The sequence below is a fragment of the Lelliottia sp. genome (genome assembly GCF_045627565.1).
In the GTDB taxonomy this organism is placed as follows: Bacteria; Pseudomonadota; Gammaproteobacteria; order Enterobacterales; family Enterobacteriaceae; genus Enterobacter.
In genome coordinates, this window is the sequence record NZ_JAZQNX010000008.1 from 344,404 (window position 1) to 402,074 (window position 57,671).

45 protein-coding genes (2 of these 45 only partly in view) are annotated in these 57,671 nt (G+C 52.5%); 30 read left to right on the forward strand and 15 right to left on the reverse strand.

Annotation, left to right across the window (positions count from 1 at the left end; translation table 11 throughout):
• From dmsA to ACKI5T_RS06435, 4 genes are all read left to right on the forward strand, one after another.
• Window positions 1-737 carry the 3' end of a dimethylsulfoxide reductase subunit A gene (gene dmsA / locus ACKI5T_RS06420; protein WP_407436442.1) on the forward strand. The gene continues 1,708 nt to the left of window position 1, outside the view, so the window shows 737 of its 2,445 coding nt (coding positions 1,709-2,445); the start codon falls outside the window, past its left edge; its stop codon occupies window positions 735-737.
• 10 nt (window positions 738-747) lie between these two features.
• A complete protein-coding gene (locus ACKI5T_RS06425) occupies window positions 748-1,365 on the forward strand; it encodes a DMSO/selenate family reductase complex B subunit (RefSeq protein WP_407436444.1) in 618 nt (205 codons plus the stop codon).
• A 1-nt stretch (window position 1,366) separates the two neighbouring features.
• Entirely contained in the window at window positions 1,367-2,230 is an 864-nt protein-coding gene (locus tag ACKI5T_RS06430) for a dimethyl sulfoxide reductase anchor subunit family protein (protein ID WP_407436446.1), read from the forward strand.
• 274 nt (window positions 2,231-2,504) lie between these two features.
• Complete coding sequence (locus tag ACKI5T_RS06435; RefSeq protein WP_407436448.1) at window positions 2,505-3,653, forward strand: MFS transporter; 1,149 nt, start codon at window positions 2,505-2,507, stop codon at window positions 3,651-3,653.
• A gap of 36 nt (window positions 3,654-3,689) precedes the next feature.
• Here the strand turns inward: ACKI5T_RS06435 and pflA are convergent, their stop codons facing one another.
• The 4 genes from pflA to ycaO all read right to left on the reverse strand — a co-directional run bounded on the left by pflA (window position 3,690) and on the right by ycaO (window position 9,990).
• Window positions 3,690-4,430: a pyruvate formate lyase 1-activating protein gene (gene pflA / locus ACKI5T_RS06440; protein WP_012016819.1), complete on the reverse strand. Its 741-nt coding sequence runs from the start codon at window positions 4,428-4,430 to the stop codon at window positions 3,690-3,692.
• A gap of 203 nt (window positions 4,431-4,633) precedes the next feature.
• The gene (gene pflB, locus ACKI5T_RS06445) at window positions 4,634-6,916 is read right to left on the reverse strand and encodes a formate C-acetyltransferase (protein WP_407436451.1); all 2,283 of its coding nucleotides are present in this window, start codon (window positions 6,914-6,916) and stop codon (window positions 4,634-4,636) included.
• Between the two features lie 50 nt (window positions 6,917-6,966).
• Window positions 6,967-7,824 carry a formate transporter FocA gene (gene focA, locus ACKI5T_RS06450; protein WP_407436453.1) on the reverse strand — a complete coding sequence of 286 codons (858 nt, stop codon included), beginning with the start codon at window positions 7,822-7,824 and terminating at the stop codon, window positions 6,967-6,969.
• A gap of 405 nt (window positions 7,825-8,229) precedes the next feature.
• Window positions 8,230-9,990: a 30S ribosomal protein S12 methylthiotransferase accessory factor YcaO gene (gene ycaO, locus ACKI5T_RS06455; RefSeq protein ID WP_407436455.1), complete on the reverse strand. Its 1,761-nt coding sequence runs from the start codon at window positions 9,988-9,990 to the stop codon at window positions 8,230-8,232.
• 139 nt (window positions 9,991-10,129) lie between these two features.
• On the opposite strand from ycaO, the gene ACKI5T_RS06460 reads away from it, so the two are divergent.
• The 13 genes from ACKI5T_RS06460 (at window position 10,130) to ACKI5T_RS06520 (ending at window position 25,050) form a co-directional block, all read left to right on the forward strand.
• Window positions 10,130-10,822: a DUF421 domain-containing protein gene (locus ACKI5T_RS06460; protein WP_407436457.1), complete on the forward strand. Its 693-nt coding sequence runs from the start codon at window positions 10,130-10,132 to the stop codon at window positions 10,820-10,822.
• A 162-nt stretch (window positions 10,823-10,984) separates the two neighbouring features.
• Complete coding sequence (gene serC / locus ACKI5T_RS06465) at window positions 10,985-12,073, forward strand: 3-phosphoserine/phosphohydroxythreonine transaminase (RefSeq protein WP_407436459.1); 1,089 nt, start codon at window positions 10,985-10,987, stop codon at window positions 12,071-12,073.
• A gap of 68 nt (window positions 12,074-12,141) precedes the next feature.
• A complete protein-coding gene (gene aroA / locus ACKI5T_RS06470; protein WP_407436461.1) occupies window positions 12,142-13,425 on the forward strand; it encodes a 3-phosphoshikimate 1-carboxyvinyltransferase in 1,284 nt (427 codons plus the stop codon).
• Window positions 13,426-13,609: 184 nt separating this feature from the next.
• Window positions 13,610-14,293: a (d)CMP kinase gene (cmk, locus tag ACKI5T_RS06475; protein WP_407436463.1), complete on the forward strand. Its 684-nt coding sequence runs from the start codon at window positions 13,610-13,612 to the stop codon at window positions 14,291-14,293.
• Between the two features lie 110 nt (window positions 14,294-14,403).
• Window positions 14,404-16,077, forward strand: a complete 1,674-nt coding sequence (rpsA, locus tag ACKI5T_RS06480) for a 30S ribosomal protein S1 (RefSeq protein ID WP_012016827.1) — start codon at window positions 14,404-14,406, stop codon at window positions 16,075-16,077.
• A 170-nt stretch (window positions 16,078-16,247) separates the two neighbouring features.
• A complete protein-coding gene (ihfB, locus tag ACKI5T_RS06485; RefSeq protein WP_012016828.1) occupies window positions 16,248-16,535 on the forward strand; it encodes an integration host factor subunit beta in 288 nt (95 codons plus the stop codon).
• A 210-nt stretch (window positions 16,536-16,745) separates the two neighbouring features.
• Window positions 16,746-19,010 (forward strand): ComEC family protein, encoded by a 2,265-nt coding sequence (locus ACKI5T_RS06490; RefSeq protein ID WP_407436466.1) that lies wholly within the window; start codon window positions 16,746-16,748, stop codon window positions 19,008-19,010.
• A gap of 36 nt (window positions 19,011-19,046) precedes the next feature.
• Complete coding sequence (gene msbA / locus ACKI5T_RS06495; protein WP_407436468.1) at window positions 19,047-20,795, forward strand: lipid A ABC transporter ATP-binding protein/permease MsbA; 1,749 nt, start codon at window positions 19,047-19,049, stop codon at window positions 20,793-20,795.
• Complete coding sequence (gene lpxK, locus ACKI5T_RS06500; RefSeq protein WP_407436470.1) at window positions 20,792-21,769, forward strand: tetraacyldisaccharide 4'-kinase; 978 nt, start codon at window positions 20,792-20,794, stop codon at window positions 21,767-21,769. Before msbA ends, lpxK begins: the two co-directional genes overlap by 4 nt.
• A gap of 42 nt (window positions 21,770-21,811) precedes the next feature.
• Entirely contained in the window at window positions 21,812-23,041 is a 1,230-nt protein-coding gene (locus tag ACKI5T_RS06505; protein WP_407436472.1) for a winged helix-turn-helix domain-containing protein, read from the forward strand.
• Between the two features lie 45 nt (window positions 23,042-23,086).
• Complete coding sequence (gene ycaR, locus ACKI5T_RS06510; protein ID WP_059178447.1) at window positions 23,087-23,269, forward strand: protein YcaR; 183 nt, start codon at window positions 23,087-23,089, stop codon at window positions 23,267-23,269.
• Window positions 23,266-24,012, forward strand: a complete 747-nt coding sequence (kdsB, locus tag ACKI5T_RS06515) for a 3-deoxy-manno-octulosonate cytidylyltransferase (RefSeq protein ID WP_407436474.1) — start codon at window positions 23,266-23,268, stop codon at window positions 24,010-24,012. Before ycaR ends, kdsB begins: the two co-directional genes overlap by 4 nt.
• Before the next feature lie 144 nt (window positions 24,013-24,156).
• Window positions 24,157-25,050, forward strand: a complete 894-nt coding sequence (locus ACKI5T_RS06520; RefSeq protein ID WP_407436476.1) for a YcbJ family phosphotransferase — start codon at window positions 24,157-24,159, stop codon at window positions 25,048-25,050.
• Here the strand turns inward: ACKI5T_RS06520 and elyC are convergent.
• Window positions 25,027-25,806 carry an envelope biogenesis factor ElyC gene (gene elyC, locus ACKI5T_RS06525; protein ID WP_407436478.1) on the reverse strand — a complete coding sequence of 260 codons (780 nt, stop codon included), beginning with the start codon at window positions 25,804-25,806 and terminating at the stop codon, window positions 25,027-25,029. The two genes, ACKI5T_RS06520 and elyC, sit on opposite strands and share 24 nt — an antisense overlap.
• Window positions 25,807-25,930: 124 nt before the next feature.
• Between elyC and cmoM the strand changes: the two genes are divergently transcribed.
• From cmoM to ACKI5T_RS06560, 7 genes are all read left to right on the forward strand, one after another.
• Window positions 25,931-26,707, forward strand: a complete 777-nt coding sequence (cmoM, locus tag ACKI5T_RS06530) for a tRNA uridine 5-oxyacetic acid(34) methyltransferase CmoM (protein WP_407436480.1) — start codon at window positions 25,931-25,933, stop codon at window positions 26,705-26,707.
• A gap of 28 nt (window positions 26,708-26,735) precedes the next feature.
• A complete protein-coding gene (mukF, locus tag ACKI5T_RS06535) occupies window positions 26,736-28,058 on the forward strand; it encodes a chromosome partition protein MukF (RefSeq protein ID WP_407436482.1) in 1,323 nt (440 codons plus the stop codon).
• On the forward strand, window positions 28,039-28,743 hold the full coding sequence (mukE, locus tag ACKI5T_RS06540; protein WP_012016839.1) for a chromosome partition protein MukE: 705 nt from the start codon (window positions 28,039-28,041) through the stop codon (window positions 28,741-28,743). The genes mukF and mukE overlap by 20 nt, the downstream gene beginning before the upstream one ends.
• Window positions 28,743-33,191 (forward strand): chromosome partition protein MukB, encoded by a 4,449-nt coding sequence (mukB, locus tag ACKI5T_RS06545; protein WP_407436484.1) that lies wholly within the window; start codon window positions 28,743-28,745, stop codon window positions 33,189-33,191. Before mukE ends, mukB begins: the two co-directional genes overlap by 1 nt.
• A gap of 180 nt (window positions 33,192-33,371) precedes the next feature.
• A complete protein-coding gene (gene ldtD / locus ACKI5T_RS06550; protein WP_407436486.1) occupies window positions 33,372-35,195 on the forward strand; it encodes a L,D-transpeptidase in 1,824 nt (607 codons plus the stop codon).
• A gap of 175 nt (window positions 35,196-35,370) precedes the next feature.
• Window positions 35,371-35,922 (forward strand): YcbK family protein, encoded by a 552-nt coding sequence (locus ACKI5T_RS06555; protein ID WP_131487618.1) that lies wholly within the window; start codon window positions 35,371-35,373, stop codon window positions 35,920-35,922.
• 15 nt (window positions 35,923-35,937) lie between these two features.
• Complete coding sequence (locus ACKI5T_RS06560; protein ID WP_407436488.1) at window positions 35,938-36,585, forward strand: MBL fold metallo-hydrolase; 648 nt, start codon at window positions 35,938-35,940, stop codon at window positions 36,583-36,585.
• A gap of 51 nt (window positions 36,586-36,636) precedes the next feature.
• On the opposite strand, the gene ACKI5T_RS06565 is transcribed toward ACKI5T_RS06560, so the two are convergent.
• From ACKI5T_RS06565 to pncB, 4 genes are all read right to left on the reverse strand, one after another.
• Window positions 36,637-37,827, reverse strand: coding sequence for an amino acid aminotransferase (locus ACKI5T_RS06565; protein ID WP_407436490.1), 1,191 nt, complete (start codon window positions 37,825-37,827; stop codon window positions 36,637-36,639).
• A gap of 188 nt (window positions 37,828-38,015) precedes the next feature.
• Window positions 38,016-39,107 (reverse strand): porin, encoded by a 1,092-nt coding sequence (locus tag ACKI5T_RS06570; protein WP_317179561.1) that lies wholly within the window; start codon window positions 39,105-39,107, stop codon window positions 38,016-38,018.
• A gap of 606 nt (window positions 39,108-39,713) precedes the next feature.
• Window positions 39,714-41,114 (reverse strand): asparagine--tRNA ligase, encoded by a 1,401-nt coding sequence (asnS, locus tag ACKI5T_RS06575; protein ID WP_012016846.1) that lies wholly within the window; start codon window positions 41,112-41,114, stop codon window positions 39,714-39,716.
• 274 nt (window positions 41,115-41,388) lie between these two features.
• Window positions 41,389-42,591 carry a nicotinate phosphoribosyltransferase gene (pncB, locus tag ACKI5T_RS06580; protein ID WP_407436493.1) on the reverse strand — a complete coding sequence of 401 codons (1,203 nt, stop codon included), beginning with the start codon at window positions 42,589-42,591 and terminating at the stop codon, window positions 41,389-41,391.
• 264 nt (window positions 42,592-42,855) lie between these two features.
• Here pncB and pepN point away from each other — a divergent pair, with 264 nt between their 5' ends.
• Window positions 42,856-45,468 carry an aminopeptidase N gene (gene pepN, locus ACKI5T_RS06585; RefSeq protein ID WP_407436495.1) on the forward strand — a complete coding sequence of 871 codons (2,613 nt, stop codon included), beginning with the start codon at window positions 42,856-42,858 and terminating at the stop codon, window positions 45,466-45,468.
• An 89-nt stretch (window positions 45,469-45,557) separates the two neighbouring features.
• Here pepN and ssuB read toward each other — a convergent pair whose 3' ends face one another.
• From ssuB to ssuE, 5 genes are read right to left on the reverse strand one after another with little or no spacing between them, the layout of a single operon-like run.
• Window positions 45,558-46,328 carry an aliphatic sulfonates ABC transporter ATP-binding protein gene (gene ssuB, locus ACKI5T_RS06590; RefSeq protein WP_407436497.1) on the reverse strand — a complete coding sequence of 257 codons (771 nt, stop codon included), beginning with the start codon at window positions 46,326-46,328 and terminating at the stop codon, window positions 45,558-45,560.
• On the reverse strand, window positions 46,325-47,116 hold the full coding sequence (ssuC, locus tag ACKI5T_RS06595) for an aliphatic sulfonate ABC transporter permease SsuC (protein ID WP_407436499.1): 792 nt from the start codon (window positions 47,114-47,116) through the stop codon (window positions 46,325-46,327). The genes ssuB and ssuC overlap by 4 nt, the downstream gene beginning before the upstream one ends.
• Window positions 47,117-47,126: 10 nt before the next feature.
• Window positions 47,127-48,272 (reverse strand): FMNH2-dependent alkanesulfonate monooxygenase, encoded by a 1,146-nt coding sequence (ssuD, locus tag ACKI5T_RS06600; protein WP_407436501.1) that lies wholly within the window; start codon window positions 48,270-48,272, stop codon window positions 47,127-47,129.
• Window positions 48,269-49,231 carry a sulfonate ABC transporter substrate-binding protein gene (locus ACKI5T_RS06605; RefSeq protein ID WP_407436502.1) on the reverse strand — a complete coding sequence of 321 codons (963 nt, stop codon included), beginning with the start codon at window positions 49,229-49,231 and terminating at the stop codon, window positions 48,269-48,271. Before ACKI5T_RS06605 ends, ssuD begins: the two co-directional genes overlap by 4 nt.
• Entirely contained in the window at window positions 49,224-49,799 is a 576-nt protein-coding gene (ssuE, locus tag ACKI5T_RS06610) for an NADPH-dependent FMN reductase (RefSeq protein ID WP_407436504.1), read from the reverse strand. Before ssuE ends, ACKI5T_RS06605 begins: the two co-directional genes overlap by 8 nt.
• A gap of 247 nt (window positions 49,800-50,046) precedes the next feature.
• On the opposite strand from ssuE, the gene pyrD reads away from it, so the two are divergent.
• Both pyrD and zapC read left to right on the forward strand, forming a co-directional pair.
• On the forward strand, window positions 50,047-51,057 hold the full coding sequence (gene pyrD / locus ACKI5T_RS06615; RefSeq protein WP_202712710.1) for a quinone-dependent dihydroorotate dehydrogenase: 1,011 nt from the start codon (window positions 50,047-50,049) through the stop codon (window positions 51,055-51,057).
• A gap of 165 nt (window positions 51,058-51,222) precedes the next feature.
• Entirely contained in the window at window positions 51,223-51,765 is a 543-nt protein-coding gene (gene zapC, locus ACKI5T_RS06620; RefSeq protein ID WP_407436506.1) for a cell division protein ZapC, read from the forward strand.
• Here zapC and ACKI5T_RS06625 read toward each other — a convergent pair.
• Window positions 51,762-52,877, reverse strand: a complete 1,116-nt coding sequence (locus ACKI5T_RS06625) for a YcbX family protein (protein WP_407436508.1) — start codon at window positions 52,875-52,877, stop codon at window positions 51,762-51,764. The genes zapC and ACKI5T_RS06625 overlap by 4 nt on opposite strands.
• Before the next feature lie 178 nt (window positions 52,878-53,055).
• On the opposite strand from ACKI5T_RS06625, the gene rlmKL reads away from it, so the two are divergent.
• The 3 genes in view from rlmKL to pqiA are tightly spaced (at most 13 nt apart) and all read left to right on the forward strand, a layout consistent with a single transcriptional unit that may run on beyond the window.
• Window positions 53,056-55,164, forward strand: coding sequence for a bifunctional 23S rRNA (guanine(2069)-N(7))-methyltransferase RlmK/23S rRNA (guanine(2445)-N(2))-methyltransferase RlmL (gene rlmKL / locus ACKI5T_RS06630; RefSeq protein ID WP_012016857.1), 2,109 nt, complete (start codon window positions 53,056-53,058; stop codon window positions 55,162-55,164).
• Between the two features lie 12 nt (window positions 55,165-55,176).
• Window positions 55,177-57,084 carry an ABC transporter ATP-binding protein gene (locus ACKI5T_RS06635; RefSeq protein ID WP_407436511.1) on the forward strand — a complete coding sequence of 636 codons (1,908 nt, stop codon included), beginning with the start codon at window positions 55,177-55,179 and terminating at the stop codon, window positions 57,082-57,084.
• Window positions 57,085-57,097: 13 nt separating this feature from the next.
• Window positions 57,098-57,671, forward strand: the 5' end (the start) of a protein-coding gene (pqiA, locus tag ACKI5T_RS06640; RefSeq protein WP_407436513.1) for a membrane integrity-associated transporter subunit PqiA. The gene runs 680 nt beyond the window's last position; only the first 574 of its 1,254 coding nucleotides appear in the window; its start codon is at window positions 57,098-57,100; the stop codon falls past the right edge of the window.

The window sequence follows — 57,671 nt, forward strand, 5'->3', positions numbered from 1 at the left end:
CCACCGAGCTGGCGAAACGTCTGGGCGTTGAGCAGCAGTTCACAGAAGGTCGCACGCAGGAAGGTTGGATGCGTTATCTGCACGAGCAGTCTCGCAAAGCGGTTCCTGAACTGCCGGATTTCGACACATTCCGTAAGCAAGGCATGTTTAAGCAGCGCGATCCCGAAGGGCATCATGTGGCCTACAAGGAATTCCGTCAGGATCCCCAGGCGAATCCACTGACCACACCATCGGGAAAAATCGAAATTTATTCCGAAGCGCTGGCGAAAATCGCGTCCAGCTGGGAGTTGCCTGAAGGCGATGTCATCGATCCACTCCCGATCTACACCCCGGGTTTCGAAAACTATAACGACCCTCTCACGGCAAAATATCCGCTACAGCTGACCGGGTTCCATTATAAAGCGCGCGTTCACTCTACCTACGGCAATGTGGACGTGCTGAAAGCATCCTGTCGCCAGGAGATGTGGATTAACCCGCTGGATGCCCGTAAGCGCGGTATTACAAACGGCGACCGTATCCGAATTTTCAACGATCGCGGAGAGGTCCATATTGAAGCGAAAGTAACGCCGCGCATGATGCCTGGTGTGGTCGCGCTTGGGGAAGGGGCCTGGTATAGCCCTGATGCAAATCGTATCGACCAGGCAGGCAGCATTAACGTGCTGACTACGCAGCGCCCGTCGCCACTGGCGAAAGGCAATCCGTCCCACACGAACCTCGTTCAGGTTGAAAAGGTGTAAGGAGTAACCGATGACCACCCAATATGGATTTTTTATTGATTCTAGTCGGTGCACCGGTTGTAAAACCTGCGAACTGGCTTGTAAAGATTACAAAGACTTAACCCCGGATGTTAGCTTCCGACGTATTTACGAATACGCGGGTGGAGATTGGCAGGAGGACAACGGCGTCTGGAATCAGAACGTGTTTGCCTACTATCTGTCGATTGCCTGTAACCACTGCGAAGATCCTGCGTGTACCAAAGTGTGCCCGAGTGGCGCGATGCACAAGCGTGATGACGGTTTTGTTGTCGTAGATGAAGATGTCTGCATCGGCTGTCGTTACTGCCACATGGCGTGCCCGTACGGTGCCCCGCAGTACAACGCTGCAAAAGGCCATATGACGAAATGCGATGGCTGTCATTCCCGAGTTGCAGACGGTAAAAAGCCAATCTGTGTGGATTCTTGCCCTCTGCGCGCACTGGACTTTGGCCCAATTGAAGAGCTGCGTCAGAAGCACGGCCAGCTTGCAGCGGTTGCTCCACTGCCGGGAGCGCATTTTACCAAGCCGAGTATCGTCATTAAACCGAATACCAATAGCCGTCCGACAGGTGATACCACCGGCTATCTGGCTAATCCGAAGGAGGTGTAAAATGGGAAGTGGATGGCATGAGTGGCCGCTGATGATTTTCACCGTCTTTGGCCAATGCGTCGCAGGCGGGTTTATCGTCCTCGCGGTAGCCTTACTCAAAGGTGATTTACGGGCTGACCAGCAGCAGCGCCTGGTCATGAGTATGTTTGGCCTGTGGGTGCTGATGGGGATTGGTTTTATTGCCTCGACGCTTCACCTTGGATCCCCGATGCGTGCGTTTAACTCGCTAAACCGTATCGGCGCATCGTCACTCAGTAACGAAATTGCCAGCGGCGCAATCTTCTTTGCGGTGGGGGGCCTGGGCTGGCTGCTGGCTGCGCTCAAAAGACTGCCTTCTGGTTTACGCAGCCTGTGGCTGATAGTCACTATGGTGCTGGGTGTATTATTTGTATGGATGATGGTGCGCGTTTATAACACGATCGATACCGTACCGACCTGGTACAGCATCTGGACGCCGCTCAGTTTCTTCCTGACGATGCTGATGGGTGGGCCACTACTGGGCTTCTTACTTCTGCGTGTGGCCGGAATTGAAGGCTGGGCGATGCGCCTGTTGCCTGCGGTGTCATTGTTAGCGTTGGTCGCCAGCGCGGTCGTTGCGTTGATGCAAGGTGCTGAGCTGGCCACTATCCATAGCTCTATCCAGCAAGCTTTTTCGTTGGTGCCGGATTATGGCTCGCTGATGGCCTGGCGCATTGTGCTGCTGGCCGCTGCGCTGACCTGCTGGGTACTTCCGCAGATCAAGGGACATCAGCCCGCGTTACCTTTACTGTCCTTCGCATTTGTATTAGTGCTGGCTGGAGAATTGATCGGTCGTGGCGTGTTCTACGGTCTGCATATGACGGTGGGCGTAGCCATCGCGAACTAACGTATTTTTTGGTTATATCGAGCCGGGGCGAATGCTCCGGCTTTTTTATTATCTATCATGAAAGTTTTCAACTGACCTTCGTGACTTATTTACCGCTTAGATGAATGAAAACAGTTAGATAATTAATACGTATGTCCTTAGGCGCTTAAGGAGGATGAATTTTTTAAATCGACAGAGAACAAATCGTGCGAGGCCGCTAAGCCTATGGATTGACTTTGTTTTTACTGGTGGCATGATGCGCTCGAAATCTTTACTTCCTCACGGTTTTTAATCCATGTCCACCTATTCCCGGCCAGTGCTGCTGTTGCTCTGTGGCCTGCTTTTGTTGACCCTGGCGATTGCGGTTTTAAATACGCTCGTCCCGCTTTGGCTCGCCCATGAAAACTTACCGACCTGGCAAGTGGGCATGGTGAGTTCGTCCTATTTTACCGGCAACCTGCTCGGTACATTGCTGACGGGTAAATTAATTAAGCGCTTCGGCTTTAATCGTAGCTATTACCTGGCCTCACTGATTTTTGCTGCCGGATGCGTGGGGTTGGGCCTGATGGTCGGGTTCTGGAGCTGGATGACATGGCGGTTCATTGCGGGCGTGGGCTGCGCAATGATCTGGGTGGTCGTGGAAAGTGCGTTGATGTGCAGCGGTACATCGCGGAACCGTGGGCGTCTGCTGGCAGCGTATATGATGGTCTATTACGTCGGTACCGTGCTGGGCCAGCTAATGATCAGCAAACTGCCAACCGATTTGATGAGCGTTTTGCCATGGGTCACTGGCATGGTACTGGCCGCTATTCTGCCGTTGTTATTTACCCGTATTGTGAATCAAGGCAGCGAACACCACGAGGCCACGCAGGTCTGGTCAATGCTGAGGCTTCGCCATGCACGTCTTGGTGTCAATGGCTGCATTATCTCCGGTATCGTGCTGGGTTCGCTGTATGGCTTGATGCCGCTGTATCTGAATCATCAGGGCGTGAGCGACTCCGGAATTGGATTCTGGATGGCGGTGATGGTGAGTGCGGGTATCGTCGGTCAATGGCCGATTGGTAAACTGGCGGATCGCTACGGTCGCTTGCTGGTGCTGCGTGTTCAAGTATTCGTGGTGATTTTGGGTTGTCTTGCGATGCTGGGAAATGCAGCAATGGCACCTGCCTTGTTTATTCTCGGTGCGGCGGGCTTTACGCTCTATCCTGTTGCCATGGCCTGGGCGTGTGAAAAGGTGGAGCACCATCAGCTGGTGGCGATGAATCAGGCGTTACTGCTGAGTTACACCATTGGCAGTCTGCTGGGACCTACGTTCACCGCCATGCTGATGCAGAATTATTCCGATAATTTGCTGTTTATCATGATTGCCAGCGTGGCGTTTATTTATCTTCTGATGCTGCTGCGCAAAGCCGGTGAGCATCCAACGCCAGTCGCGCATGCGTGATAAAAAAAGCCCGGTGCGATTGCCCGGGCTTTTTTATTAATACATTACCTTGTGACCGTATTGCTCAAGAATACCTTTCACCCGCTCCATGGTCTCTTTCTTCGGCGGCTTAACGCCATCAAGCTTGTATTCTTCGCCCATCGCCACCCATTTGTGCTTGCCCAGCTCATGGTACGGCAGCAGTTCGATTTTCTCGACGTTACCCATATCGCGGGTGAATTCACCCAGGCGATGAGCAGAATCATCATCATCTGACCAGCCTGGCACGACGACATAACGAATCCAGGTTTTGATTCCTTTGCCTGCGATGTATTTGGCAAATTCCAACGTACGGTGATTTGAGACGCCGACCAGATTCTGGTGGATTTCGTCGTTCATTTGCTTCAGATCGAGCATCACCAGGTCGGTCACTTCGAGTAACTCATCAATGACCGGATCGTAGCGACGCACAAAACCATTGGTATCCAGACAGGTATGAATACCTTCTTTCCGACAGGCGCGGAACCAGTCACGGACGAATTCTGCCTGGAGAATGGCTTCTCCACCGGATGCGGTGACGCCACCGCCAGAGGCATTCATAAAGTGGCGATAGGTCACCACCTCTTTCATTAGCTCTTCAACGGTGATTTCCTTGCCGCCATGCGTGTCCCATGTATCGCGGTTATGGCAATACAGGCAACGCATCAGACAACCCTGGAAGAAGGTAATAAAGCGGATGCCTGGGCCATCAACAGTGCCACAGGATTCAAAGGAGTGAATACGACCAATAATTGACATTGCGGTGATATCTCCAGATTCGGCCCGTACAGGGCCTGTTTATATGCATAGCTCAGTTGGCTATGTCGAGTCTGTTTTGGCTGTTATCCATTCAGTATAGATACCGGGCAAAAGAGACTAACGTGGAGAGGGTGTTAAAAAGGCCCCACGGATGTGGAGCCTTTATTGTACGCTTTTTACGGCGTGGTTTCAGTCAATTCCAGTTAGATGGATTGAGTGAAGGTACGAGTGATAACGTCCTGCTGCTGTTCTTTAGTCAGCGAGTTAAAACGTACCGCGTAGCCAGATACACGGATGGTCAACTGCGGATATTTTTCCGGGTTTTCCATTGCATCAAGCAGCATTTCACGGTTCATCACGTTCACGTTCAGGTGTTGACCACCTTCGATGGATGATTCGTGATGGAAGTAACCGTCCATCAGGCCAGCCAGGTTGGTTTTACGCACTTCGTCGTCTTTACCCAGCGCATTTGGAACGATAGAGAAGGTATAAGAGATACCATCTTTCGCGTAGGCAAACGGCAGTTTAGCAACGGAAGTCAGAGAGGCAACAGCACCTTTCTGGTCACGGCCGTGCATTGGGTTAGCACCTGGGCCAAATGGCGCGCCAGCGCGACGACCGTCTGGGGTATTACCGGTTTTCTTACCGTACACAACGTTAGAGGTGATGGTCAGAACAGACTGAGTCGGGATAGCGTTACGGTAGGTAGTCAGTTTCTGAATTTTCTTCATGAAACGTTCAACCAGGTCAACTGCCATGTCATCAACACGCGAGTCGTTGTTACCAAACTGCGGGTATTCGCCTTCGATAGCGAAGTCGATAGCCAGACCGTCTTCATCACGAATGGGTTTAACTTTCGCATATTTGATAGCAGACAGGGAGTCAGCAGCAACAGACAGACCAGCGATACCGCATGCCATGGTGCGAACCACGTCACGGTCGTGCAGTGCCATCAGAGAGGCTTCGTAGCTGTATTTGTCATGCATGTAATGGATGATGTTCAGGGCGGTGACATACTGCTTAGCCAGCCAATCCATGAAGTGATCCATACGTTCCATGACTTCGTCGAAGTTCAGAACGTCACCTTTGATTGGTTCAGATTTAGGACCAACCTGGATTTTCAGTTTTTCATCAACGCCGCCGTTGATAGCGTACAGCATGGTTTTCGCGAGGTTAGCACGAGCACCGAAGAACTGCATTTGCTTACCAACAATCATTGGGCTTACACAACACGCGATAGCGTAGTCATCGTTGTTGAAGTCAGGACGCATCAGATCATCGTTCTCATACTGCAGAGAAGAGGTATCGATGGACACTTTAGCCGCGAATTTCTTGAAGTTCAGTGGCAGCTTTTCAGACCACAGAACAGTGATGTTTGGTTCCGGAGACGGGCCCATAGTGTACAGGGTGTTCAGGAAACGGAAGCTATTTTTGGTGACCAGAGTACGGCCATCAACACCCATACCAGCGATGGATTCAGTTGCCCAGATTGGGTCACCGGAGAACAGTTCATCATATTCAGGCGTACGCAGGAAGCGAACCATACGCAGTTTCATGACCAGGTGGTCAATCATTTCCTGAGCGTCTTGTTCGTTGATTTTGCCAGCTTTGATATCACGTTCGATGTAAGCATCCAGGAAGGTGGATACGCGACCGAAGGACATTGCTGCGCCGTTCTGAGACTTAACAGCAGCCAGGTAGCCGAAGTAAGTCCACTGAATTGCTTCCTGAGCATTGGTCGCAGGACCAGAGATATCACAGCCGTATTTCGCTGCCATCTCTTTGATCTGGCCCAGTGCGCGGTACTGTTCAGAGATCTCTTCGCGCAGACGGATAGTTGCTTCCAGGTTTACGCCGTTTTCCAGATCAGATTGCAGAGACAAGAATTGAGCGTATTTGTCTTTCATCAGGAAGTCGATGCCGTACAGCGCAACGCGACGGTAGTCACCGATGATACGACCACGGCCATAAGCATCTGGCAGACCAGTCAGAACGCCAGATTTGCGGCAGTTCAGGATGTCTTTGGTGTAAACATCAAACACGCCCTGGTTGTGAGTCTTGCGGTATTCGCTGAAGATTTTTTTCAGCATTGGGTCCAGCTCGCGATCGTACGCTTTGCATGAACTCTCAACCATTTTGATGCCACCGAACGGAATAATTGCACGTTTCAGTGGCGCTTCAGTCTGCAGACCAACGATTTTCTCAAGGGCTTTGTTGATATAGCCAGCATCGTGAGAAGTGATGGTAGAGGCAACGGAAGTATCGAAATCAACTGGCGCGTGAGTGCGGTTTTCCAGTTTAACGCCTTCCATTACGTTGTCCCAAAGCTTGGTGGTTGCGTCAGTTGCACCAGCCAGGAAGGATTCGTCACCTTCATACGGGGTATAGTTTTTCTGAATAAAGTCACGCACGTTGACTTCTTTCTGCCAGTCACCTTTCGCGAAACCTTCCCAGGCTGTGGCTAACTTTTCATTAAGTTCGGACATGTGATACCTACCTTCTTAAGTGGATTTTTTATTTACTGCCTGAGAAACCATCAATGATGATTGTCGCCACGCAGGTAAATGACCCAGTATGTCAACCCAACCAACAGACCCCCACCGATAATATTCCCAATGGTGACTGGGATCAGATTATCTGTGATGAAATTCATAATAGTCAGGTGAGAGAAACTTTCCGGGCTTGAACCAACAGCGGTCCAGAACTCCGGGCTCGCAAAGTTGCGGATGACGATCCCCATCGGGATCATAAACATGTTTGCGATGCTGTGTTCAAAGCCGCTGGCGACGAACATGGCGACGGGCAGAACCATAATCATGGCTTTGTCCATCAGGCTACGTCCGGAGTAGCTCATCCAGACAGCCAGGCACACCATCAGGTTTGCGAGGATACCCAGAGCGACGGCTTCAATGAATGTGTGATGCATTTTGTGGTCGGCGGTTTGAAGGACGTTAAGCCCCCAGCCACCGTTGGCGGCCATGTACTCGCCAGACAACCACATGAGCAGAACAAAGAGCAAACAGCCAATCAGGTTGCCAACGTAGACGTTGAGCCAGTTGCGCGCCAGTTGGCCCCAGGTGATTCTTCCGCTCGCTTTTGCCACAACGATAAGGACTGTTGAGGTAAAGAGATCAGCGCCACAGATGACGCACAGAATCAAACCCAGTGAGAAACAGATACCGCCAATTAATTTTGCAATACCGAAAGGCATCGCAGCAGTACCGGTGGTCGCAGTGATGTAGAAGACAAATGCGATGGAGATGAACATACCAGCGGTAATCGCCAGATAGAACGTCGTCATCGGGTGCTTTGTTGCTTTATAGACACCCGCTTCTTCGGCCACTTTGGCCATCGCTGCTGGGAGTATTAGATCAAAAGGGTTGTCAGCTTTCACACTAACTCTCTCTTTATTAAGTCGGCGACGAGATACTAACAAAGCATTATAGAAGAGAAATTGATATAGATCATATCTCGCCTGGCTTATAGGCCCGCAAAGCGTGTGGTTTTGCTACGATTGCGGCGTAAGTTTTTGATTATCCGTATAAAAATAAATTTTAAAAGTTATGAAAAGAGTTGAATTATTTCCTGAAGGCTCCCGATGGCAGTTAATTAAAATGGAGTAATTGCCCTAAAAAGTAACAGTAAAACGCAAGTAAACTTAATTATATTTACCTGTGATTAACGTTATTATTACAATTAAAATTCATTGCGAATAAATATAAAAAACGGGGCAATGAAATTGCCCCGTAATATAGCTCAGCGGATAAGATACGCCTACAGTCTATGGTGTTATGTGCGCTTATTTTGACCAGTAAGCGACTTTCGCACGCTGCAGTTTTTCATACGCTTTCAGCAGAGACTGATGTGCCGGGAACGCTTTGAGGTCGCTGTCGACAGGCTGAAGGCCATAGAATGGCGCTTCACCGCTCAGGGCGGCACTTGCAGCTTCAACGGCATCAGCACCATACATACGCACGAACGCGTTCAAATATTGCAGCGGCTGGCGATCTTCTTCCTGAGAGAGCAGCAACAAGGTTTGCAGGCAGCGGTAATAATTTGCACGCTCAGCGCTGAATACAGACTGGTTGTACTCAATGGTCCACTCGGTCCAGGCCAAAGCCTGATCCAGATCGCCACCGGCCAGCGCCAGCATTGCTTTCAGTTCGCCAATACGCAGCGTGTACCAGCCAGTGTCTTTACCGGTCGCCAGACCCAGCAACTCGCGCACGCGAGTCATATCATCGTGACCTTCATCGTCCATTTGGGCAATCAGGTTCAAATACTCTTCTTTTTCCCATTCACTGCCCGGCAAGGCGAGCAAGGTTTCGCGAAGATGGCTGCCCATTGCGTTATTTGCCAGCCACAAATCTTCTGCTGGATAAATATCAGACATGCCAGGAACCAGAATACGGCAGGCGTAAACGCTCAGGTGTTCGTAATCGGCGATGTACACTTCTTTATCTTCGGCTTTGAAGATGGCCATTAGCGTGGCGAACTCTTCTTCGGTTGTGCCGGAGAAATTCCAGTCCACAAACGGGTAGTCAGCGTCCTGTTTGAACATGTCCCAGGAGATCAAACCGCTGGAATCAATGAAGTGAGTTTCCAGATTAGTGTGTTCGCCCACTTCTTCATCATCAAAGGTCGGTGGCGTAAACACGTCCAGATCTTTCAGGCTGCGGCCTTGCAGCAGCTCGGTCACGGTACGTTCCAGCGCTACGCCAAAATCAGGGTGCGCGCCAAATGAGGCGAAACACGTCCCGTTAGCTGGGTTGAACAGCACCACGCAGATAACCGGGTATTTACCGCCCAGTGAACCGTCGTACGCAAAGATCGGGAAACCTTCGGCTTCCAGTTTAGCGATGGATTCCACCACGCCCGGATAGCGCGCCAGCACGTCGCTCGGGATTTCCGGCAGGCTGATGGATTCCGCAATAATGCGATTTTTGATATGGCGCTCAAACACTTCAGAAAGACCCTGAACGCGAGCTTCGTTGCGGGTGTTACCAGCAGACATACCGTTGGAAACATACAGGTTACCGACGATGTTCATCGGAATGTAGACGGTTTGTTCATCAGACTGACGGGTAAACGGCAGGGCGCAAATACCTCGCTCGTCATTACCGGATTGCAGATCGATCAGCATACCGGCGGTCAGTTCGTTGTCAGGATCGTAAAATGCACGCAGGCGCGTATCCAGAATGCCGTCTGGCAATTCATCGTCTTCCGTCAGCGGGAACCATTTTTCATTCGGGTAATGCACGAACGGGCCGTTTGCGATCGTGTCGCCCAGCCAGAAATCCGCAAAGAAATAGTTTGTGGACAGACGCTCAAAATACTCACCCAGCGCAGAAGCCAAAGCCGCTTTTTTGGTGGCACCTTTACCGTTGGTAAAGCACAGCGCGCAATCGGTATCACGAATATGAACAGACCAGACGTGCGGAACTGGGTTGAGCCAGGAGGCTTCTTCGATATTAAAGCCCAGGTCGGTCAGTTTTTGCTGGAAGCGAGCGATGGAATCTTCCAGAGCGGCGTCTTTGCCGGGGATGAATGTTTGAGTCATGGCTATCACTTTTATCGTACGGTAAGCGCGCAATGATACGGGTTTTGCGTGACTGGCGCTATCTTCGCGAAGGATACGGCGAAAATAAAAGGCTGGACTATGCTTACAGGCAGTAACTCACTGTTAAGGCATAGAAAAAATGAAAGCGTTTGATCTTCAACGGATGGCATTCGACAAAGTTCCGTTAGAGTTTTTAGGGGAAGTGGCTCTTCGCAGCCTCTATACCTTTATATTGGTTTTTTTGTTTCTCAAGATTACGGGCCGCCGCGGCGTACGGCAGATGTCGTTATTTGAAGTATTAATCATCCTTACCCTCGGCTCGGCGGCTGGGGACGTTGCCTTTTACGATGACGTACCGATGATCCCGGTGTTGATCGTTTTTGTCACGCTGGCGTTGCTGTATCGCCTGGTGATGTGGTTGATGTCGAAAAGTGAAAAACTTGAGGATTTACTGGAAGGTAAACCGGTGGTGATTGTGCAAGAGGGGCAGCTCGCCTGGGAGAAAGTCCGCAGCGCAAACATGACAGAATTTGAGTTTTTCATGGAGTTACGCCTCAACAGCGTGGAGCAGTTGGGGCAAGTACGACTGGCTATTATGGAAACCAACGGCCAGATCAGCGTGTATTACTACGATGACGACGAGGTGAAGCCGGGCCTGTGTATTTTGCCCGATGAATGCGTGAAGCGATTTATGGTCGTGCCAGAATCAGGCGAGTATGCCTGTATACGTTGTAGCCATGTTGTCACCATGCAGGCGGGGGAACATCAATTATGTCCCCGCTGTGCGCATCCAGAATGGACGAAGGTTAGCAGGGCTAAACGTATCACCTGACAGCCATTTTGTCGGTTTTGTGCCTATGTGATGGCAGAATGTTTTGTGTGACGGTGGATACATTTTCCGGGTCAGAAGTTTTAGACATTGCGGCGCGTGTCACTGAATGATAAAACCGATATCCACAGTTATAACTTAGTGCTTTTAGCGTGGTGAGGGTAAATGGCTCAGGTCTTCAATTTCAGTTCAGGTCCGGCAATGTTACCGGTAGATGTACTTAAACAAGCCCAGCAGGAGCTTTGCGACTGGCAGGGCCTTGGTACATCGGTGATGGAAATTAGCCACCGTGGTAAAGAATTTATCCACGTGGCGGAAGAGGCAGAAAAGGATTTTCGCGATCTGCTGAATATTCCCTCGAACTACAAAGTATTGTTCTGTCATGGCGGCGGTCGTGGTCAGTTTGCAGGAATTCCGTTAAATCTGTTGGGCGACAAAACGGTCGCAGATTATGTCGATGCCGGTTACTGGGCTGCCAGTGCGGTCAAAGAAGCGCATAAATACTGCACACCCAATGTGATCGATGCCAAAGTGACGGTTGATGGCTTGCGCGCAGTTAAACCCATGAGCGAGTGGCAGCTATCCGACAATGCCGCGTATCTGCACTACTGCCCGAATGAAACGATCGATGGTATCGCCATTCATGAAGAGCCAAACTTTGGCAATGATGTGGTGGTCACTGCGGATCTTTCTTCCACCATTCTCTCCGGTCCGCTGGACGTAAGCCGCTACGGCGTCATCTATGCGGGTGCGCAAAAAAACATTGGTCCGGCTGGCTTGACGTTGGTAATTGTGCGTGAAGATCTTTTAGGTAAAGCGCATAAGGCGTGTCCTTCCATTCTCGATTACACCGTGCTGAACGATAACGACTCGATGTTCAACACCCCGCCGACGTTCGCCTGGTATCTTTCTGGCCTTGTTTTTAAATGGCTCAAGAAAAACGGTGGCGTGGCGCAGATGGACAAGATCAATCAGCAAAAAGCCGAGCTGCTTTACAGCACAATTGATGGCAGTGACTTCTATCGTAACGATGTCGCGAAAGCCAACCGCTCGCGCATGAACGTGCCGTTCCAGCTTGCGGACAGCAATCTGGATAAAGTCTTCCTTGAAGAGTCTTTCGCCGCAGGTTTGCATGCGCTAAAAGGCCACCGCGTCGTGGGCGGCATGCGTGCTTCTATCTACAATGCGATGCCTCTTGAAGGCGTCAACGCGCTGACCGATTTTATGGTCGACTTCGAACGTCGCCACGGTTAATCGCGCTATGTTCACCCCGTAGCGTCGCTGCGGGGTTTTTTATTATGTCGAGTTGAGAGTTAAGCTTCATGGAATCCCTGACGTTACAACCTATCGCGCGAGTTGATGGCACCATTAATCTGCCTGGCTCAAAAAGTGTCTCGAACCGCGCGCTGCTGCTGGCCGCTTTGGCAAACGGCACCACTGTTCTTACTAACTTGCTGGATAGTGATGACGTTCGCCATATGCTCAATGCGCTGAAGGCGTTGGGTGTTCAGTTCACGCTGTCTGCCGATCGTACCCGCTGCGAAGTCGTGGGTAACGGCGGCGCGCTCAAATCGGCTACCGAACTGGAGTTGTTTTTAGGTAACGCGGGAACGGCGATGCGCCCGCTGGCAGCTGCGTTGTGTCTGGGAAGTAACGATATCGTGCTGACCGGTGAACCGCGCATGAAAGAGCGTCCGATTGGCCATCTGGTCGACGCGCTGCGTCAGGGCGGCGCGCAGATTGACTACCTTGAGCAGAAAAACTATCCGCCAGTACGTTTACGCGGTGGGTTTACCGGCGGCAATGTGGAAGTCGACGGCAGCGTATCCAGTCAATTCCTGACCGCGCTTTTAATGACTGCGCCTCTGGCCCCGCAGGATACGGTGATTAGCATCAAAGGCGATCTGGTGTCTAAACCTTATATCGATATCACATTGCATCTGATGAAAACGTTTGGCGTTGAGGTCGAAAACCAGGCGTATCAGCGCTTTGTGGTTCGCGGTGCGCAGCAATATCAATCTCCGGGCAATTATCTCGTTGAAGGCGATGCATCTTCAGCGTCCTATTTCCTGGCCGCAGGTGCGATTAAAGGCGGCACGGTTAAAGTTACGGGAATCGGGCGTAACAGCGTGCAGGGCGATATTCGCTTTGCCGATGTGCTGGAAAAAATGGGCGCGGTGGTGACCTGGGGCGATGATTTCATCTCCTGTACGCAAGGTGAGCTCAATGCGGTTGATATGGACATGAACCATATTCCGGATGCGGCAATGACCATTGCGACGGCGGCGCTGTTTGCCAAAGGAACAACAACGCTTCGAAATATTTACAACTGGCGCGTCAAAGAAACGGACCGTTTGTTTGCGATGGCGACTGAGCTGCGTAAAGTCGGGGCACAGGTAGAGGAGGGCGAAGATTATATTCGCATCACGCCTCCTGCAAAACTGCAGGTCGCAGAGATAGGCACCTACAACGATCACCGCATGGCGATGTGCTTCTCGCTGGTGGCGTTATCCGACACGCCAGTGACGATTCTCGATCCGAAATGCACCGCCAAAACCTTCCCGGATTATTTCGAACAGCTCGCACGCATCAGTACTCTTGCTTGATAAATCCCTGCCGCATCTTCGGATGCGGCAAAGACTTACGCTTCCTGACGGTGTTCCCGCCCATTTCTTCTACACTCTGCTTCATTAATTCCGTAATTTGCATGCAAAGATAACAGTTGCCTGCTTTGGCGCGTATAATGCGCGGCGTTCATGTTAACGGTATGCCTTAATGAAGGAGAAAAAGATGACGGCAGTTGCCCCGGTAATCACTATTGATGGGCCAAGTGGCGCAGGGAAAGGGACTCTGTGTAAAGCGATGGCAGAAGCATTGCAATGGCATCTTTTAGACTCGGGAGCAATCTATCGCGTACTGGCTTTAGCGGCGTTACATCACCATGTCGATGTAGCCTCTGAAGAAGCGCTGGTGCCTCTGGCTGCGCATCTGGACGTACGTTTTATCTCTACACATGGCAACCTTGAAGTCATTCTTGAAGGCGAAGACGTGAGCGGTGAAATCCGCACCCAGGAAGTGGCGAATGCGGCTTCACAGGTCGCTGCCTTCCCACGTGTTCGAGAGGCGCTGTTGCGTCGCCAGCGGGCATTCCGTGAAGCGCCGGGGCTCATTGCCGATGGCCGTGACATGGGCACAGTGGTCTTCCCCGATGCGCCTGTTAAAATTTTCCTGGACGCCTCATCGGAAGAACGCGCGCAACGCCGCATGCTTCAGTTGCAGGAAAAGGGGTTTAGTGTTAACTTTGATCGCCTTTTATCCGAGATAAAAGAGCGCGACGACCGCGATCGTAACCGCGCTGTAGCACCGCTTGTTCCGGCAGAAGATGCCTTAGTTCTGGATTCGACCAGTTTAACTATTGAGCAAGTGATTGAAAAAGCGTTACAATATGCGCGCCAGAAATTGGCACTCGCTTAACTGCGACAGAATTGGTAGTACCCCCGCTGCAATGGATTGACGGCGGGTATGTGAAACAACCCCATCCGGCACGGAGCCAGGTGGACGTTATATTAACCTGAAGATTAAACATGACTGAATCTTTTGCTCAACTATTTGAAGAATCCTTAAAAACAATCGAAACCCGTCCGGGTTCCATCGTTCGTGGTGTTGTTGTTGCTATCGACAAAGATATCGTACTGGTTGACGCCGGTCTGAAATCTGAGTCTGCCATTCCGGCAGAGCAGTTCAAAAACGCCCAGGGCGAGCTGGAAATCCAGGTGGGTGACGAAGTTGACGTTGCACTGGATGCAGTAGAAGACGGCTTCGGTGAAACTCTGCTGTCCCGTGAGAAAGCTAAACGTCACGAAGCTTGGATCACGCTGGAAAAAGCTTACGAAGAAGCTGAAACTGTCGTCGGTGTTATCAACGGCAAAGTTAAAGGTGGCTTCACTGTTGAGCTGAACGGTATTCGCGCGTTCCTGCCAGGTTCACTGGTAGACGTTCGTCCTGTTCGCGATACTCTGCACCTCGAAGGCAAAGAGCTCGAGTTCAAAGTCATCAAGCTGGACCAGAAGCGTAACAACGTTGTTGTTTCTCGTCGTGCAGTTATCGAATCCGAGAACAGCGCAGAGCGCGATCAGCTGCTGGAAAACCTGCAGGAAGGCATGGAAGTCAAAGGTATCGTTAAGAACCTCACTGACTACGGCGCATTCGTTGATCTGGGTGGCGTTGATGGCCTGTTGCACATCACCGACATGGCGTGGAAACGCGTTAAGCATCCAAGCGAAATCGTAAACGTTGGCGATGAAATCACTGTTAAAGTGCTGAAGTTCGACCGCGAGCGTACCCGTGTTTCCCTGGGTCTGAAACAGCTTGGCGAAGATCCATGGGTCGCTATCGCTAAACGTTACCCAGAAGGTACTAAACTGACTGGTCGCGTTACCAACCTGACTGACTATGGCTGCTTCGTTGAAATCGAAGAAGGCGTTGAAGGCCTGGTTCACGTTTCCGAAATGGATTGGACCAACAAAAACATCCACCCATCCAAAGTTGTTAACGTTGGTGATGTAGTGGAAGTTATGGTTCTGGATATCGACGAAGAACGTCGTCGTATCTCCCTGGGCCTGAAACAGTGCAAAAACAACCCATGGCAGCAGTTCGCGGAAACCCACAACAAGGGCGACCGTGTTGAAGGTAAAATCAAGTCTATCACTGACTTCGGTATCTTCATCGGCCTGGACGGCGGCATCGATGGCCTGGTTCACCTGTCTGACATCTCCTGGAACGCTACAGGCGAAGAAGCAGTTCGTGAATACAAAAAAGGCGACGAAATTGCAGCGGTTGTTCTGCAAGTTGACGCAGAACGTGAGCGTATCTCTCTGGGCGTTAAACAGCTCGCAGAAGATCCGTTCAACAACTGGGTTGCTGTGAACAAGAAAGGCGCAATCGTAAACGGTAAAGTGACTGCAGTTGACGCTAAAGGCGCAACCGTAGAGCTGGCTGACGGCGTTGAAGGTTACCTGCGCGCTTCTGAAGCTTCACGTGACCGCGTTGAAGATGCGACTCTGGTTCTGAACGTTGGCGACGATGTTGAAGCTAAGTTCACCGGTGTTGACCGTAAGAACCGTGCAATCAGCCTGTCTGTTCGTGCTAAAGACGAAGCTGATGAGAAAGATGCAATCGCAACTGTTAACAAACAGGAAGATGCTGGTTTCTCCAACAACGCAATGGCTGAAGCTTTCAAAGCAGCTAAAGGCGAGTAATATCAAGTTCTCTGCATCTTACTGAGATGTAACTCTGTTACATCTCGAAGGATGACGAGCAGACTTGACAGATTGCTGGATTCGTCCTGTAATCAATAACAAAGGGCGGCTACGGCCGCCCTTGTTTAATAAGCTGTTCAGCTAAATGGTTTGAAGGAACCGGAGGAATCATGACCAAGTCAGAATTGATTGAAAGACTTGCCAGCCAGCAATCGCACATTCCTGCAAAAGCAGTGGAAGATGCAGTTAAAGAGATGCTGGAGCATATGGCCTCGACTCTTGCACAGGGCGAGCGCATTGAAATCCGCGGTTTCGGTAGTTTCTCTCTGCACTATCGTGCACCACGAACCGGGCGTAACCCGAAGACTGGCGATAAAGTGGATCTGGAAGGCAAATATGTTCCGCACTTTAAACCTGGTAAAGAACTGCGCGATCGCGCCAATATTTACGGAAACTGAGTTTGCCTGCGGGCAAAACTGGGTTATCTAATGAAAGCACCTTCGGGTGCTTTTTTTATGGGTTTAGCTATAAACCTGAAGCCGCTTCGCAAGTACCCTTTGTCGTTACTGCAAACTGAAACAACCCCTTCTGCACTGCGCGTATTTTCTCCTTTTCCAGGCTGACTTTGCACTATTACCGTACCACACTGTCCTGAACAGGGAGGTGTTATGGGTATTCCAGCGATAAGTGCATGTCTGATAACAGCGATATTACCGCTGTTGTGGTTGCCTTCACTTCCCGATATTTGGACGACCTGGGTTTGTGTCGCCACTGGGACTTTACTGGGATTCCAGCGGTTGAGATGGCTACGCTATGTCGGTTTGTGGATGATTTTCTTTGCGTGGGGCGTGTTAGCCGCTCTTGAATCCGTTTGGCCTATGCAGCATTTAACGGCAGGGCCGCAGCAAGCTGAGGTGGTGATTACATGGACCGATGGCGCAACTACTCATCAAGGGCGAATCGTGAGCCTCAACGGAAAACCCTGGTTTTCAACAACAGGCGTCACTCTATACGGTAACTATTTACCGCAACCATCATGCGCGGGACAGCGGTGGGCCATGACGTTACGCCTTCGCACTGTTCACGGTGAACTCAATGATGGGGGATTCGATTCACAGCGCTATGCGCTAAGCATGCATCAGCCGCTGAGCGGGCGCTTCACCCATGCAGAAGCAGTAGATCTCACCTGCAGCTTACGGGCTCGCTATCTTTCTTCGCTCACTTCAGCTTTAGCGCCTTACTCATGGGGTTCAGTCATTCTCGGGCTCGGAATGGGGGAACGATTAGCGATCTCTCCTGAGATCAAAAACTTGATGCGGGAAACGGGTACGTTACACCTGATGGCGATTTCCGGTTTACACATTGCCTTTGCGGCATCAATCGTATGGCTTATCGTGCGAGGCATCCAGTTCTTCCTTCCGTGTCGCTGGGCGGGATGGCGCATGCCACTTCTGGCAGGCGTCTGTTTCGCTGCGTTCTATGCGTGGCTCACTGGTATGCAGCCGCCAGCGCTACGCACCGTCGTTTCGCTCATTGCACTGGCATCACTCCGTTTCAGCGGTCGTCAGTGGTCTCCGTGGCAGGTGTGGTTATCCTGTGTAGCGGCAATTCTTATTGTCGACCCTCTGGCGGTCCTTTCACAAAGCCTCGCGCTTTCCGCCTTTGCCGTCGTCGCGCTTATTTTTTGGTATCAGTGGCTGCCTTTGCCGGAAGGGGGCTATCCGCGGTGGATAAAACCCTTGATCACTCTGCTGCATTTGCAATTGGGGATGCTGTTTTTACTGTTACCGCTACAGGTCAGTATTTTTCACGGGATGAGCATTTCATCGTTAGTCGCCAATATTTTTGCCGTCCCGCTGGTGACGTTTATTTCAGTACCGCTGATCCTGGCGGGAATGCTGTTACACCTTTGTCCCTTACCTCTGTTCGAGGAGTGTGTTTGGCTGTTAGCGGATAAATCTCTGGCTGTTCTCTTCTGGCTGCTGAAAGGGCTACCGGATGGCTGGATAGATATTGATGAACGCTGGCTACCGGTCACGCTCTTGCCATGGCTCGCAATTATTGGCTGGCGATTTCGGGCCTGGGTATCGGCTCCTGCGATAAGTATTGTCAGCAGTGTGTTGCTCACGTATCTGTTGTGGCGCCCTGTGAAATCAGAAGGTTGGACGGTCCATATGCTGGATATTGGGCAGGGGCTGGCAATGGTCATCGAGCATAATGGCAGGGCCATTTTGTACGATACCGGGTTGGCCTGGCCGGGCGGAGACAGTGCGAAGCAGCACATTATTCCCTGGCTGCGCTGGCACCATCTGACACCTGAAGGGGTCATCATTAGCCATGAACATAGCGATCATATCGGTGGGTTGAATTCATTACGTGAGGTGTGGCCAATGATGTGGGTAAGAAGCCCGCTAGGTTGGGCCAATCATCAGCCCTGTTTCAAGGGGCAACACTGGCAGTGGCAAGGCTTGACCTTTACGGTTCACTGGCCGCCGAGAGAGTACCAGGCGTTAGGTAATAATCGTTCATGCGTGGTGAAAATCGATGATGGTAAGCACAGTGCATTGTTAACGGGCGATATTGAAGCAAAGGCCGAGTTAGCGATGCTTAGTCACCACTGGCAGTTTCTAGCGTCTACACTTATCCAGGTGCCACATCATGGCAGTAATACGTCTTCGTCTCAGGCGCTGGTACAGCGTGTTGGAGGGAAAATTGCGTTAGCCTCGGCGGCGCGTTACAACACCTGGCGATTTCCGTCTTTCAAAGTGGTTAAACGTTACAAACAGGAAGGCTACTCTTGGTTCGATACACCTCAGTATGGGCAAATCTCAGTTAGTTTTTCATCTCAGGGTTGGCAAATCCGCCGCTTACGAGATCAAATTTTACCGCGTTGGTATCATCAGTGGTTTGGCGTGCCCGTAGATAACGGGTAGAATATGCGGCTATTTCAACAAATGCTGGTTTTTTGAATGCATAACGACAAAGATCTCTCCACGTGGCAGACCTTCCGCCGACTCTGGCCGATGATTGCACCCTTTAAAACAGGTCTGATCGTGGCGGGTGTCGCATTAATCCTCAACGCAGCAAGCGATACCTTTATGCTATCGCTCCTTAAACCGTTACTGGACGACGGTTTTGGTAAAACGGATCGCTCAGTGTTGCTGTGGATGCCTCTGGTGGTTATCGGGCTGATGATCCTTCGCGGCGTGACCAGCTATGTCTCTAGCTACTGCATCTCGTGGGTATCGGGCAAAGTGGTGATGACCATGCGTCGTCGGCTGTTCAGCCACATGATGGGGATGCCCGTTGCTTTCTTCGATAAGCAATCTACCGGCACCTTACTGTCGCGTATCACTTATGATTCCGAGCAAGTGGCGTCGTCATCTTCAAGTGCGCTGATTACCGTCGTACGTGAAGGGGCCTCGATTATCGGCCTCTTCGTTTTGATGTTCTATTACAGCTGGCAGTTGTCGATCATCCTAATCGTCCTGGCACCCATTGTTTCAATCGCTATTCGCGTCGTATCAAAGCGTTTTCGTAGCATCAGTAAGAATATGCAGAATACGATGGGGCAGGTGACGACCAGTGCCGAACAAATGCTGAAAGGCCACAAAGAGGTATTAATCTTTGGTGGGCAGGATGTTGAAACTAAACGCTTTGACAAGGTCAGCAACAAAATGCGTTTACAGGGGATGAAGCTGGTTTCAGCCTCTTCAATCTCGGATCCGATCATTCAGCTGATTGCCTCTCTGGCTCTGGCATTTGTTCTTTATGCTGCCAGCTTCCCAAGCGTTATGGAGACATTAACTGCGGGCACGATAACTGTGGTGTTCTCATCGATGATTGCTCTGATGCGCCCGCTGAAATCATTGACCAACGTTAATGCCCAGTTCCAGCGCGGTATGGCGGCATGTCAGACGCTGTTCAGTATTCTGGACTCCGAACAAGAAAAAGACGAAGGCAAACGTGTTATCGAACGCGCTCACGGTGATGTGGAGTTCCGCAATGTGACCTTCACTTATCCTGGCCGCGAAGTCCCTGCCTTGCGCAATATCAACCTGAGCATTCCAGCAGGTAAAACAGTTGCGCTTGTCGGACGTTCAGGATCAGGTAAATCGACGATTGCCAGCCTGATGACCCGTTTCTATGATATCGATGAAGGTGAAATTCTGCTGGACGGTCATGACCTGAGAGAGTACACGCTTCAGTCGCTGCGTAATCAGGTGGCGCTGGTCTCTCAAAACGTCCATCTGTTCAACGATACGGTAGCCAATAACATCGCTTATGCACGTACGGAAGAGTACAGCCGTGAAGCAATCGAAAATGCGGCGCGTATGGCTTATGCGATGGACTTCATCAACAAGATGGATAACGGTCTCGACACCATTATCGGCGAGAACGGCGTGCTGCTTTCAGGCGGTCAGCGTCAGCGAATCGCGATAGCTCGCGCGTTGTTGCGCGACAGTCCGATTCTGATTCTGGATGAAGCAACCTCTGCGCTGGATACCGAGTCTGAGCGCGCGATTCAGTCGGCGCTGGATGAACTGCAGAAAAACCGCACATCGCTGGTGATTGCACACCGCTTGTCCACGATCGAGCAAGCGGATGAAATCGTCGTGGTGGAAGATGGCTTGATCGTCGAGCGTGGAAGCCATGCGGATCTTATCGAGCAACGCGGCGTCTATGCGCAGCTTCATAAAATGCAGTTTGGCGCATGATTGCACGCATCTGGTCCGGAGAATCACCTCTGTGGCTGCTGCTATTGCCGCTTTCCTGGCTGTATGGCCTGGTGAGCGGCATCATCCGTCTTTGCTACCGAATTGGCATTAAACGTTCGTGGCGTGCACCGGTACCCGTTGTTGTCGTCGGCAATCTCACGGCCGGGGGGAATGGTAAAACACCCGTGGTCATTTGGCTGGTGGAACAACTTTCTCAGCGGGGTATTCAAGCTGGCGTTGTGTCACGGGGCTATGGTGGAAAAGCGGAAAGTTATCCTCTGCTGCTGACATCCCAGACCACAACGGAACAAGCGGGCGACGAGCCTGTACTTATCTTTCAGCGAACCGGGGCTCCGGTTGCTGTTTCACCAAATCGGAGCGAAGCCGTTCAGGCGTTGCTGGCCGCAAACCCGGTTGACATCGTCATCACGGACGATGGCTTGCAGCATTATGCTCTCGCACGTGACAAAGAAATCGTGGTTATTGACGGCGTGCGTCGTTTCGGTAATGGCTGGTGGTTACCCGCGGGTCCGATGCGCGAACGAGCGTCGCGACTGCGCACGGTCGACGCTGTCATCGTCAACGGCGGTGAAGCGCTGCCAGGTGAAATTCCGATGCGATTAATCCCCAGTCAGGCCGTGAATCTACTGACCGGAGAAAGGCGGGAGGTTTCGCAACTGCCCGCCCTGGTGGCGATGGCAGGAATCGGCCATCCACCTCGTTTCTTTGCGACGCTGGAGCAATGTGGTGCCCATCTTGAAGCCAGGATTCCTCTTGCCGATCATCAGGCACTTAGCCTTGTGGATGTTGACCCGCTGGTGACCGTTAACCAAAACCTGATCATGACCGAGAAAGATGCAGTTAAATGCCGCGCTTTCGCAAAACCTAACTGGTGGTATCTTCCGGTGGATGCTGAACTCAGCGGTGAAAAGCCAGAACTCTTGCTCCAGGAACTGATGTCGCTGGTGCGTTAAGCACATACGGTTCTGGTAGCGCGATGACGAACAGGAAAACGCATGCCCTTACCGCACCTCTCGCTCCAGGCAGCCCGTAATCTGCACCTTGCCGCACAGGGCCTTTTAAAGAAGCCCCGTCGCCGTGCGCAACCCTCGGATATTCTCTCTACTGTTCAGCGTATGTCGCTGTTGCAAATCGATACGATCAACATTGTTGCTCGCAGCCCTTATCTCGTCCTTTTTAGTCGCCTGGGAGATTATCCTTCCCACTGGCTTGATGACGCGCTGAGTCGGGGAGAGCTCATGGAATATTGGGCTCATGAGGCATGTTTTCTGCCGCGAAGTGATTTTGGTCTGGTCCGCCACCGGATGCTGGCGCCAGAAAAAATGGGCTGGAAGTATCGTCAGGAGTGGATGCACGAAAATGCGGATGAGATCGAACAACTCATCGAGCACATTCACGAAAACGGCCCGGTCCGCTCAGCAGATTTTGAACATCCCCGCAAAGGCACAAGCGGTTGGTGGGAGTGGAAGCCGCATAAACGGCATCTCGAAGGGCTTTTTACGTCTGGAAAAGTCATGGTAGTTGAGCGGCGTAATTTCCAGCGAGTTTACGATCTCACTCATCGCGTGATGCCTCACTGGGATGATGCGCGCGATCTGCTCGATCAAACAGCGGCAGAGGCCATCATGCTGGACAATAGCGCCCGTAGTTTAGGCATTTACCGCATGCAGTGGCTGGCGGATTACTATCGCCTTCGTCAACCGGCCCTGAAATCGACGCTTGAACGCTGGCAAGAAAACCAGCGAGTGGTGCAGGTGGACGTAGAAACGTTGGGTGAAATGTGGCTACATGCGGATTTATTACCGCTCCTGCCTCTGGCTCTGGACGGGAAGTTGAGCGCGTCACACAGTACCGTATTATCACCGTTTGATCCTATCGTCTGGGACCGCAAGCGCGCCGAACAACTGTTTGGTTTTACGTATCGTCTTGAATGCTACACTCCCGCGCCAAAGCGTCAGTATGGCTACTTTGTTCTACCGCTGCTGCATAAAGGCCAACTGGTGGGGCGTATGGATGCCAAAATGCACCGAAAAACAGGCGTACTGGAAGTGATTGCGTTGTATCTGGAAGAGGGCGTCAGAGTCAGTTCAGCGCTGGAAAAAGGGCTTTTCTCCGCACTTAACCATTTCGCCAGTTGGCAGGGGGCAAATCGGGTCACTCTGTCGCGATTACCCGATCAACTTTTCGAGGCGTGTCGGAGTGGCTGGGAAATAGACATAGCCTGAAAAAGGAATGTGGTAAGCTTTCATCATTATTGATACGGAGGAACTATGGATCACCGTTTACTTGAAATCATTGCCTGCCCGGTGTGCAACGGCAAACTCTATTACAGCCAGGATAAACAAGAACTTATTTGCAAACTGGACAATCTGGCGTTTCCGCTGCGCGATGGCATTCCGGTCCTGCTTGAAACGCAAGCCCGCTCGCTGGCGGCAGAAGAGAGCCGACCATGAGTTTTGTCGTCATTATTCCGGCGCGTTTTGCCTCCATGCGTTTACCAGGCAAGCCGCTGGTGGATATTAATGGCAAACCGATGATTGTCCATGTGCTTGAAAGAGCCCGTGAGTCAGGTGCCGATCGTGTGATTGTTGCCACGGATCACGAAGACGTTGCCCGTGCCGTCGAAGCGGCCGGTGGCGAAGTATGCATGACTCGCGCCGATCATCAGTCCGGCACGGAAAGACTGGCTGAAGTCGTCGAAAAATGTGGTTTTAGCGATGACACCGTTATCGTTAATGTGCAGGGCGATGAGCCGATGATCCCGGCGGCGATAATTCGCCAGGTTGCGGAAAACCTCGCGCAGCGTCAGGTGGGAATGGCAACGCTTGCCGTACCAATTCATCATGCTGAAGAAGCGTTTAATCCGAACGCGGTTAAAGTGGTGATGGACGCTGAAGGCTACGCGCTCTATTTCTCCCGCGCAGCTATTCCGTGGGATCGCGACCGTTTTGCTGCCTCTCAAGAGGTGATTGGCGACACGTTCCTGCGACACCTGGGTATTTACGGCTATCGCGCCGGCTTTATCCGCCGCTATGTGACCTGGGCGCCAAGTCCGCTGGAGCAAATCGAAATGCTCGAACAGCTGCGTGTGCTCTGGTATGGCGAAAAAATCCACGTTGCGGTTGCCCAGGAAGTTCCTGGAACGGGCGTTGATACACCTGAAGATCTCGAACGCGTGCGTGCTGAACTGCATTAATTTCCCCACATCCCCTCACTCGAGGGGATGCTCTACCGCCAGGTTTTCCTTCATTTTTCTTCATCCAAATTGATCTTATCGGGGTGACATCCGTCTGCGACGCGCTCATTATAAAAGCAGTAGTTTTGATGGGGATAATCTGATATGGAACAGCTGCGTGCCGAGCTAAGCCACCTGCTGGGGGAACAACTCAGCCGGGTGGAGTGCGTGAATGAAAAGGCGGACACTTCGCTGTGGTCGCTGTATGACAGTCACGGTAATCCGATGCCGCTAATGGCAAGGAGTTTTTCTTCCCCCGGTATCGCCAGACAGCTGGCGTGGAAAATGTCTCTGCTCGCGCGTAGCGGAACGGTGCGTATGCCGACCGTCTATGGCGTGATGACGCATGAAGAACATCCCGGTCCGGATGTTTTGTTGATTGAACGGTTGCGCGGGGTTCCCGTTGAGGCACCCGCTCGTACGCCGGACAGATGGGAGCAACTGAAAGACCAAATCGTTGAAGCGCTACTTGCCTGGCACCGGCAGGATAGTCGTGGTCTGGTGGGCGCTGTTGACAGCACCCAGGAAAATATCTGGCCTCACTGGTATCGCCAGCGTGTCGCAGTATTGTGGGGCACGCTCAATCAATTCAGTAATACCGGACTGACGATGCAGGATAAGCGAATTTTATTCCGCACGCGCGAATGTCTGCCAGCGTTGTTCGACGGTTTTAACGACAATTGCGTGTTGATTCATGGCAATTTCACCCTGCGCAGCATGCTTAAGGATTCACGCAGCGATCAGCTACTGGCGATGGTTGGGCCGGGAATTATGCTCTGGGCACCGCGGGAATATGAGCTTTTCCGTTTAAGCGACAGTGGTCTGGCAGAGGGTTTGCTTTGGCATTATCTCCAGCGCGCGCCCGTCTCGGAATCCTTCCTCTGGCGGCGCTGGGTCTATCTCATGTGGGATGAAGTGGCGCAGCTCGTCAACACAGGGCGCTTTAATCGCGCCAATTTCGATCTCGCCTCGAAATCACTCTTGCCCTGGCTCGCCTGACGATCCTTTTAACCATTGCCAGAGGCGTCCGAGCGTTTCATAGCCCACGCGATCGCTGTGCATCAGCCACACCGGTGACGGGATCGCGCGTTCCCATGGGTTCAGCGGCGCATCAACGGCCAGTTGATTAGCTGGCGCGGGGAGAGGATGTAACCCGGCATGTTCAAAGAAAATCATCGCGCGGGGTAAATGCGAGGCGGATGTCACCAGCAGGAATGGAGCATCACCGATGGCCTGTTTCACCGCTGCGGCTTCTTCTTCCGTATCTTTAGGGCTGTCGAGCGTGATTATCGCCGAGCGCGGCACGCCAAGTGATTCAGCCACGCGCGCCCCGGCTTCAGCGGTACTCACCGGATTGGTTTTTGCGGCTGCGCCCGTAAAGATCATTTTAGACCCCGGGTTCGCCAGCCACAGGCGAATGCCTTCGTTCAGACGCGGCAAACTGTTGTTGATCAAATTTGAACTGGGTGCCCAATTGGGATCCCAGGTGTAGCCGCCACCCAGCACCACGATGTAATCCACCTTCTGTTTCCCCTGCCACGTCGGGTACTTATTTTCAATAGGGCGCAACAGCCCATCAGCGACAGGTTGCAGGCTCAACAGCAGTAACATCAGCCAGGCCGCTGTCATCACGGTTTTTGCCGTTTTCTGAAAACGCGTCAACCAAAGCAGCAGCAGTCCAAGTGCCATCAGCAACAGCAAGAGTGGAAGAGGAAGCATCATGCCTCCAATAACTTTCTTTAGGGTAAAAAGCATCCTTTTTGGCTCCTTTTTTGACCATACAGCAGGCGATTACCCGCGATATTACACCAGAGAGGTTCATTATCCGCGCGGGTGTGACAAAATAGCGGTTTTGCTGGTAGCGGGTGGAACTCTCCCAATGCGGGATCGCAATTTCGATGACATCGCGGAAAAGTTTTCGCGCAATATTTACGGCACCACCAAAGGGCAGTTGCGCCAGACGATCCTCTGGCAGGATCTGGATACGCTGCTTGCCACCTACGGTAGCCGAAAGTTGCGCGTTCTCGATGCCGGCGGCGGTGAAGGTCAGACGGCCATTTTAATGGCCGAGCGCGGTCATCACGTGACGTTTTGCGATCTTTCCGCTGAGATGGTCGCGCGCGCGAAACGCGCGGCACACGAGAAAGGTGTGAGCGACAACATGCATTTTATACATTGCGCCGCTCAGGACATTGCCCAGCATTTGGAAACGCAGGTTGATCTGATATTGTTTCACGCGGTACTTGAATGGGTCGCTGAACCGCAAGCTATGTTAAACACGCTGTGGACTGTGCTAAACCCCGGCGGCGCACTGTCGCTGATGTTCTACAATGCCAATGGCCTGTTGATGCGCAATGTGCTGGTGGGCAATTTCGGTTATGTGCAGCAGGGCATGTATAAAAAGAAACGACGCACGCTTTCGCCAGATTTTCCGCGCGATCCCCAGCAGGTCTATGGCTGGCTGGAGGAGATTGGCTGGGAAATTACCGGCAAAACGGGCGTCAGGGTGTTTCATGATTATCTGCGCGATAAACAAAAACAGCATGAATGTCTGGACGCCTTAACAGAAATAGAAACACGGTATTGCCGCCAGGAGCCGTTTGTGAGCCTTGGCCGCTATATACACGTCACCGCGATTAAAAGCCTGGCCCGTTAGGCTTACACCGCAGATGCAAGGATAATTTATGAGTGATTTTTCCCAGACAGTCCCCGAGCTGGTTGCCTGGGCCAGAAAAAACGATTTCTCCATCGCGCTGCCGGTCGACAGACTCTCTTTTCTGCTGGCCATTGCCACGCTGAATGGCGAGCGCCTGGATGGTGAAATGAGCGAGGTTGAACTGGTGGACGCTTTCCGCCATGTGAGTGATGCGTTTGAGCAAACCAGCGAAACCATTAGCGTGCGTGCCAACAACGCAATTAACGATATGGTGCGTCAACGTCTGCTGAACCGCTTTACCAGCGAGCAGACTGAAGGCAACGCCATCTATCGTTTGACGCCTCTGGGTATCGGCATCACGGATTATTACATTCGTCAGCGTGAGTTTTCCACGCTGCGCCTTTCCATGCAGCTATCAATCGTTGCGGATGAGCTAAAGCGTGCAGCGGATGCGGCGGATGAAAACGGAGATGAATTCCACTGGCATCGCAACGTTTATGCTCCGCTGAAATACTCGGTCGCGGAAATTTTTGACAGCATCGATCTGACCCAGCGCTTGATGGATGAGCAGCAGCAACAGGTAAAAGACGATATCGCGCAGCTGCTGAACAAAGACTGGCGTGCGGCGATCTCAAGCTGTGAACTTTTATTGTCAGAAACCTCGGGTACGCTACGTGAACTGCAGGATACGCTGGAAGCGGCAGGCGATAAGCTCCAGGCCAATTTGTTGCGCATCCAGGATGCGACGATGGCGCATGACAATCTGCATTTCGTCGACAAGCTGGTGTTCGATCTGCAAAGTAAACTCGACCGTATTATTAGCTGGGGTCAACAGTCGATTGACCTGTGGATCGGCTACGACCGTCACGTACATAAGTTTATCCGTACCGCGATTGATATGGATAAAAACCGTGTGTTTGCTCAGCGTCTACGCCAGTCGGTGCAAACCTATTTCGATGCGCCATGGGCGCTGACCTACGCCAATGCTGACCGTCTGCTGGACATGCGTGACGAAGAGATGACCCTTCGCGATGAAGAGGTCACCGGTGAACTGCCGCCGGATCTGGAATTTGAAGAGTTCAACGAAATTCGTGAACAACTTGCGGCCATGATCGAAGAACAGCTGGCGGTCTATAAATCCAGACAAGTGCCGCTAGATCTCGGTCTCGTGGTGCGCGATTATCTGGTGCAATACCCGCGTGCGCGTCATTTCGATATTGCCCGCATCGTCGTCGACCAGGCCGTACGTCTGGGCGTCGCGCAAGCAGATTTCACCGGACTGCCGCCGAAGTGGCAGCCGATTAACGATTACGGAGCCAAGGTACAGGCGCATGTCATTGACAAATATTGAACAAATGATGCCAGTTAAGCTGGCCCAGGCGCTGGCGAATCCGTTATTTCCGGCGCTGGATAGCCAATTGCGTGCCGGTCGCCACATTGGCCTTGATGAACTGGATAATCACGCGTTTCTGATGGATTTCCAGGAGTATCTGGAAGAGTTTTACGCCCGCTATAACGTGGAGCTAATCCGCGCCCCGGAAGGATTCTTCTATCTGCGCCCGCGCTCAACGACGTTGATCCCGCGTTCGGTTCTTTCGGAATTGGACATGATGGTGGGCAAAATCCTTTGCTATCTCTATCTCAGCCCAGAGCGTCTAGCCAATGAGGGGATTTTCACCCAGCAAGAGCTGTACGATGAGCTGTTGACCCTGGCAGAAGAGGGCAAACTGCTGAAGCTGGTGAACAATCGTTCCACCGGTTCAGATCTCGATCGTCAGAAATTACAGGAAAAAGTGCGCTCTTCCCTGAGCCGTCTGCGTCGCCTCGGCATGGTGTGGTTTATGGGGCATGACAGCAGCAAATTCCGTATCACAGAAGCGGTTTTCCGCTTTGGTGCTGATGTGCGTGCGGGCGACGATCCGCGTGAAGCGCAGCTGCGTATGATCCGTGACGGTGAAGCCATGCCGGTCGAAAACCATTTGCAGCTCAACGACGAGCCTGAAGAGAGCCAGACGGAAAGCGGGGAGGAAGAGTAATGATTGAACGTGGTAAATTTCGTTCACTGACGCTGATTAACTGGAACGGTTTCTTTGCCCGAACCTTTGATCTGGATGAGCTGGTCACAACGCTATCCGGGGGTAACGGTGCGGGTAAATCCACCACGATGGCAGCGTTTGTCACGGCGTTGATTCCCGATTTGACGCTGCTGCACTTCCGTAACACCACTGAAGCGGGGGCCACAAGCGGCTCACGTGATAAAGGTTTGCACGGTAAGCTGAAAGCTGGCGTCTGTTATTCCGTTCTGGATGTCATCAACTCTCGTCACCAGCGCGTGGTGGTGGGTGTTCGCTTGCAACAGGTCGCAGGCCGTGACCGTAAAGTGGATATCAAACCGTTCGCGATTCAAGGTTTACCGACCTCCGTTCAGCCCACCGCAATGCTGACGGAAACGCTGAACGACCGCCAGGCGCGCGTCCTCTCTCTCCAGGAACTGAAAGAGAAACTTGAGGAGATCGAAGGGGTTCAGTTCAAGCAGTTCAACTCGATTACCGATTACCACTCGCTGATGTTCGATCTGGGTATTGTTGCGCGTCGTCTGCGCAGCGCCTCGGACCGTAGCAAATACTATCGTCTGATTGAAGCCTCTCTGTATGGCGGTATTTCCAGCGCTATCACCCGCTCGTTGCGCGACTACCTGTTGCCGGAAAACAGCGGCGTGCGTAAAGCATTCCAGGATATGGAAGCCGCGCTGCGTGAAAACCGCATGACGCTGGAAGCCATTCGCGTCACCCAATCAGACCGCGATCTGTTTAAGCACCTGATCAGCGAAGCGACCAACTACGTGGCGGCGGATTATATGCGCCACGCGAATGAACGTCGCATTCATCTGGATAAGGCGCTTGAATATCGCCGCGAGCTGTTCACTTCGCGTAAACAGCTGGTGGCAGAGCAGTATAAGCACGTTGAGATGGCGCGTGAGCTGGGCGAACAGAACGGTGCTGAAGGCGATCTCGAAGCGGATTATCAGGCAGCCAGCGATCACCTGAATCTGGTGCAAACCGCCCTGCGTCAGCAGGAAAAAATTGAGCGTTACGAAGCCGACCTCGATGAGCTGCAGATTCGTCTCGAAGAGCAAAATGAAGTGGTGGCAGAAGCCGCCGAGATGCAGGAAGAGAACGAAGCGCGCGCCGAAGCCGCTGAGCTGGAAGTGGATGAGCTGAAAAACCAGCTTGCGGACTATCAGCAGGCGCTTGATGTTCAGCAAACGCGTGCGATCCAGTACACCCAGGCGCTACAGGCGTTGCAGCGCGCGAAAGAGCTGTGTCATCTTCCGGATCTGACGCCAGAAAGCGCGGATGAATGGCTGGAGACATTCCAGGCAAAACAGCAAGAAGCCACAGATAAATTACTCTCTCTCGATCAGAAAATGAGCGTGGCGCAAACTGCACACAGCCAGTTTGAACAGGCTTACCAGCTGGTTACCGCGATCAACGGCCCGTTGGCGCGAAGCGATGCGTGGGAAGTCGCGCGTGAACTTCTGCGTGACGGTGTAAACCAGCGCCATCTGGCTGAGCAGGTTCAGCCGTTGCGTATGCGTCTGAACGAGCTGGAACAGCGTCTTCGGGAACAGCAGGAAGCCGAGCGTCTGCTGGCTGAATTCTGCAAGCGTCACGGAAAACGTGTCGACATCGATGAACTGGAAACCCTGCATCAGGAACTGGAAGCCCGTATTGCCTCTCTTTCTGACAGTGTGTCAAATGCCGGTGAGCAGCGTATGTCGCTGCGACAAGAGCTGGAACAGCTTCAGTCACGCACGCAGAAACTGCTGCAACGAGCGCCTGTCTGGTTAGCCGCACAAAGTAGCCTGAATCAGCTCAGTGAGCAGTGCGGTGAAGAGTTTGAATCCAGCCAGGATGTCACTGAATATCTGCAGCAGCTGCTGGAACGCGAGCGTGAAGCGATTGTTGAACGCGATGAAGTCGGCGCGCGTAAACGTGCCATTGACGAAGAAATTGAGCGCTTAAGCCAGCCCGGCGGCGCTGAAGATTCTCGCCTCAATGCGCTCGCAGAACGTTTTGGCGGCGTGCTGCTCTCTGAAATCTATGATGATGTTAGCCTGGACGATGCGCCGTACTTCTCAGCACTTTACGGCCCATCCCGAAACGCCATCGTTGTGCCTGATTTGTCCCTGATTGCCGACCAGCTTGAAGGCCTGGAGGAGTGCCCGGAAGATCTCTATCTGATCGAAGGCGATCCCCAGTCCTTTGATGACAGCGTCTTCAGCGTCGATGAGCTTGAAAAAGCCGTTGTGGTGAAAATTGCCGATCGTCAGTGGCGCTATTCCCGTTTCCCAACGCTGCCGCTGTTTGGTCGTGCCGCGCGCGAAAACCGTATCGAAAGTCTGCATGCGGAACGTGAAACGCTGTCTGAGCGCTTCGCGACGTTGTCCTTTGACGTGCAGAAAACCCAGCGTTTACACCAGTCGTTCAGTCGTTTTATCGGTAGCCACGTCGCTGTTGCATTCGAGCCCGATCCAGAAGCGGAAATCCGCAAGCTCAATACCCGTCGCGGTGAGCTTGAGCGTGCGATAAGCCTTCATGAAAACGACAATCAGCAGAGCCGCGTTCAGTTCGAACAGGCGAAAGAGGGCGTTGCAGCGCTTAACCGCATCCTGCCGCGTCTGAATCTGCTGGCCGATGACACGCTCGCTGACCGCGTAGACGAAATCCAGGAACGCCTGGATGAAGCGCAGGAAGCTGCTCGCTTTGTCCAGCAGCATGGGAATCAACTGGCGAAACTTGAGCCGGTATTATCCGTTCTGCAAAGCGACCCGGAACAGTTTGAACAGCTGAAAGAAGACTACGCGTATTCTCAGCAGGTGCAGCGCGATGCGCGTCAGCAGGCGTTTGCACTGACCGAAGTGGTGCAGCGTCGCGCTCACTTTGGCTATAGCGACTCGGCGGAAATGCTGAGCGGTAACAGCGATCTCAACGAAAAACTGCGTCATCGTCTGGAGCAGGCGGAAACAGAACGTAGCCGTACGCGTGACGCTTTGCGCAGTCATGCGGCTCAACTGAGCCAGTATGGCCAGGTTCTGGCGTCGCTGAAAAGCTCGTTTGATACCAAAAAAGAGCTGTTAACCGATCTGCAAAAAGAGCTCCAGGATATCGGCGTGCGTGCGGATAGCGGGGCTGAAGAGCGGGCGCGTATTCGTCGTGATGAGTTGCACAGCCAGTTGAGCAATAACCGCTCGCGTCGTAATCAGCTGGAAAAAGCCCTGACTCTGTGTGAAGCGGAGATGGATAATCTCACCCGTCGCCTCCGCAAGCTGGAACGTGATTATCACGAAATGCGCGAGCAGGTTGTGACCGCAAAAGCGGGATGGTGTGCGGTGATGCGTCTGGTGAAAGACAGTGGCGTTGAGCGTCGTCTGCATCGCCGTGAGCTGGCCTACCTTTCCGGCGATGAGCTGCGTTCCATGTCGGATAAGGCATTAGGTGCGCTGCGTCCTGCGGTGGCGGATAACGAACATCTGCGCGATGTGCTGCGCATGTCAGAAGATCCAAAACGTCCGGAACGTAAAATTCAGTTCTTTGTGGCGGTGTATCAGCACCTGCGCGAGCGTATCCGCCAGGATATTATCCGCACGGACGATCCGGTCGAAGCTATCGAGCAAATGGAGATCGAGCTGGGTCGTCTGACCGAAGAGCTGACGTCTCGTGAACAGACGCTGGCGATTAGCTCTCGCAGCGTGGCGAATATTATTCGGAAAACGATCCAGCGCGAGCAGAACCGTATTCGGATGCTCAACCAGGGGCTGCAAAGCGTGTCGTTTGGCCAGGTGAACAGCGTGCGTCTGAACGTTAACGTCCGCGAAGCTCACGCTATGCTGTTGGATGTGCTTTCAGAGCAGCATGAGCAACACCAGGATCTGTTTAACAGCAATCGTCTGACCTTCTCTGAAGCGCTGGCCAAACTCTATCAGCGCCTCAATCCACAGATCGATATGGGGCAGCGTACGCCACAAACTATCGGTGAAGAGCTGCTGGATTACCGCAACTATCTGGAAATGGAAGTTGAGGTTAACCGCGGCTCCGACGGCTGGCTGCGTGCCGAATCCGGTGCGTTGTCGACCGGGGAAGCGATCGGTACCGGGATGTCGATTCTGGTTATGGTTGTGCAGAGTTGGGAAGACGAATCGCGTCGCCTGCGCGGGAAAGATATTTCGCCTTGCCGTCTGCTGTTCCTCGATGAGGCCGCGCGACTGGATGCGCGATCTATCGCTACGTTGTTCGAGCTGTGCGATCGTCTGGGCATGCAGCTGATCATCGCTGCGCCAGAAAACATCAGCCCTGAGAAAGGCACAACGTATAAGCTGGTGCGTAAAGTATTCCAGAATACTGAGCATGTTCATGTAGTGGGTCTGCGCGGCTTTGCACCGCAACCGCCAGAATCATTACCCGAAGCAGCTGACGCGTCGTAACGCGCTTTGACCAAAAGGGCGACACTCTGGTGTCGCCCTTTTTATTTGTTTAACTTGTATTCCAGACTACGTTATCTTTAAACTTCTTTACATAAGGTCAGGCAACAGCGTATATGCCTTTCTATAATTAAGAATAGCCCCGGTGTTGTGGGCAAGTCGTAAGAAAACAGGGGGCAAGGGATGTTGCTAAAGAAAATCTGTGGTTGTCAGCTATCAGCACTGACTGTGTGCCTGACCGTAATATTCGCTCCACTGTTTAACGCGCAGGCCGATGAGCCTGAAGTGGTTCCGGTTGATAGCTCCGCAACGATGGGCACGCAGCCAACTTCGCTGTCGCAACCACTGGAACAGTCTCCCGCCACAGCCATTATGGCAGGTATTAAACTTTTGCCAGCCGGTGTCGATACCGCAGCCCTGCACCAGCAGTTGCAGTCCGAGCTGCCGTCGGGTTATACACCCGCGTATATCAGTCAACTTACATTGCTGTATGCCGCGCGCGACATGAAGCCGATGTGGGAAGACCGCGATGCCGTGCGCGCTTTCCAGCAGCAGCTGGCCGAAGTGGCGATTGCGGGTTTTCAACCGCAATTTACCGCCTGGGTTGAGCTGTTGACCGATCCAGCCGTCACCGGAATGGCGCGGGATATCGTGCTTTCCGACGCCATGATGGGTTATCTTCAGTTTGTCGCCGGGATTCCGGTCAATGGCAACCGTTGGCTTTATAGCGATAAAGCCTACAAATTAGCGACACCTGCGCTCTCCGTGATTAACCAGTGGCAACTGGCACTGGATCAGGGAACCCTACCGCGTTTTATCGCCAGCCTTGCGCCAGCGCACCCGCAATATGCCACGATGCATCAGTCATTGCTGAAGCTGGTGGGCGATACGCGACCGTGGCCGCAACTGCGCGGTACCGCCACGCTGCGACCGGGTCAATGGAGCAGCGATGTGCCTGCATTGCGTGAAATTCTGTTGCGTTCAGGCGCAACAGGGGCAGAATCGAAAATTGCACTCCCCGGTGATGATCCGCAAGGCGTCGTGGTTAGCCCATCCGCACCTGCGCCTGAAGTAAAAGCCGCGCTACCGACCGGTAAACCCGCGGCATACGATCGCGAGCTGGTGGCGGCAGTAAAAACCTTCCAGATGACACAAGGTTTAGGCGCAGATGGCGTAATTGGCCCATCAACGCGCGACTGGTTAAATGTCTCTCCGGCGCAGAGAGCAGGGGTTTTGGCACTCAATATTCAGCGTCTGAGACTGCTTCCAGGAACACTCTCAACTGGCATAATGGTGAACATACCGGCTTATTCGCTGGTGTATTACCAGAATGGCAGTGAAGTTCTGGCGTCACGCGTCATCGTTGGACGCCCGGATCGTAAAACGCCGATGATGAGCAGCGCGCTGAACAATGTCGTCGTCAATCCACCATGGAATGTCCCGCCAACGCTAGCGCGCAAAGATATTCTGCCGAAGTTGTGGGATGACCCAGGCTACCTGGAACGCCACGGCTATACTGTGATGCGCGGCTGGAACAGCAGTCAGGCGATCGATCCGTATCAGGTTGACTGGGCAACGATTACACCGTCAAACCTGCCATTCCGCTTCCAGCAAGCGCCGGGTGAGCGCAATTCGTTAGGCCGGTACAAATTCAATATGCCGAGCTCGGACGCGATCTATCTGCACGATACGCCGAACCATAACTTGTTCCAGAAGGATGCACGCGCGCTGAGTTCTGGCTGCGTACGCGTGAATAAAGCGTCTGAACTGGCAAATATGTTGTTGGGTGATGCGGGGTGGAACGACACACGGATTTCCGACACCCTCAAAGAGGGGAATACGCGCTACGTTAATATTCGACATAATATTCCGGTTAACCTTTACTATCTGACCGCGTTTGTTGGCGAAGATGGGCGTACTCAGTATCGTACAGATATTTACAATTATGATCTTACCGCGCGATCAGGCGCACAAATTTTGCCAAAAGCTGAACAATTAATCAGGTAAATGAAGTAGTTCGGGAAAATAGATTGTCGTAAGTTATGGTGAGTATGGGGCTAAATCGCTGCAAGCCCCGTCTTTACTGGGGTTGGTCGTCTTGACGCAGGCTGTTGAGCCAGTTAAGGTGCCCTTCGTGCGCTAAGCATATTTACGATAACATTGACCTGTAGACCTGATTACCATGGACAAATTTGACGCTAATCGCCGCAAATTGCTGGCGTTAGGTGGTGTTGCGCTCGGCGCTGCGGCCATCTTGCCTACGCCAGCATTTGCCACCCTCTCGACACCTCGTCCGCGTATTTTGACGTTGAATAACCTGCACACCGGTGAGTCAATTAAGGCGGAGTTTTTTGATGGCAGAGGCTATATTCAGGATGAATTAGCAAAACTAAACCATTTTTTCCGTGACTATCGCGCGAATAAAATAAAAGCCATCGACCCAGGATTATTTGATCAGCTTTTCCGCCTTCAGGGATTGCTTGGAACGCGCAAGCCCGTGCAACTCGTTTCCGGTTATCGTTCGCTCGATACCAATAATGAATTGCGAGCCCATAGCCGTGGGGTAGCTAAAAAAAGTTATCACACGAAAGGGCAGGCGATGGATTTTCATATTGAAGGCATTTCATTAGCCAATATTCGCAAAGCCGCGTTATCTCTGCGCGCAGGTGGTGTAGGATATTACCCACGTAGCAACTTTGTGCATATTGATACCGGGCCAAATCGGCACTGGTAATAATGAAGGAGCAGTATGAACTATCGTATTATTCCGGTGACTGCGTTTTCCCAGAACTGTTCGCTTATCTGGTGTGAACAAACTAAACTGGCCGCGCTTGTCGATCCCGGCGGAGATGCTGAGAAGATCAAGCAAGAAGTCGCAGCGTCCGGCGTGACGCTGATGCAGATTTTGCTAACCCATGGTCACCTTGATCATGTGGGGGCGGCGGCTGAACTGGCGCAACACTATGGTGTGCCAGTCATTGGACCGGAAAAAGAAGATGAGTTCTGGCTGCAAGGGTTGCCCGCCCAAAGCCGCATGTTTGGCCTCGATGAGTGTCTCCCCTTGATACCCGATCGTTGGCTGGAAGAGGGCGAAAGCGTGAACGTCGGGAATGTGACGTTACAGATATTGCATTGCCCGGGTCATACGCCGGGGCATATCGTCTTCTTTGATGACCAATCGCGTTTGCTGATCTCAGGCGACGTGATTTTCAAAGGTGGCGTAGGACGCAGCGATTTTCCACGCGGCGATCACGGACAGTTAATTCAGTCGATTAAACAGAAGCTGTTGCCGTTGGGCGACGACGTAACGTTTATCGCGGGGCATGGACCGATGTCGACGCTGGGATATGAGCGTTTGCACAATCCGTTCCTGCAGGATGAAATGCCTGTCTGGTAAAGACGAATAAAAAAGCCCGCATCTGCGGGCTTTTTTTTTAGCTATCGAAGCTTATAGTACAGCAACAATCGCTTCGCACAGTGGCGCCATGTTGTCTGGCGTCATACCCGCAACGTTGACGCGACCAGAAGCAACGGCGTAGACACCGAATTCTTCTCGCAGACGCAGAACCTGCTCTTTGGTCAAGCCGCTAAACGAGAACATCCCGTTCTGCCTCGTAATGAAGCTGAAATCGCTATCCGCGCCTTTCTCCGCCAGCGTGTTCACGAACAGCAGACGCATACGCTGGATGCGCTGACGCATATCGTTTAGCTCTTGTTCCCAGATGGCTCGCAGCGCGTCATTGCTGAGAATTGTCGCGACCACGGAAGCGCCGTGCGCCGGTGGGTTCGAGTAGTTGGCACGAATAACCGATTTCATCTGGCTAAAGGCGCGGTCAACGGTCTGCTCGTCAGACGCAACCAACGTACAGGCACCTACGCGCTCATTGTACAGGCCAAAGTTCTTGGAATAGGAACTTGCAACAATCAGCTCCTGATGCAGCGCAGCAAAGGCACGCAGGCCTTCGGCGTCTTCTTCCAGGCCGCGAGCAAAGCCCTGGTAGGCGAAGTCGAACAGCGGCAGCCAGCCTTTTTCAGCAGACAGTTTTGCCAGCGTTTCCCACTGCTCAAGCGTAGGATCAATACCGGTAGGGTTATGGCAGCAGCCATGGAACAGAACCACGTCACCCGCTTGCGCTTCATTCAGGCTTGCCAGCAGGCCGTCAAAATCCAGGGTGTGATTCGCTGCGTCATAATAGGCGTATTCACACACTTCCAGACCTGCGGAATTAAACACGCTTTTATGGTTCGGCCAGCTAGGATTGCTTACCCAGACGCGCTTGACAGAGGTATTTTTTGCAAGGAAATCCGCCGCGACGCGCAGTGCGCCAGTACCGCCAGGCGTTTGCGCTGTGCGAGCTCGTTTATCGCTGATAATCGCGTTGCCTTTGCCAAACAGCAATTCCTGAGTGCAATGACCAAATTCCGGAATACCATCAATGCCGAGGTAATTTTTGGTGTTTTCGTTTTCCAGCAGATACTGCTCGGCTTTTTTAACACTGGTCAGAACCGGTGTCTTGCCGGTCTCATCTTTATAGACACCAATCCCCAGATTAATTTTGGTCGGGCGGTCATCAGCACGAAACAGATCGGCCAAGCCCAGGATTGGGTCGGCAGGGGCAGCGGTAATGTTCTCAAACATGACGAGGTTCCATTGTGATTACAGAAGTGAAATCCGCTATCAGGTTAACGGTTGATCTACAAAATGCCAACCGTTTGCGACAAAAAGCGTGCGCCTTTTCAAAAGTCGCCATTATTTACTTTCAGGCATAAAAAAACAGAACCGAAGTCCTGTTTTCTAGGCATTTAGCAGAGAGGGCTGCTTGCTTATTAGAACTGGTAAACGATACCAACACCAGCCTGGTCGTCAGCAGACAAACCGGAAGCGCGGGTGTAATTGTTTTCGTCCAGCAGGTTGAAGCGGTATGCTGCGTATACGTTCATGTTTTTGTTGAAGTAGTACCATGTACCCACTTCTACATATTTAACCAAGTCAGCATCGCCACCGGTGAAAGTAGAACCGTTAGCCGTACGGCCAGTCAGATCCTTGCCTTTAGACTGTACGTAACCCACGGATGGACGCAGACCGAAGTCGAACTGGTACTGGACCACAGCTTCGAAGTTCTGAGTCTTATTAGCAAACTCGCCGTCGTTTTCGCGGGTCATGTTCTGAGATTCGCCATACATAACAGAAGCGTATACGTTGTTAGCGTCATACTTCAGGGATGTCGCCCAACCTTCCGCACGCTCGCCTTTACCATCTTTAGACTGATCTGTAGAACGGTCAGAGTTGGTGTAAGCTGCGGTTACGTTGAAGCCTTCAGCGAAGTCATAACCCAGAGAGTAGCTACCGCCGTCGCCATTCTGGCGAGAAGTTGTGTGGCCTTCTTCGTTTTTACCCTGGTATTGCAGACCCAGAGCCAGACCGTCAACCAGTCCGAAGAAGTTGGAGTTACGATAGGTAGCCAAGCCAGTACTACGTGAAGTCATGAAGTTATCGGTAGCAGCCAGAGAGTCACCGCCCCAAATAACGAACATATCGGTAGATGCCAGCGCATCGTAGAACACGCCATAGTTACGACCATAGTCGAATGAGCCGTATTCGCCGCCTTTCAGACCAGCAAATGCCAGACGTGTTTTAGTTCCCTGAGCGCCTTCCTGTGCGGAAGCGTCCATGTTGTATTCCCACTGGCCGTAACCGGTCAGTTGGTCATTAACCTGAGTTTCGCCTTTGAAGCCGATACGGGCGTAAGTGGTGTCGCCGTTGTTAGATTCGCCATTGGTAGTCCATTGGTGTTCACCTACAGCTTTACCGTAGAAGTCCAGTTTGTTGCCGTTTTTGTTATAGATTTCTGCAGCGTTTGCTGCACCGGCTACCAGCAGGGCAGGGATAACCACTGCCAGGATATTGCGCTTCATCATTATTTATTACCCTCATTGGTTTTTTTATGACACTCGCCACTGCACTCAATAAATTCTGTCAATAAATATTTCCGGAACTATTGATGAGAGTTTGGTGTCTTTATGTATCTGACAGGCATCTTTCCATTCAAAGAACCGTTTCGCTAGCCTGAAAGTGCTACAAAGATAAAGATTGGGTAACAAAAAGCAATTATGTGTAACTAAATATGAATTTACTGGAACTTTGTGAACCACCTCAAATTTCAGAACTGATTGCTGAATAAAAAGACTGGCGCATTGCTATATATATGAATTGCTTATGTTTAATTTTAATAAAGGCGTTTCATATCAACAGAACCTAAACAACCCTGTTTTTCTTATTGTCAACATTAGCCATCTGAACGTCTGTTTTTGTGATTGAAATTTGTGCTAATGCAATGATTCGCGATTAGACGCAATAAGAATGCGGTTTATTTTTTGTACATGGATGTTTCGTGGAAATAAAACGTAACAGCTAGGGGGAATGACGGGGTTGCACTTTAGAAACGCTGACTTTCAACTGACAATAATTGACACTGCAGAATAAAATAACGGCCAGCAATTGCTGACCGTTATTAATTTTAGAGATTAGAAACTGGCGTTACGCGGCGTTCTTGGGAACGCGATAACGTCACGTACGTTCTGAACACCGGTGACATAGGCAATCAGACGTTCGAAGCCCAGGCCAAAGCCTGAGTGCGGCACGGTGCCGTAACGGCGAAGGTCGCGATACCAGCTGTAATCTGCCGGGTTCAGACCCATCTCTTCCATACGTGCGTCCAGCACGTCCAGGCGCTCTTCACGCTGGGAACCACCGATGATTTCACCGATGCCTGGCGCAAGCACGTCCATTGCGGCGACGGTTTTACCGTCTTCGTTAAGGCGCATGTAGAAGGCCTTAATGTCTTTCGGATAGTTTTTCACCACGACCGGGGCTTTAAAGTGTTTCTCAGCCAGATAACGTTCGTGTTCGGAAGACAAATCGACGCCCCAATAAACCGGGTTCTCGAATTTCTCACCACATTTTTCCAGGATAGCCACCGCGTCGGTATAATCCACCTGAGCGAAATCAGCGGAGACAAAACGCTCCAGACGTGCAACCGCATCGCTGTCGACACGCTCAGCGAAGAATTTCATGTCATCCGCACGTTCTTCCAGAACGGCTTTGAAGACGTACTTCAGCATCGCTTCTGCCAGACCTGCAACATCGTTCAGGTTCGCGAAAGCCACTTCTGGCTCAAGCATCCAGAACTCCGCCAGGTGACGGCTGGTGTTGGAGTTTTCCGCGCGGAAAGTGGGGCCGAAGGTATAGATCTTAGACAGCGCGCAGGCGTATGTTTCGCCGTTGAGCTGGCCGGATACGGTCAGGAATGCTTCTTTACCAAAGAAATCTTTGTCGAAATCGACTTTGCCTTCTGGCGTACGCGGTAAGTTTTCCAGATCTAATGTTGAAACGCGGAACATTTCGCCCGCACCTTCGGTATCTGATGCGGTGATCAGTGGGGTGGACACCCAGAAATAACCCTGCTCATCGAAAAAGCGATGCAGGGCCTGCGCCAGAGTGTGGCGCACACGGGCCACGGCGCCGATCATGTTGGTGCGCGGGCGCAGGTGAGCGACTTCACGCAGATACTCAATGCTGTGGCGTTTAGCCGCCATAGGATAGGTGTCAGGATCTTCAACCCAGCCAGTAACTTCAATTGCCGTCGCCTGCAGTTCAAAGCTCTGGCCTTGACCCGGGGAAGCGACCACAACACCCGTAACGATGACGGAGCAACCGGTCGTCAGGTGCAGAACGTCGTCATTGTAATTGGGCAGAGAATTATTAATGACGGCCTGTACAGGATCAAAGCAGGAACCGTCATAGACGGCGAGGAAGGAGATGCCAGCTTTAGAATCTCGGCGAGTACGCACCCATCCGCGCACGGTGACTTCTTGGTCAACGGCGACACGGCCCTGGAGTACGTCGGCTACAGGCACAACGCTCATAATAATCTCTCTGTTAATAGTCGGAAAAAATACCCGTCATACTTCAGGTTGCATGTGGGTTGGCTGCGCTCGTTCTTACTTATGTAAGCTCCGGGGATCCACTCCCTTGCCGCCTTCCTGCAACCCTATTATTTAGGATATAGACACTTGTCCGCCCATATCGGGGGGATATCTATGTTACCTGGCATCCGCCATCAGACAAGTAGAATTCGCAGAGAATAGAGAAGAAAAGAGAAAAATATGAGGGGAGGGGCCAGGAATGGCCCCAAACAGGTTAACTGGCTTTTTTGATTTGCGGCAGATCGAAGGCTTTACGCAATGCACGAACAAAGGCTTTGTCATGGCAAATGGTTTTGCCTGGGCTGTCAGATAGCTTGGCGACTGGCTTACCGTTACATTCCACTAGCTTGATAACGATATTCAGTGGTTTGACCTGAGGGATATCGCAGGTTAAACGCGTACCAATTCCAAAGCTCAAATTCACTCTGGATGAAAAGTGGCGATAAAGCTCGAGGGCTTTAGACAGATCCAAATTATCAGAAAAAACCAACACTTTGGTCAGCGGATCAATGCCGAGTTTTTTGTAATGCGCGATCGCTTTTTCGCCCCACTCAACCGGATCCCCGGAATCATGGCGCAGGCCCTGATAGCGCTGTGCAAATTCAGGACCAAAATCGCGCAGGAACGCGTCCATGGTAATGCAGTCGGTCAGCGCAATTCCTAGCTTATCCGGATATTCTTCCAGCCACGCCGCCAGCGCAGCACGTTGACTGGTGGCAAGGTCGGGGCTGATTTGCTGGTGCGCCTGGAACCACTCATGGGCTTGTGTTCCCATTGGTGTCAGATTGCGGCGGCGGGCTAAATCATAATTGCTGGTGCCTACGAACCACGGCTCCTGCTGCAAGCGCTCGACAATGGCTTGTTGTACTTCGCGTGAGAAACGGCGGCGGGTACCAAAATCCATCAGGCGGAAACGGGACATATCCACGGATTCTGTCATCTGGGCGAATTCGCCGAGTTTGCTTTCAAGCATCGCGAGCGCATGTTCAACGCCCATTTCGGGAGAGCGATAGCGGTGCACAATCTCGCTAATGACCGCCAGCAGCGGCACTTCCCACATAATCACTTCACGCCACGGGCCAGCAAGACGGATATTCAGCTTGCCGTTATCGTTGGTGATCGTCACTTGTTCAGGGTTGTAGCGGAAATTGCGCAGCCAGTCTAAATAGTCGGCTTTAAAGAACGGCAGGCCAGAGAGCCACTGGTATTCGTCGTCCTGCAGCGCCAGATGCTGCATAGCATCGACCTGTTCACGAATGGTGTCGGCGTAAATACCGAGCAAGTCATCACCACGGCAACGAAACTCGGCCGCTACCTGTACGTCGTAGTAATGGTGAAAAACGGCTTGCTGCATGTGCAATTTATACGCATCGGTATCCAGCAACGTATGCAGAACAGGAGAAGCGAATTGAGTCATAGGTGCGCCGTAGCATCCTCTCACGGGAGCGTTTAGTACAATAAACAACTATTGAAACCGCTGGAGTATACCTTGTTTAGCGATTTATTGAACCCCGATCACAACATAAGCCATCGTTATGGTCGAGGGCATTTCGTGCCCCGTGTTATACAAATGTAGCAAAAAAGGGTTTTGTTGCTGAAAAGATGAAGATTCTGCGTAGCGCGTTTTGCGCAACAGGAATAGACTGACTCGTTATTCGACAAACGATGTATAAGGTTTTCTATGACACAACAGCCACAAGCCAAATACCGCCACGACTACCGTGCGCCGGAATACCTGATTAGCGATATCGATCTGACTTTTGACCTGGATGCCACAAAAACCGTCGTGACGGCCGTAAGCCAGGTGATCCGCCAAAGCGCGACGGCGGTTCCGCTGCGTCTTGATGGTGAAGATCTGACGCTGGTTTCTGTTCATGTTAATGATGAAGTCTGGTCTGACTATAAAGAAGAAGAGAACCAGCTGGTCCTTAACAATCTGCCAGAGCGTTTCTCGCTGCGCATCGTGACCGAAATTAGTCCGGCAGCAAATACTGCGCTGGAAGGCTTGTATCAGTCGGGCGAAGCACTTTGCACCCAGTGTGAGGCCGAAGGCTTCCGCCATATTACCTGGTATCTGGATCGCCCGGATGTGCTTGCGCGCTTCACCACCAAAATTATTGCCGATAAAACAAAATATCCGTATCTGCTCTCTAACGGTAACCGTATCGGGCAGGGTGAGCTGGAAAATGGCCGTCACTGGACCCAGTGGCAGGACCCGTTCCCAAAACCGTGTTACCTGTTTGCACTGGTGGCCGGTGATTTCGATGTGCTGCGCGATACCTACAAAACGCGCTCTGGCCGCGATGTCGCGCTGGAGCTGTTTGTCGATCGCGGTAATCTGGATCGTGCGCCGTGGGCAATGACCTCACTGATCAATTCAATGAAGTGGGACGAAGAGCGCTTTGGCCTCGAATACGATCTCGACATCTATATGATCGTGGCCGTCGACTTCTTTAATATGGGCGCGATGGAGAACAAAGGTCTTAACGTCTTCAACTCCAAATACGTTCTGGCGCGTACCGACACCGCAACGGATAAAGATTATCTCGATATTGAGCGCGTGATTGGTCATGAATATTTCCACAACTGGACCGGCAACCGCGTCACCTGCCGCGACTGGTTCCAGTTAAGCCTGAAAGAGGGCTTAACAGTTTTCCGCGATCAGGAATTCAGTTCCGATCTGGGGTCACGCGCCGTTAACCGCATCAGTAACGTGCGCACCATGCGTGGCCTGCAGTTTGCCGAAGACGCCAGCCCAATGGCGCACCCGATTCGTCCGGATAAAGTGATCGAAATGAACAACTTCTACACCCTGACGGTGTATGAAAAGGGTTCTGAAATCATTCGTATGATCCATACGTTGCTGGGTGAAGAGAACTTCCAGAAAGGGATGCAGCTTTATTTTGAGCGTCACGACGGCAGCGCAGCCACCTGCGATGACTTCGTGCAGGCCATGGAAGACGCGTCAAACGTTGACCTGTCGCATTTCCGCCGCTGGTACAGCCAGGCCGGGACGCCGATCGTCACCGTGAAAGACGATTACAATCCAGAAACCGAGCAGTACACGCTGACCATCAGCCAGCGCACGCCGCCGACAGCTGAGCAAGAAGAAAAACATCCGCTGCATATTCCGTTCAGTATCGAGCTTTACGATAACGAAGGAAACGTGATCCCGCTGCAAAAAGGCGGTCATCCGGTGCATCACGTTCTGAACGTCACCCAGGCCGAGCAGACGTTTATCTTTGATAACGTCTACTTCCAGCCCGTTCCGGCACTGCTGTGCGAATTCTCTGCACCGGTAAAACTGGAATACAAATGGAGCGACCAGCAGCTGACGTTCCTGATGCGTCATGCGCGCAACGATTTCTCTCGCTGGGATGCGGCACAAAGCCTGCTGGCGACCTATATCAAGCTGAACGTGAATCGTCATCAGCAGGGCCAGCCGCTGTCGTTGCCGGTCCACGTTGCCGATGCGTTCCGCGCTATTTTGCTTGATGAACATATCGATCCGGCGCTGGCCGCAGAAATTCTGACGCTGCCTTCAGCGAATGAAATCGCTGAGCTGTTCGATATCATCGATCCGATTGCCATTACCGCTGTGCGTGAAGCGCTGACCAGAACGCTTGCGACTGAGCTGGCGGATGAGTTCCTGGCGATTTACACCGCCAACAGGCTGGATGAATATCGCGTTGAACACGCGGATATCGGCAAACGCTCGCTGCGTAATACCTGTCTGCGCTATCTGGCATTTGGTGACACCGAATTCGCCGATGCGTTAGTCAGCAAGCAGTATCACGACGCCGATAACATGACCGATGCGCTGGCCGCGTTGGGTGCCGCCGTTGCCGCCGAGCTGCCGTGCCGCGACGCGCTGATGCAAGAGTACGATGACAAGTGGCATCAGGACGGTCTGGTGATGGATAAGTGGTTTATTCTGCAATCCACCAGCCCGTCTGCCGATGTGCTGAGCAACGTCCGTAACCTGCTGAAGCACCGCTCCTTTACCATGAGCAATCCAAACCGTGTCCGTTCGCTGATTGGCGCGTTCGCCGGGAGTAATCCGGCGGCGTTCCATGCGGAAGACGGCAGCGGTTATCAGTTTATGGTGGAGATGCTGACTGAGCTCAACAGCCGCAACCCGCAGGTCGCGTCGCGTCTGATTGAGCCGCTGATTCGCCTGAAACGCTACGATGCGAAACGTCAGGAGAAAATGCGAGCAGCGCTGGAGCAGTTGAAAGGGCTGGAGAATTTGTCGGGCGATCTGTTCGAGAAAATCAGCAAAGCGCTGGCCTGATGTTAAAAGGCTCGACGGTACGATAAAAGCAAAACGGCAACCCTGGGTTGCCGTTTTTAATGGTTGGCCTGATTCCGCAGGACAGGGCATCAGGCATTTGCCTGAATGCGCTGTCGTTCTGTTGCTCCCCGCTTCATGACCCGATCCAGCACTTCTGCTTCCAGTTCTGCCAGCCGGACCGATCCCAGACGACGCGGGCGAGCAATATCGACCGTCACGTCCAGCCCGATTTTCCCGTCTTCGATTAACAATACCCGATCGGCCATCGCTACCGCTTCACTCACGTCATGCGTGACCAGCAGCACGGTAAAACCGTGCGCCTGCCACAGGGATTCAATCAAATCCTGCATCTCGATACGCGTCAGGGCATCAAGCGCACCCAGTGGTTCGTCGAGCAGCAGCAAGCCAGGGCGATGAATAAGCGCCCGCGCCAGTGCCACGCGCTGCTTTTGTCCGCCCGAAAGCGCCGCTGGCCATTCGCCTGCGCGATTTTCGAGCCCGACGGATGCCAGCGCTTGCCGCGCAGCGTCTCGCCAGTGGCCTTTTAGCCCTAGCCCGACATTGTCGATAACCGTTTTCCAGGGCAGCAGACGAGCATCCTGGAACATCATGCGCGTATCGTCCTGGAGTTCAGTAAGCGGAGTATTTCCGGCCAGCAGTTCTCCGGCATTTGGTGTTTCAAGCCCGGCAAGCAAGCGCAGCAGCGTACTTTTACCTCCGCCGCTGCGCCCGACCACAGCAACAAATTGGCCGGCGGGAATATGCAGATCCAGCGCGTTCAGAATCGTGTTCTCGCCGTAGCGTCTCGTCACGCCGTTGAGCAATAAAGGCGTTCCCTGGGTTAAGCGAGCCGTGTTCATGCGTTTGCCTCCTTCAAAGAATAGGCCGGATTCCAGCGTAGCCAGCTGCGCTCAAGCCACTGAGCGCTAACGTCAGCGAGTTTGCCAAGCAGGGCATAAAGAATGATGGCAACCACCACCACGTCAGTTTGCAGAAATTCACGGGCGTTCATCGCCAGGTAACCAATACCGGAATTGGCGGAGATGGTTTCCGCAACGATCAGCGTCAGCCACATCAGGCCGAGCGCGAAACGTATACCCACCATAATCGACGGCAGGGCACCCGGCAGAATCACATGGATGAACAGAGAAAAGCCCGATAAACCGTAGCTGCGCGCCATCTCCACTAATCCCCGGTCAATGTTGCGAATGCCGTGCCAGGTGTTGATATAAATGGGGAACAACGTGCCGAGCGCGACGAGGAAAATCTTGGCGCTCTCATCAATGCCGAACCATAAAATCACCAGCGGGATCAGCGCCAGATGCGGTACGTTACGCAGCATCTGAATCGACGTATCCAGCAAGCGCTCGCCCCAGCGAGACAACCCGCTGATCAGGCCAAGCGTCAGCCCAATCGACCCGCCGATGGAAAACCCAATCGCTGCACGCCAGGAGCTGATCGCCAGGTGCTGCCACAGTTCACCGCTGGCACTGAGTGACCAGAATGCCTCCGCCACGCCCTCCGGGGAGGGCAGAATGCGACTCGACAACCAGCCCACAGACGACGCGATTTGCCAGATAATCACGATGCCAACGGGCAAGAACCACGGCGCCAGACGCAGGAGCCATTTTCGGGATGGATTCGCCATAATGACCTCGTTAGCTCTGTGCCGTTTTGCGGGGAATAAATTCATTCGCCACCGCTTCGCCCTGAACCTGGAGCGGACGCGGCTGCGGGATTTCCGGGATGGCGACATCCAGATGCGGGAACAGCAGTTCTCCGACTTTATACGCCTCTTCCAGATGCGGATAACCGGACAAAATAAAGCTGTCGATCCCCAGATCGGCATATTCGTTGATGCGTGCCGCCACCGTTGGGCCGTCACCCACTAGCGCGGTTCCTGCGCCACCACGCACCAGGCCAACGCCTGCCCACAGGTTCGGGCTGATTTCGAGATTTTCGCGTTTGCCGTTGTGAAGGGAGGCCATCCGGTGCTGGCCCACTGAATCGGTTTTGGCCAGGGCGGCCTGCGCTTTGGCGATAGTGTCATCATCAAGGTGTGAAATCAGACGATCGGCGGCCTGCCAGGCTTCCTGATTCGTCTCACGCACAATGACGTGCAGACGGATGCCGAAACGCACTTTACGGCCATGCGCTGCAGCTTTGGCGCGGACCTGTTCAATTTTCTCTTTCACCTGTTCAGGCGGTTCGCCCCAGGTGAGATACAGATCGACCTGTTCCGCCGCCAGATCCTGTGCAACGTCCGACGATCCGCCAAAATAAAGAGGAGGGCGCGGCTGCTGCACGGGCGGGAAATAAAGTTTCGCATCACGTACGCGAATGTGTTTGCCTTCATAGGTGACGGTGTCGCCCTCAAGCAGACGACGCCAGACGCGGGTGAATTCTGCCGAGGCCTCATAGCGTTCGGTGTGGTCAAGGAAGACGCCGTCTCCCGCGAGTTCCGTTGGGTCGCTGCCGGTGACCAGATTAAACAGCGCACGTCCGTTGGAAAGTCGGTCAAGCGTGGCGGCCTGGCGTGCAGCAACGGTGGGTGAAACTACGCTTGGGCGCAGGGCGACCAAAAACTTCAGGCGCTGCGTGACCGGGATCATGGCCGCAGCCACCAGCCAGGCATCTTCGCAGGAGCGGCCAGTGGGGATCAGCACGCCAGTGAATCCGATTCTGTCTGCGGCTTGCGCGATTTGTTGCAGGTAGCCGTAATCGACCGGACGCGCCCCTTCCTCAGTACCAAGATAATGCCCATCACCGTGGGTCGGTAAAAACCAGAACAGATTCAGACTCATGATTTCGATCCTTCTTTGTCAGCGGGTTGCCAGATACGGTCGCGAATATCGATCTTTTTCGGAAGCAGACGGTTTTCATAAAACAGATCCGCGGTTTGTTGCTGTAATACCACCGTGTGGGCATCAACTGGTTTGATCACGGTGATTGGCCGATGATCCAAATAGCTGGCGATCACCGGTTCCGGCAGGCCCATGGTTTTTGCGAGCAGGGCGATACTCTCCTGACGTTGGCTTTGAGTGAGCGCATCCGCTTCACTAAAGGTATTCAGCACACCTTGAATAAATTCACCGTTCTTTTCGGCATAAGGACGCGCCGCAAGATAGAACGAACCGGTCTGTTTAAGCGTTTCGCCATCTTTCAGAACGCGAACGCCACCCTGCAGCAGAGCCGCAGAATAGTAAGGATCCCAAATGGCCCAGGCATCCACGTTATTTTGCTGGAAAGCGGCGCGCGCATCGGCCGGGCTTAAGTAGATCGGCTGAATATCCTTGAACGTCAGGCCTGCCTGTTGCAGCGCACGGAGCAGCAGGTTGTGCGAACTGGAACCTTTCTGAAACGCAACTTTATGGCCTTTAAGATCCGCTACGGTCTTAATCGGACTGTTTTCAGGCACCAGAATGACTTCGGCTTTAGGCTTAGCGGGTTCGACGCCGACGTAGACCAAATCAGCGCCTGCGGCTTGCGCGAAAATAGGGGGAATATCGCCCGTGCTGCCTAAATCAATGCTGCCCACATTGAGAGCTTCGAGCATTTGCGGGCCAGCCGGGAATTCAATCCACGAAAACTGGGTCTGCGGATAACGTTTTTCCAGCAGCTGATGACTCTTTGCCAGCACCATGCTGATGCTGCCTTTCTGGTAGCCGATACGTAAACTTTCTGGCGCAGAGTTCGCCGCATGAGCCAGAGCGGAGACGGCCAGCAAACCCGCTAGCCCAAGACGAAAGAGGTGCTTAAACATGGGCGACTCCTTTCAGACGGCCAAAGGTCGGGGCTTGAGCATCGCGGCGATGCAATGCCTGCCAGAACGTTTCGAGTGCGCTATCAAGACGCGAATGCAAGTTGGGGGTGAACTGCGGCTTATGCTGATAATCGATAACCTGAGAATCATCCGCGAACACGCCGTGCAGGATCTCCTGGGCTTTTAACGCATTGAGCACCGGCTTGAGGGCATAATCGACGGCCAGCATATGGGCGACGGTGCCGCCGGTTGCCAGCGGAAGGACGACTTTTCCCTCCAGCGCGCGTTCAGGCAGCAGGTCGAGAAGCGTTTTTAGCGCGCCGGAAAACGAGGCTTTGTAAATCGGCGTCGCTACAATCAGACCATCTGCCCCTTTCAGTTGCTCAATCAGCGCCTGAAGCGCCGGACTTTCAAACCGGGCATACAACAAATCTTCAGGCTCAAAGTTATGCAGATTCCAGTGACAGACTTCGACATCCCGCGAATTCAGCTGTTCGCGGGCATATTCCAGCAGGGCACTGGAACGTGAGGGAAAACGCGGACTTCCAGCCAACGTGATGACGCGCATGTATGCTCCTTATAACTATTTGTTTGCTTTTATCTAACATTGATAACAATTTTAAGGAGTGTGACATTCCGGGGTTATTCCACTAAATGATTTTTCTGGAATTAAAAATCCAGAAAGTGCATAAGAAACCGCCAGAAAGGAAAACGATTGCGCAGAAAGACGTTTTTTTGCCTCAGGTCAATTCCCTTTCACGCCGCGATCGCTGATAATCCGTGTCCGGTTTGCACACCGGAATCCAGGAGAGTTCATGTATTACCCCTTCGTACGTAAAGCCCTTTTCCAGCTCGATCCCGAGCGCGCTCATGAATTGACATTCCAGCAGTTACGTCGCATCACAGGCACACCTTTGGAAGCGCTGGTGCGCCAGAAAGTGCAGGAAAAACCTGTTCAATGTATGGGGCTGACATTTAAGAATCCCCTGGGTCTGGCTGCTGGCCTGGACAAGAACGGCGAGTGTATTGATGCGCTGGGCGCGATGGGATTTGGTTCCATCGAGGTCGGCACCGTCACTCCACGTCCACAAGCGGGTAACGACAAACCGCGACTGTTCCGTCTGGTTGAAGCCGAAGGGTTGATCAATCGAATGGGCTTTAATAATCACGGCGTCGATCATCTGATCGAGAACGTAAAAAAAGCGCATTTTGACGGCGTGCTGGGAATTAATATCGGCAAAAATAAAGATACGCCGGTAGAGCAGGGTAAAGATGACTATCTGATTTGTATGGAAAAAGTGTATGCTTATGCGGGTTATATTGCGGTGAATATCTCATCGCCAAATACCCCTGGCTTGCGTACGCTGCAATATGGTGAAGCGCTGGACGATCTGTTATCAGCCATTAAAAATAAACAAAATGAACTGCAGGCAATTCACCATAAATATGTTCCGGTCGCGGTAAAGATCGCACCGGATCTTTCTGTAGAAGAATTGATCCAGGTTGCCGATAGTTTGGTTCGCCATAATATCGATGGTGTTATTGCGACCAATACGACACTCGATCGTTCATTGGTCATCGGAATGAAAAATTCGGATGAAATGGGTGGGCTAAGTGGTCGTCCGGTACAATTAAAAAGCACGGAAATTATTCGCGCATTGTCTGCAGAATTAAAAGGGCGTTTACCGATTATTGGCGTGGGTGGTATCGACTCTGTCATCGCTGCGCGTGAGAAGATGGCTGCGGGTGCGACGCTTGTACAAATCTATTCTGGTTTTATTTTTAAAGGCCCTCAATTGATTAAAGAAATCGTTAATCATATCTAAACTTTTCTCTCTATAAGACAACCAGTGCTTTATTTCCGGCCCTGGTTGTTTTATATTCCGTCATTGTTGCTTATTTAGACATTATGGTCTTTTATTTATTGATGTTATAAGCGAAGCGATAATCAGGACATTTTTAGTACAGGATGTGAGGGACGGGAGAGGAAAATGCGAATTAAACCTGACGATAACTGGCGTTGGTATTTTTGTGAAGAGCACGATCGAATGATGCTCGATTTAGCCAATGGCATGTTATTTCGTTCTCGCTATGCCCGCCGTATGCTGACTCCTGATGCCTTTGCCCCATCGGGCTTTTGTGTTGATGATGCCGCCCTTTATTTCTCGTTTGAAGAGAAGTGCCGCGACTTCGTGCTAACGAAGGAACAGCGTGCCGAACTGGTATTGAACGCGCTGGTGGCTATTCGTTTCCTCAAACCGCAGATGCCGAAAAGCTGGCATTTTCTGGCTCATGGACAGTCGTGGACGCCGGGTACGGGAGATGCAGCTTGCGTACATCTCAGCGATACGTCGGAAGAGGTGAGTTTGCTGGTGGTCGAGCCAGGCGAAAATGCAGCGCTCTGTTTGCTTGCACAGCCCGGCGTGATCATTGCCGGGCGTACGATGCAGCTGGGTGATGCGATTAAAGTCATGAATGACCGACTCAAACCGCAGCTCCGTGTGGATTCATTTAGCCTGGAGCAGGCCGTTTAAAGCTCCAGCTGTAGCGATGTTTTAGGAACACAGCTGCAGCAAAGAATGGTGCCGTCTTCGCCCACCGCTGATTTCTTCAATGCCGTTACTTCACCCTCTATCAATTTGATACGACAGCAACCGCAAATCCCTGCGCGACACGAGTAAGGAACGCGAATGCCGGCTTGCTCCAGTTGCTCGAGCAAGACTTGCTGATTGTTTCCTTTCACCGTTTGCCCTTGCCACTGAAGGGTCACCGCTGTTACGGGTTGCTCTTCCACTTCTGCCGTTTCTTCATCTGCATCTGCGCCCGCTCCGTAAATTCGACCTGGGCCAGTGGAGAGGATTTCGACTTCATCGCCCGCGCGAATAACACCGCTGGAGCGAGGGATCAGGTTCTGACCAAAATCGACATCGCCGTTATCCTGCGCGGTTCGGAATGATTGCAATGTTTTCAGCGGTTCGCCGGAAGGGTGCTTTTGACCTTTCTCCGGGCTGATGGTGGTGAAAATACACCGGCTACAGGGTTTCACAACATCGAAGATAACGCTGCCAATGCGAATCACTTTCCAGGTATCTTCTTCCCACGCTTGCGCACCCGTCACCACCAGATTTGGGCGGAACTGTTCCATTTGCACGCTCGCGGAACAACGATTCTGTAAATCTCGTAGTGAGGCCTCGTTGGTGAGTAGGAAAGGGAAACCGTCGGCAAAGGAAAGTGGAACAGATTCAAAGTGCTGAACGCGGCGCGTCAATTCTGGACCTACCCAACGTAACTGTACCGGACGAGAGAAAAAGCCGCTTAGCCAGCGGTTGATCTCTTCGGGGGCAATACGGGCGGTGAAATGATTGCGCCAGACTTCGGTCGGTGCATCAACCGGCAAGAAATCATTGAAGCGCACAATGACGCTGGAACCGTCTGGCGCCGTGAGATGTAAACCGTCATGCAGCGGCGCGGGAATGAACCGCACCATTTGCGGAAACTGGCGCGCAGTGATGAACGTTCCGTCAGGCTCTGTGACCATAAAAATGCGATCGAAGGCAAAACCGCTGACGTCTGCGAGTGCATGCGTCAGGCCAATGCCGCGCATTGATTTGACTGGATGGATGAAAAGCCTGGATAACGTCGCCACTGCACACTCCCTTCAATAAAATAAGCCTTCAACTTTATGACATATCACCCGGATTATCTATATACACTTTATTCGCTGCAGCGCCGTTTTGTTGGCTTGACCACCATGCTGGCGCGAGGCAAATCGAATGAATTTGTGTATAATGCGCAACAATTTTCTATGAGTAATAAGTGACGATATGAATTCTCTGTTTGCCAGTACGGCCCGTGGGCTGGAAGAGCTGTTAAAAACTGAACTGGAAAGCCTTGGCGCACGCGAGTGTCAGGTCGTTCAGGGTGGTGTCCATTTTGAGGGCGACACGCGGCTTATTTACCAGAGCCTGATGTGGAGCCGTCTGGCGTCGCGCATCATGCTGCCTTTGGGTGCGTGCAAAGTCTACAGCGATCTTGACCTGTATCTCGGCGTGCAGGCGACTGACTGGACAGAGATTTTTGCTCCAGGCGCGACCTTTGCTGTGCATTTTAGCGGACTGAACGACGAAATCCGCAACAGCCAGTACGGTGCGCTGAAAGTGAAAGATGCGATTGTGGATAGCTTCACGCGCAAAAATCTTGAACGCCCGAACGTGGATCGCGAAAACCCGGATCTGCGTATTAATGTGTGGCTGAACAAAGAGACTGCACACATTTCGCTGGATCTGTGTGGGGAAGGCTTGCATCAGCGCGGTTACCGCGATCGTGCGGGTATCGCGCCGATTAAAGAAAACCTGGCGGCCGCGATTGTTATGCGTTCTGGCTGGCAGCCGGGCACACCACTGCTGGATCCGATGTGCGGCTCCGGTACGTTGCTGATTGAAGCGGCGATGATGGCAACCGATCGCGCGCCTGGCCTGCACCGCGGGCAGTGGGGCTTTAACGGTTGGGCGCAGCACGACGACGCTATCTGGAAAGAAGTCAAAGCCGAAGCGCAGGTCCGCGCGCGCAAAGGCCTGGCTGATTACGGTTCACGTTTCTACGGCTCAGACAGCGACGCGCGCGTGATTGAACGCGCAGCCAGCAACGCCCGTCGTGCTGGCATTGGTGAACTGATCTCGTTTGAAGTGAAAGATGTTGCACAACTGACCAACCCGCTGCCAAAAGGCCCGTACGGAACGGTTATCAGCAACCCACCGTATGGCGAGCGTCTCGATAGCGAACCGGCGCTGATTGCGCTGCACAGCCTGCTGGGCCGCTCAATGAAAGATTATTTCGGCGGCTGGAATCTTTCGCTGTTCAGCGGTTCTCCGGAACTGCTGAGCTGCCTGCAACTGCGTGCGGAGCGTCAGTTTAAAGCCAAAAACGGCCCGCTGGATTGCGTACAGAAAAACTATCACCTCACGGAGAAAGAGGGCGACAGCAAACCTTCAACCGTGGCAGAAGACTACGCGAACCGTCTGCGTAAGAATCTGAAGAAATTCGAAAAATGGGCGAAGCAGGAAGGGATCGAATGCTATCGCCTGTACGATGCCGATTTGCCTGAGTACAACGTGGCGGTAGATCGCTACGCTGACTGGATCGTGGTGCAGGAATATGCTGCGCCGAAGACGATTGATGCGCAGAAAGCACGCCAGCGCCTGCTGGATATTATTGCCGCTACCATTGGTGTTCTGGGGATCGCACCTAACAAACTGGTGCTCAAAACCCGTGAGCGTCAAAAAGGGACCAATCAGTACCAAAAGATGAGCGATAAAGGCGACTTTATCGAAGTGGGCGAATATAACGCTCGCCTGTGGGTGAACCTCACTGATTATCTGGATACCGGTCTGTTCCTGGATCACCGCATCGCCCGTCGTATGCTGGGCCAGATGAGCAAGGGTAAAGACTTCCTCAACCTGTTTGCCTATACCGGCAGCGCGAGCGTGCACGCTGGTTTGGGTGGCGCGCGCAGCACGACAACGATGGATATGTCACGAACCTATCTTGAATGGGCGGAGCGCAACTTGCGCCTCAACGGCCTGACCGGGCGTCAGCATCGTCTGCTGCAAGCCGATGTGCTGGGCTGGTTGCGTGATACCGACGAGCAGTTCGACCTGATCTTTATCGATCCGCCGACCTTCTCTAACTCCAAGCGTATGGAAGATACGTTTGACGTTCAGCGCGACCACATCCGTCTGATGTCCGACCTGAAACGTCTGCTGCGCAAAGGCGGCACCATCATGTTCTCAAATAACAAACGCGGCTTCCGTATGGACAACGACGGGCTGGCAGCGCTGGGACTGAAAGCACAAGAAATTAGCCAAAAAACACTGTCTCAAGACTTTGCCCGTAACCGTCAAATTCACAACTGCTGGTTGATTACCGCGGTCTGAAAGGAAATATAAATGTCATTAATTAGTATGCACGGCGCCTGGCTGTCTTTTAGCGATGCGCCCCTTCTCGATGATACAGAACTGCACATCGAAGATAACGAACGCGTCTGTCTGGTTGGCCGTAACGGCGCAGGCAAGTCTACGCTGATGAAAATTCTGAACCGCGAACAGGGTCTGGATGACGGACGTATTGTCTACGAACAAGATCTGATTGTTTCGCGTTTGCAGCAAGATCCACCGCGCAACGTGGCGGGCACTGTTTATGATTTTGTTGCCGAGGGCATCTCAGAACAGGCCGAATACCTGAAGGGCTATCACGAGATCTCTCATCTGGTGATGACCGATCCGAGTGAAAAAAACCTTAACGAAATGGCGCGTCTGCAGGATCTGCTTGATCACCACGGTTTGTGGCAGCTCGAAAGTCGCATCACTGAAGTTCTGGATCAGTTAGGTCTGGAAGCGGACATGGAGCTCGCGTCGCTTTCTGGCGGCTGGCTGCGTAAAGCGGCGCTCGGGCGTGCGCTGGTCAGCGGCCCGAAAGTGCTGCTGCTTGATGAGCCAACCAACCACCTGGATATTGAAGCGATTGACTGGCTGGAAGGGTTCCTGAAAACCTTCAATGGCACCATTATCTTCATTTCGCATGACCGCTCGTTTATTCGCAATATGGCGACGCGCATTGTCGATTTGGACCGCGGCAAGCTGGTGACATATCCAGGAAGTTACGACACGTATCTGCTGGAAAAAGAAGAAAATCTGCGCGTCGAAGAGCTACAGAACGCCGAGTTTGATCGCAAACTGGCGCAGGAAGAAGTCTGGATTCGTCAGGGCATCAAAGCCCGTCGTACCCGTAACGAAGGCCGCGTGCGCGCACTGAAAGCGATGCGTAACGAACGTAGCGAGCGCCGCGAAGTGATGGGCACGGCGAAAATGCAGGTCGAAGAAGCGTCACGATCCGGCAAAATCGTCTTCGAAATGGAAAATGTTAATTACCAGGTTGATGGCAAAGTTCTGGTGAATGACTTCTCCGCGCAGGTTCAGCGTGGCGATAAAATCGCGCTGATTGGCCCGAACGGCTGCGGTAAAACAACGTTGCTGAAATTGATGCTGAGCCAGTTGCAAGCTGACAGCGGACGTGTACATTGCGGAACCAAGCTGGAAGTGGCGTATTTCGATCAGCACCGTGCGGAGCTGGATCCCGACAGAACCGTGATGGACAACCTGGCTGAAGGTAAGCAGGAAGTGATGGTGAACGGCAAACCCCGTCACGTTCTGGGGTATCTGCAGGACTTCTTGTTCCATCCTAAACGTGCGATGACGCCGGTGCGCGCGTTGTCAGGTGGAGAGCGTAACCGACTTCTGCTGGCGCGTCTGTTCCTGAAACCAAGTAACCTGTTGATCCTCGATGAGCCGACAAACGACCTGGATGTTGAAACGCTGGAGTTGCTCGAAGAGCTGATCGACGGCTATCAGGGTACCGTTATGCTGGTGAGCCACGATCGTCAGTTTGTTGATAACACCGTGACCGAGTGCTGGATTTTCGAAGGTGAAGGGCACATTGGTCGTTATGTCGGCGGTTATCACGATGCGCGTGGGCAGCAGTCGCAGTCGCGGACGATAAAACAAGCAAAAGCTAATATTGGATCGGAAAGCGCTGTCGCGAAAACCGAAACTGTCAAAAAATCGACGGCCAAAATGAGCTATAACCTGCAGCGTGAGCTCGACGTTTTGCCGCAGCGACTCGAAGAGCTGGAAGGTAATCTGGAAACTCTGCAGGCTCTGGTTGCTGATGCATCCTTCTTTAGCCAACCGCACGACTATACTCAGAAAATATTGGCAGATCTTTCCCAGGCTGAAAAGGCGCTGGAGGAAGCATTCGAGCGCTGGGAGTACCTTGAGGCTCTGAAAAACGGCGCATAACCAGGGATAAACTATGTGTGATCAGCACCATGCCGACCGGCATATTTTATGCTCGCAATGCGATATGCTCGTGGCGCTGCCTGAGATGGGTCGCGGACATAAGGCGGCATGCCCACGCTGTGGGGCAACGCTGACAACGGAGTGGGACGCACCAAGGCAGCGTCCCACTGCTTACGCACTTGCTGCGTTGTTTATGCTTTTACTCTCGAACCTTTTTCCTTTCATTTATATGAAAGTCGGTGGTATGACCAGTGAAGTGGATTTGCTGGAAATACCCGGCGTGATGTTTTCGGAAGATTACGCCAGTCTCGGCACCTTCTTCCTTCTGTTTGTTCAAATTGTGCCCGCGTTTTGCCTTACCGTAATTTTGCTGCTGGTCAATCGCGTGCGGATGCCGATAAAGCTCAAAATCACACTTGCCAGAATCCTGTTCCAGCTCAAAAGCTGGGGAATGGCGGAGATTTTCCTCGCCGGTATTCTGGTGAGCTTCGTCAAGCTAATGGCTTATGGTGACGTGGGGATCGGCAGCAGTTTTATTCCCTGGTGTCTTTACTGCGTACTGCAGCTTCGGGCTTTTCAGTGTGTTG

Bases quoted from the DNA above. Each gene is read 5' to 3' on its own strand.
- ACKI5T_RS06425 (WP_407436444.1), top strand. From the start codon at position 748: ATGACCACCCAATATGGATTTTTTATTGATTCTAGTCGGTGCACCGGT.
- ACKI5T_RS06430 (WP_407436446.1), top strand. From the start codon at position 1,367: ATGGGAAGTGGATGGCATGAGTGGCCGCTGATGATTTTCACCGTCTTT.
- ACKI5T_RS06435 (WP_407436448.1), top strand. From the start codon at position 2,505: ATGTCCACCTATTCCCGGCCAGTGCTGCTGTTGCTCTGTGGCCTGCTT.
- pflA (WP_012016819.1), bottom strand. From the start codon at position 4,430: ATGTCAATTATTGGTCGTATTCACTCCTTTGAATCCTGTGGCACTGTT.
- pflB (WP_407436451.1), bottom strand. From the start codon at position 6,916: ATGTCCGAACTTAATGAAAAGTTAGCCACAGCCTGGGAAGGTTTCGCG.
- ycaO (WP_407436455.1), bottom strand. From the start codon at position 9,990: ATGACTCAAACATTCATCCCCGGCAAAGACGCCGCTCTGGAAGATTCC.
- ACKI5T_RS06460 (WP_407436457.1), top strand. From the start codon at position 10,130: ATGAAAGCGTTTGATCTTCAACGGATGGCATTCGACAAAGTTCCGTTA.
- serC (WP_407436459.1), top strand. From the start codon at position 10,985: ATGGCTCAGGTCTTCAATTTCAGTTCAGGTCCGGCAATGTTACCGGTA.
- aroA (WP_407436461.1), top strand. From the start codon at position 12,142: ATGGAATCCCTGACGTTACAACCTATCGCGCGAGTTGATGGCACCATT.
- cmk (WP_407436463.1), top strand. From the start codon at position 13,610: ATGACGGCAGTTGCCCCGGTAATCACTATTGATGGGCCAAGTGGCGCA.
- rpsA (WP_012016827.1), top strand. From the start codon at position 14,404: ATGACTGAATCTTTTGCTCAACTATTTGAAGAATCCTTAAAAACAATC.
- ihfB (WP_012016828.1), top strand. From the start codon at position 16,248: ATGACCAAGTCAGAATTGATTGAAAGACTTGCCAGCCAGCAATCGCAC.
- ACKI5T_RS06490 (WP_407436466.1), top strand. From the start codon at position 16,746: ATGGGTATTCCAGCGATAAGTGCATGTCTGATAACAGCGATATTACCG.
- msbA (WP_407436468.1), top strand. From the start codon at position 19,047: ATGCATAACGACAAAGATCTCTCCACGTGGCAGACCTTCCGCCGACTC.
- lpxK (WP_407436470.1), top strand. From the start codon at position 20,792: ATGATTGCACGCATCTGGTCCGGAGAATCACCTCTGTGGCTGCTGCTA.
- ACKI5T_RS06505 (WP_407436472.1), top strand. From the start codon at position 21,812: ATGCCCTTACCGCACCTCTCGCTCCAGGCAGCCCGTAATCTGCACCTT.
- ycaR (WP_059178447.1), top strand. From the start codon at position 23,087: ATGGATCACCGTTTACTTGAAATCATTGCCTGCCCGGTGTGCAACGGC.
- kdsB (WP_407436474.1), top strand. From the start codon at position 23,266: ATGAGTTTTGTCGTCATTATTCCGGCGCGTTTTGCCTCCATGCGTTTA.
- ACKI5T_RS06520 (WP_407436476.1), top strand. From the start codon at position 24,157: ATGGAACAGCTGCGTGCCGAGCTAAGCCACCTGCTGGGGGAACAACTC.
- elyC (WP_407436478.1), bottom strand. From the start codon at position 25,806: ATGCTTTTTACCCTAAAGAAAGTTATTGGAGGCATGATGCTTCCTCTT.
- cmoM (WP_407436480.1), top strand. From the start codon at position 25,931: ATGCGGGATCGCAATTTCGATGACATCGCGGAAAAGTTTTCGCGCAAT.
- mukF (WP_407436482.1), top strand. From the start codon at position 26,736: ATGAGTGATTTTTCCCAGACAGTCCCCGAGCTGGTTGCCTGGGCCAGA.
- mukE (WP_012016839.1), top strand. From the start codon at position 28,039: ATGTCATTGACAAATATTGAACAAATGATGCCAGTTAAGCTGGCCCAG.
- mukB (WP_407436484.1), top strand. From the start codon at position 28,743: ATGATTGAACGTGGTAAATTTCGTTCACTGACGCTGATTAACTGGAAC.
- ldtD (WP_407436486.1), top strand. From the start codon at position 33,372: ATGTTGCTAAAGAAAATCTGTGGTTGTCAGCTATCAGCACTGACTGTG.
- ACKI5T_RS06555 (WP_131487618.1), top strand. From the start codon at position 35,371: ATGGACAAATTTGACGCTAATCGCCGCAAATTGCTGGCGTTAGGTGGT.
- ACKI5T_RS06560 (WP_407436488.1), top strand. From the start codon at position 35,938: ATGAACTATCGTATTATTCCGGTGACTGCGTTTTCCCAGAACTGTTCG.
- ACKI5T_RS06565 (WP_407436490.1), bottom strand. From the start codon at position 37,827: ATGTTTGAGAACATTACCGCTGCCCCTGCCGACCCAATCCTGGGCTTG.
- ACKI5T_RS06570 (WP_317179561.1), bottom strand. From the start codon at position 39,107: ATGATGAAGCGCAATATCCTGGCAGTGGTTATCCCTGCCCTGCTGGTA.
- asnS (WP_012016846.1), bottom strand. From the start codon at position 41,114: ATGAGCGTTGTGCCTGTAGCCGACGTACTCCAGGGCCGTGTCGCCGTT.
- pncB (WP_407436493.1), bottom strand. From the start codon at position 42,591: ATGACTCAATTCGCTTCTCCTGTTCTGCATACGTTGCTGGATACCGAT.
- pepN (WP_407436495.1), top strand. From the start codon at position 42,856: ATGACACAACAGCCACAAGCCAAATACCGCCACGACTACCGTGCGCCG.
- ssuB (WP_407436497.1), bottom strand. From the start codon at position 46,328: ATGAACACGGCTCGCTTAACCCAGGGAACGCCTTTATTGCTCAACGGC.
- ssuC (WP_407436499.1), bottom strand. From the start codon at position 47,116: ATGGCGAATCCATCCCGAAAATGGCTCCTGCGTCTGGCGCCGTGGTTC.
- ssuD (WP_407436501.1), bottom strand. From the start codon at position 48,272: ATGAGTCTGAATCTGTTCTGGTTTTTACCGACCCACGGTGATGGGCAT.
- ACKI5T_RS06605 (WP_407436502.1), bottom strand. From the start codon at position 49,231: ATGTTTAAGCACCTCTTTCGTCTTGGGCTAGCGGGTTTGCTGGCCGTC.
- ssuE (WP_407436504.1), bottom strand. From the start codon at position 49,799: ATGCGCGTCATCACGTTGGCTGGAAGTCCGCGTTTTCCCTCACGTTCC.
- pyrD (WP_202712710.1), top strand. From the start codon at position 50,047: ATGTATTACCCCTTCGTACGTAAAGCCCTTTTCCAGCTCGATCCCGAG.
- zapC (WP_407436506.1), top strand. From the start codon at position 51,223: ATGCGAATTAAACCTGACGATAACTGGCGTTGGTATTTTTGTGAAGAG.
- rlmKL (WP_012016857.1), top strand. From the start codon at position 53,056: ATGAATTCTCTGTTTGCCAGTACGGCCCGTGGGCTGGAAGAGCTGTTA.
- ACKI5T_RS06635 (WP_407436511.1), top strand. From the start codon at position 55,177: ATGTCATTAATTAGTATGCACGGCGCCTGGCTGTCTTTTAGCGATGCG.